Source organism: Stutzerimonas stutzeri, assembly GCF_024448955.1.
GTDB lineage: Bacteria > Pseudomonadota > Gammaproteobacteria > Pseudomonadales > Pseudomonadaceae > Stutzerimonas > Stutzerimonas stutzeri_AQ.
Map to the genome: position 1 here is coordinate 114,278 of NZ_JAMOIH010000004.1, position 57,457 is coordinate 171,734.

The 57,457-nt window shown below is 60.1% G+C and carries 52 protein-coding genes and 1 pseudogene (2 of these 53 cut by a window edge); 32 read left to right on the forward strand and 21 right to left on the reverse strand.

All coding sequences use genetic code 11. The features are described from left to right. The 7 genes from urtA to pdeM all read left to right on the forward strand — a co-directional run. Positions 1-225, forward strand: the 3' end of a protein-coding gene (gene urtA, locus NA645_RS05580) for an urea ABC transporter substrate-binding protein (RefSeq protein ID WP_256047918.1). 1,044 nt of this gene lie to the left of the window's left edge; the window shows 225 of its 1,269 coding nt (coding positions 1,045-1,269); the start codon falls outside the window, past its left edge; its stop codon occupies positions 223-225. Between the two features lie 267 nt (positions 226-492). Further along, positions 493-2,052 (forward strand): urea ABC transporter permease subunit UrtB, encoded by a 1,560-nt coding sequence (gene urtB / locus NA645_RS05585; protein ID WP_256047919.1) that lies wholly within the window; start codon positions 493-495, stop codon positions 2,050-2,052. Positions 2,053-2,305: 253 nt separating this feature from the next. Further along, positions 2,306-3,385: an urea ABC transporter permease subunit UrtC gene (urtC, locus tag NA645_RS05590; RefSeq protein ID WP_256047920.1), complete on the forward strand. Its 1,080-nt coding sequence runs from the start codon at positions 2,306-2,308 to the stop codon at positions 3,383-3,385. Then, the gene (gene urtD / locus NA645_RS05595) at positions 3,382-4,236 is read left to right on the forward strand and encodes an urea ABC transporter ATP-binding protein UrtD (protein WP_256047921.1); all 855 of its coding nucleotides are present in this window, start codon (positions 3,382-3,384) and stop codon (positions 4,234-4,236) included. Before urtC ends, urtD begins: the two co-directional genes overlap by 4 nt. Before the next feature lie 104 nt (positions 4,237-4,340). Further along, positions 4,341-5,039 carry an urea ABC transporter ATP-binding subunit UrtE gene (gene urtE / locus NA645_RS05600; RefSeq protein WP_256047922.1) on the forward strand — a complete coding sequence of 233 codons (699 nt, stop codon included), beginning with the start codon at positions 4,341-4,343 and terminating at the stop codon, positions 5,037-5,039. 261 nt (positions 5,040-5,300) lie between these two features. After that, on the forward strand, positions 5,301-7,934 hold the full coding sequence (locus tag NA645_RS05605) for a ligase-associated DNA damage response DEXH box helicase (RefSeq protein ID WP_256047923.1): 2,634 nt from the start codon (positions 5,301-5,303) through the stop codon (positions 7,932-7,934). Between the two features lie 292 nt (positions 7,935-8,226). Next, the gene (gene pdeM / locus NA645_RS05610; RefSeq protein ID WP_256047924.1) at positions 8,227-8,883 is read left to right on the forward strand and encodes a ligase-associated DNA damage response endonuclease PdeM; all 657 of its coding nucleotides are present in this window, start codon (positions 8,227-8,229) and stop codon (positions 8,881-8,883) included. Between the two features lie 7 nt (positions 8,884-8,890). Here pdeM and NA645_RS05615 read toward each other — a convergent pair whose 3' ends face one another. Continuing rightward, positions 8,891-9,124: a hypothetical protein gene (locus NA645_RS05615; RefSeq protein WP_256047925.1), complete on the reverse strand. Its 234-nt coding sequence runs from the start codon at positions 9,122-9,124 to the stop codon at positions 8,891-8,893. A 180-nt stretch (positions 9,125-9,304) separates the two neighbouring features. Here NA645_RS05615 and NA645_RS05620 point away from each other — a divergent pair, with 180 nt between their 5' ends. Both NA645_RS05620 and NA645_RS05625 read left to right on the forward strand, forming a co-directional pair. Further along, positions 9,305-10,636 carry an erythromycin esterase family protein gene (locus tag NA645_RS05620; RefSeq protein WP_256047926.1) on the forward strand — a complete coding sequence of 444 codons (1,332 nt, stop codon included), beginning with the start codon at positions 9,305-9,307 and terminating at the stop codon, positions 10,634-10,636. Positions 10,637-10,639: 3 nt separating this feature from the next. Then, positions 10,640-11,329: a phosphoribosyltransferase gene (locus tag NA645_RS05625; protein WP_256047927.1), complete on the forward strand. Its 690-nt coding sequence runs from the start codon at positions 10,640-10,642 to the stop codon at positions 11,327-11,329. Positions 11,330-11,517: 188 nt separating this feature from the next. Here NA645_RS05625 and NA645_RS05630 read toward each other — a convergent pair whose 3' ends face one another. The 6 genes from NA645_RS05630 to cysM form a co-directional block, all read right to left on the reverse strand. Then, on the reverse strand, positions 11,518-11,667 hold the full coding sequence (locus NA645_RS05630) for a hypothetical protein (protein ID WP_256047928.1): 150 nt from the start codon (positions 11,665-11,667) through the stop codon (positions 11,518-11,520). Positions 11,668-11,805: 138 nt separating this feature from the next. Next, complete coding sequence (locus tag NA645_RS05635) at positions 11,806-12,345, reverse strand: DUF2058 domain-containing protein (protein WP_256047929.1); 540 nt, start codon at positions 12,343-12,345, stop codon at positions 11,806-11,808. 122 nt (positions 12,346-12,467) lie between these two features. Beyond that, a complete protein-coding gene (gene mazG, locus NA645_RS05640; RefSeq protein WP_256047930.1) occupies positions 12,468-13,298 on the reverse strand; it encodes a nucleoside triphosphate pyrophosphohydrolase in 831 nt (276 codons plus the stop codon). A gap of 195 nt (positions 13,299-13,493) precedes the next feature. Beyond that, on the reverse strand, positions 13,494-15,740 hold the full coding sequence (relA, locus tag NA645_RS05645; RefSeq protein ID WP_256047931.1) for a GTP diphosphokinase: 2,247 nt from the start codon (positions 15,738-15,740) through the stop codon (positions 13,494-13,496). A gap of 100 nt (positions 15,741-15,840) precedes the next feature. Next, on the reverse strand, positions 15,841-17,196 hold the full coding sequence (gene rlmD / locus NA645_RS05650; RefSeq protein ID WP_256047932.1) for a 23S rRNA (uracil(1939)-C(5))-methyltransferase RlmD: 1,356 nt from the start codon (positions 17,194-17,196) through the stop codon (positions 15,841-15,843). A 33-nt stretch (positions 17,197-17,229) separates the two neighbouring features. Beyond that, the gene (cysM, locus tag NA645_RS05655) at positions 17,230-18,132 is read right to left on the reverse strand and encodes a cysteine synthase CysM (RefSeq protein ID WP_256047933.1); all 903 of its coding nucleotides are present in this window, start codon (positions 18,130-18,132) and stop codon (positions 17,230-17,232) included. Between the two features lie 180 nt (positions 18,133-18,312). On the opposite strand from cysM, the gene ggt reads away from it, so the two are divergent. Next, positions 18,313-20,106, forward strand: a complete 1,794-nt coding sequence (ggt, locus tag NA645_RS05660) for a gamma-glutamyltransferase (RefSeq protein ID WP_256047934.1) — start codon at positions 18,313-18,315, stop codon at positions 20,104-20,106. 153 nt (positions 20,107-20,259) lie between these two features. Here the strand turns inward: ggt and NA645_RS05665 are convergent. Both NA645_RS05665 and NA645_RS05670 read right to left on the reverse strand, forming a co-directional pair. Then, positions 20,260-23,014: pseudogene (locus NA645_RS05665) on the reverse strand (response regulator). A gap of 113 nt (positions 23,015-23,127) precedes the next feature. Then, complete coding sequence (locus tag NA645_RS05670; protein WP_256047935.1) at positions 23,128-23,754, reverse strand: trimeric intracellular cation channel family protein; 627 nt, start codon at positions 23,752-23,754, stop codon at positions 23,128-23,130. 124 nt (positions 23,755-23,878) lie between these two features. Here NA645_RS05670 and NA645_RS05675 point away from each other — a divergent pair, with 124 nt between their 5' ends. Both NA645_RS05675 and NA645_RS05680 read left to right on the forward strand, forming a co-directional pair. After that, positions 23,879-24,787 (forward strand): HTH-type transcriptional regulator ArgP, encoded by a 909-nt coding sequence (locus NA645_RS05675; RefSeq protein ID WP_256047936.1) that lies wholly within the window; start codon positions 23,879-23,881, stop codon positions 24,785-24,787. A 47-nt stretch (positions 24,788-24,834) separates the two neighbouring features. After that, on the forward strand, positions 24,835-25,548 hold the full coding sequence (locus NA645_RS05680) for a 4'-phosphopantetheinyl transferase family protein (RefSeq protein ID WP_256047937.1): 714 nt from the start codon (positions 24,835-24,837) through the stop codon (positions 25,546-25,548). A 98-nt stretch (positions 25,549-25,646) separates the two neighbouring features. Here the strand turns inward: NA645_RS05680 and NA645_RS05685 are convergent, their stop codons facing one another. Further along, on the reverse strand, positions 25,647-27,248 hold the full coding sequence (locus NA645_RS05685) for an ATP-binding protein (RefSeq protein ID WP_256047938.1): 1,602 nt from the start codon (positions 27,246-27,248) through the stop codon (positions 25,647-25,649). Continuing rightward, complete coding sequence (locus tag NA645_RS05690) at positions 27,245-27,967, reverse strand: winged helix-turn-helix domain-containing protein (RefSeq protein WP_256047939.1); 723 nt, start codon at positions 27,965-27,967, stop codon at positions 27,245-27,247. The genes NA645_RS05685 and NA645_RS05690 overlap by 4 nt, the downstream gene beginning before the upstream one ends. Positions 27,968-28,893: 926 nt before the next feature. On the opposite strand from NA645_RS05690, the gene NA645_RS05695 reads away from it, so the two are divergent. The 4 genes from NA645_RS05695 to NA645_RS05710 all read left to right on the forward strand — a co-directional run bounded on the left by NA645_RS05695 (position 28,894) and on the right by NA645_RS05710 (position 35,829). After that, positions 28,894-31,785, forward strand: a complete 2,892-nt coding sequence (locus tag NA645_RS05695; RefSeq protein ID WP_256047940.1) for a ribonucleoside-diphosphate reductase subunit alpha — start codon at positions 28,894-28,896, stop codon at positions 31,783-31,785. A gap of 613 nt (positions 31,786-32,398) precedes the next feature. After that, complete coding sequence (locus NA645_RS05700; RefSeq protein ID WP_256047941.1) at positions 32,399-33,652, forward strand: ribonucleotide-diphosphate reductase subunit beta; 1,254 nt, start codon at positions 32,399-32,401, stop codon at positions 33,650-33,652. A 193-nt stretch (positions 33,653-33,845) separates the two neighbouring features. Continuing rightward, the gene (locus NA645_RS05705) at positions 33,846-35,024 is read left to right on the forward strand and encodes a DUF262 domain-containing protein (protein ID WP_256047942.1); all 1,179 of its coding nucleotides are present in this window, start codon (positions 33,846-33,848) and stop codon (positions 35,022-35,024) included. A gap of 4 nt (positions 35,025-35,028) precedes the next feature. After that, positions 35,029-35,829: a HEPN domain-containing protein gene (locus NA645_RS05710; protein WP_256047943.1), complete on the forward strand. Its 801-nt coding sequence runs from the start codon at positions 35,029-35,031 to the stop codon at positions 35,827-35,829. Positions 35,830-37,080: 1,251 nt separating this feature from the next. On the opposite strand, the gene NA645_RS05715 is transcribed toward NA645_RS05710, so the two are convergent. Then, a complete protein-coding gene (locus NA645_RS05715) occupies positions 37,081-38,304 on the reverse strand; it encodes a PD-(D/E)XK nuclease family protein (RefSeq protein ID WP_256047944.1) in 1,224 nt (407 codons plus the stop codon). A gap of 166 nt (positions 38,305-38,470) precedes the next feature. After that, positions 38,471-39,376 carry a LysR substrate-binding domain-containing protein gene (locus tag NA645_RS05720; protein WP_256047945.1) on the reverse strand — a complete coding sequence of 302 codons (906 nt, stop codon included), beginning with the start codon at positions 39,374-39,376 and terminating at the stop codon, positions 38,471-38,473. A gap of 117 nt (positions 39,377-39,493) precedes the next feature. Here NA645_RS05720 and NA645_RS05725 point away from each other — a divergent pair, with 117 nt between their 5' ends. The 5 genes from NA645_RS05725 (at position 39,494) to NA645_RS05745 (ending at position 43,396) form a co-directional block, all read left to right on the forward strand. Continuing rightward, positions 39,494-40,231 (forward strand): FMN-dependent NADH-azoreductase, encoded by a 738-nt coding sequence (locus tag NA645_RS05725; RefSeq protein WP_256047946.1) that lies wholly within the window; start codon positions 39,494-39,496, stop codon positions 40,229-40,231. Beyond that, positions 40,134-41,564, forward strand: coding sequence for a DUF1757 domain-containing protein (locus tag NA645_RS05730; protein ID WP_256048091.1), 1,431 nt, complete (start codon positions 40,134-40,136; stop codon positions 41,562-41,564). The genes NA645_RS05725 and NA645_RS05730 overlap by 98 nt, the downstream gene beginning before the upstream one ends. Beyond that, positions 41,561-41,959 (forward strand): hypothetical protein, encoded by a 399-nt coding sequence (locus tag NA645_RS05735; protein ID WP_256047947.1) that lies wholly within the window; start codon positions 41,561-41,563, stop codon positions 41,957-41,959. Before NA645_RS05730 ends, NA645_RS05735 begins: the two co-directional genes overlap by 4 nt. A 203-nt stretch (positions 41,960-42,162) precedes the next feature. Further along, the gene (locus NA645_RS05740) at positions 42,163-42,579 is read left to right on the forward strand and encodes a DUF2141 domain-containing protein (protein ID WP_256047948.1); all 417 of its coding nucleotides are present in this window, start codon (positions 42,163-42,165) and stop codon (positions 42,577-42,579) included. A gap of 121 nt (positions 42,580-42,700) precedes the next feature. Beyond that, positions 42,701-43,396, forward strand: a complete 696-nt coding sequence (locus NA645_RS05745) for a GNAT family N-acetyltransferase (RefSeq protein ID WP_256047949.1) — start codon at positions 42,701-42,703, stop codon at positions 43,394-43,396. A gap of 217 nt (positions 43,397-43,613) precedes the next feature. On the opposite strand, the gene NA645_RS05750 is transcribed toward NA645_RS05745, so the two are convergent. Then, the gene (locus NA645_RS05750) at positions 43,614-44,351 is read right to left on the reverse strand and encodes a class I SAM-dependent DNA methyltransferase (RefSeq protein ID WP_256047950.1); all 738 of its coding nucleotides are present in this window, start codon (positions 44,349-44,351) and stop codon (positions 43,614-43,616) included. A 203-nt stretch (positions 44,352-44,554) separates the two neighbouring features. Between NA645_RS05750 and NA645_RS05755 the strand changes: the two genes are divergently transcribed. Continuing rightward, on the forward strand, positions 44,555-45,652 hold the full coding sequence (locus NA645_RS05755) for a hypothetical protein (RefSeq protein ID WP_256047951.1): 1,098 nt from the start codon (positions 44,555-44,557) through the stop codon (positions 45,650-45,652). 283 nt (positions 45,653-45,935) lie between these two features. Beyond that, positions 45,936-46,427: an RNA methyltransferase gene (locus NA645_RS05760; RefSeq protein ID WP_256047952.1), complete on the forward strand. Its 492-nt coding sequence runs from the start codon at positions 45,936-45,938 to the stop codon at positions 46,425-46,427. 32 nt (positions 46,428-46,459) lie between these two features. On the opposite strand, the gene NA645_RS05765 is transcribed toward NA645_RS05760, so the two are convergent. After that, positions 46,460-47,092, reverse strand: coding sequence for a TetR/AcrR family transcriptional regulator (locus tag NA645_RS05765; protein WP_256047953.1), 633 nt, complete (start codon positions 47,090-47,092; stop codon positions 46,460-46,462). A gap of 73 nt (positions 47,093-47,165) precedes the next feature. On the opposite strand from NA645_RS05765, the gene NA645_RS05770 reads away from it, so the two are divergent. Next, complete coding sequence (locus NA645_RS05770) at positions 47,166-48,269, forward strand: DUF2855 family protein (RefSeq protein ID WP_256047954.1); 1,104 nt, start codon at positions 47,166-47,168, stop codon at positions 48,267-48,269. A gap of 39 nt (positions 48,270-48,308) precedes the next feature. Here the strand turns inward: NA645_RS05770 and NA645_RS05775 are convergent, their stop codons facing one another. Next, positions 48,309-48,647 carry a winged helix-turn-helix transcriptional regulator gene (locus NA645_RS05775; protein ID WP_256047955.1) on the reverse strand — a complete coding sequence of 113 codons (339 nt, stop codon included), beginning with the start codon at positions 48,645-48,647 and terminating at the stop codon, positions 48,309-48,311. A 175-nt stretch (positions 48,648-48,822) separates the two neighbouring features. Between NA645_RS05775 and NA645_RS05780 the strand changes: the two genes are divergently transcribed. From NA645_RS05780 to NA645_RS05790, 3 genes are all read left to right on the forward strand, one after another. Next, a complete protein-coding gene (locus NA645_RS05780) occupies positions 48,823-49,884 on the forward strand; it encodes an SDR family oxidoreductase (protein WP_256048092.1) in 1,062 nt (353 codons plus the stop codon). 508 nt (positions 49,885-50,392) lie between these two features. After that, positions 50,393-50,785 carry an MAPEG family protein gene (locus NA645_RS05785; protein WP_256047956.1) on the forward strand — a complete coding sequence of 131 codons (393 nt, stop codon included), beginning with the start codon at positions 50,393-50,395 and terminating at the stop codon, positions 50,783-50,785. Positions 50,786-51,019: 234 nt separating this feature from the next. Further along, positions 51,020-51,673: an ion channel gene (locus NA645_RS05790; RefSeq protein WP_256047957.1), complete on the forward strand. Its 654-nt coding sequence runs from the start codon at positions 51,020-51,022 to the stop codon at positions 51,671-51,673. A 61-nt stretch (positions 51,674-51,734) separates the two neighbouring features. Here NA645_RS05790 and NA645_RS05795 read toward each other — a convergent pair whose 3' ends face one another. Next, positions 51,735-52,628: a DMT family transporter gene (locus NA645_RS05795; RefSeq protein ID WP_256047958.1), complete on the reverse strand. Its 894-nt coding sequence runs from the start codon at positions 52,626-52,628 to the stop codon at positions 51,735-51,737. 212 nt (positions 52,629-52,840) lie between these two features. Continuing rightward, complete coding sequence (locus tag NA645_RS05800) at positions 52,841-53,542, reverse strand: glutathione S-transferase family protein (RefSeq protein WP_256047959.1); 702 nt, start codon at positions 53,540-53,542, stop codon at positions 52,841-52,843. A 274-nt stretch (positions 53,543-53,816) separates the two neighbouring features. On the opposite strand from NA645_RS05800, the gene NA645_RS05805 reads away from it, so the two are divergent. Beyond that, positions 53,817-54,101 carry a hypothetical protein gene (locus NA645_RS05805; protein WP_256047960.1) on the forward strand — a complete coding sequence of 95 codons (285 nt, stop codon included), beginning with the start codon at positions 53,817-53,819 and terminating at the stop codon, positions 54,099-54,101. Positions 54,102-54,177: 76 nt separating this feature from the next. Here NA645_RS05805 and NA645_RS05810 read toward each other — a convergent pair whose 3' ends face one another. Both NA645_RS05810 and NA645_RS05815 read right to left on the reverse strand, forming a co-directional pair. Next, the gene (locus NA645_RS05810; RefSeq protein ID WP_256047961.1) at positions 54,178-54,306 is read right to left on the reverse strand and encodes a hypothetical protein; all 129 of its coding nucleotides are present in this window, start codon (positions 54,304-54,306) and stop codon (positions 54,178-54,180) included. Positions 54,307-54,438: 132 nt separating this feature from the next. Then, positions 54,439-54,591, reverse strand: a complete 153-nt coding sequence (locus NA645_RS05815; RefSeq protein WP_256047962.1) for a hypothetical protein — start codon at positions 54,589-54,591, stop codon at positions 54,439-54,441. A 354-nt stretch (positions 54,592-54,945) separates the two neighbouring features. On the opposite strand from NA645_RS05815, the gene NA645_RS05820 reads away from it, so the two are divergent. Both NA645_RS05820 and NA645_RS05825 read left to right on the forward strand, forming a co-directional pair. Beyond that, on the forward strand, positions 54,946-55,551 hold the full coding sequence (locus tag NA645_RS05820; protein WP_256047963.1) for a hypothetical protein: 606 nt from the start codon (positions 54,946-54,948) through the stop codon (positions 55,549-55,551). A gap of 13 nt (positions 55,552-55,564) precedes the next feature. Beyond that, positions 55,565-56,143 (forward strand): hypothetical protein, encoded by a 579-nt coding sequence (locus tag NA645_RS05825; protein WP_256047964.1) that lies wholly within the window; start codon positions 55,565-55,567, stop codon positions 56,141-56,143. 226 nt (positions 56,144-56,369) lie between these two features. On the opposite strand, the gene NA645_RS20185 is transcribed toward NA645_RS05825, so the two are convergent. After that, positions 56,370-56,558: a hypothetical protein gene (locus NA645_RS20185; protein WP_423836564.1), complete on the reverse strand. Its 189-nt coding sequence runs from the start codon at positions 56,556-56,558 to the stop codon at positions 56,370-56,372. Between the two features lie 87 nt (positions 56,559-56,645). On the opposite strand from NA645_RS20185, the gene NA645_RS05835 reads away from it, so the two are divergent. Together NA645_RS05835 and NA645_RS05840 are read left to right on the forward strand one after the other, a co-directional pair. Beyond that, on the forward strand, positions 56,646-57,347 hold the full coding sequence (locus NA645_RS05835) for a response regulator transcription factor (RefSeq protein WP_256047965.1): 702 nt from the start codon (positions 56,646-56,648) through the stop codon (positions 57,345-57,347). After that, positions 57,347-57,457: the 5' portion of a sensor histidine kinase gene (locus NA645_RS05840; RefSeq protein ID WP_256047966.1), read on the forward strand. 1,221 nt of this gene lie beyond the right edge of the window; only the first 111 of its 1,332 coding nucleotides appear in the window; it begins with the start codon at positions 57,347-57,349; its stop codon lies beyond the right edge, outside the window. Before NA645_RS05835 ends, NA645_RS05840 begins: the two co-directional genes overlap by 1 nt.

Below are 57,457 nucleotides of genomic sequence, written 5' to 3' on the forward strand. Positions count from 1 at the left end.
CGCGATGCCCTTGCTGGCCAGACCTTCGAAGCGCCGAGCGGCTACACCCTGACCATGGACGAGAAGAACCACCACCTGCACAAGCCGGTGATGATCGGCGAAGTTCAGGACGACGGGCAGTTCTCAGTGGTTTGGGAAACCGAAAGCCCGGTCCGTGCACAGCCATGGAGCCCGCATATCCCTGGCAACGACGCGAAGCCGGATTACGCGGTGAAGTCGAACTGACTTCGTCTCTGTAGCCATCGTAGGTGGGTCGAGCGGCGTTCCGCTTCAGCCCACCGTTACCTGACGACGCATTGAAGCAAGACGTTTTCGCCCGGTCATTGGTGGGCTAAAGCCCACCCTACAGGTGCTGAGGATGCCGCCGCGCCTTCGTTCGGCTTTATGTAGGGTGGCTTCAGCCCACCGAAGGAGGCCGTGGTGGGCTGAAGCCCACCCTACGGAAGCCTCCCGAACCTCGGCGACTTTGCCGATTTTCCAGAGGTAACTGCCTTGTACCGAATTTTCCTCCTGCTCCTGCTTGCCCTGCCCTTGACGGCTCAGGCCGGAGACGCAGCCGACTACGCCAGCGCCAGCCCGGCGCAGCAGGCGAAACTGTTGGAACGCTGGGCCGCCGCGCCCGTCCCCGAGCGGCTGCCGCTGATCGAAGCGCTGCGCGCCAGCCGTGTAGCCATCGACCAGAACAAGACGCCCTTCATCGAAGAAAACGGCAGCTACCACGCCCTCGAAGGCGACGCCGAACCCGTCGGTACGCCAAAAAAGCTGCGTCTGAACAACCGCCTGCGCGGCCTGCTGAATACCGCGCTGGCCAGCCACCAACTGTTCGCCGACGATCCGGCGCAGCGGCTCAACGCCGCCAAGCGCCTGCAACGCAGCGGCAAACCGAAACAGCTCGAACTGCTCCAGCAGCGCCTCGAAGCCGAAGACGACCCGGCCGTGAGCGAAGCCCTGACCCTAGCATTGGCCAACCTGCAGCTGAATGCTGCAGATCCAGCCGTGCGCCTGGCTGCCGTGCGTCTGCTGGGAGAAACCGGTGCGCCGCTGGCCCGGGTACGCCTGGAGAACTTGCTGGCCGACGAAGCGGAAACCGACGCGGATGTACGCAAGGCCGCCGAGACCAGCCTGGTCCAGGTCAAACGCAAGCTGCTGATCGGCGAACTGCTCGGCCAGGCCTTTAGCGGTTTGTCGCTAGGCTCGATCCTGTTGCTCGCCGCGCTTGGCCTGGCGATTACCTTCGGCCTGCTTGGCGTGATCAACATGGCCCACGGCGAGATGCTGATGCTCGGCGCCTACACCACCTACATGGTGCAGGTGCTGATGGCCCGGCTCGCCCCCGAGGCGCTGGCGTTTTACCCGCTGGTGGCGCTGCCGGTGGCCTTCTTCGTCACCGCAGCCATCGGCATGGCGCTGGAACGCACGGTGATCCGCCATCTGTATGGCCGCCCGCTGGAAACCCTGCTGGCGACCTGGGGCATCAGCCTGATCCTGATCCAGCTGGTGCGCGTGCTGTTCGGCGCGCAGAACGTGGAGGTCGCCAACCCCAGCTGGCTATCCGGCGGGCTGCAAGTACTGCCGAACCTGGTGCTGCCCTACAACCGTATGGTGATCATCGGCTTCGCACTGTTCGTGGTGCTCTTGACCTGGCTGCTGCTGAACAAGACCCGCCTGGGCCTGAACGTGCGTGCTGTGACCCAGAACCGCAACATGGCCGCCTGCTGCGGCGTGCCGACTGGGCGCATCGACATGATGGCTTTCGGGCTCGGTTCGGGGATTGCCGGGTTGGGTGGCGTGGCGCTGAGTCAGATCGGCAACGTTGGCCCTGACCTGGGCCAGGGCTACATCATCGATTCGTTCCTGGTGGTGGTGCTCGGTGGCGTCGGCCAGCTGGCCGGCAGCATCTTCGCCGCCTTCGGGCTGGGCATCGCCAACAAGATCCTCGAACCGCAGATCGGCGCCGTGCTGGGCAAGATCCTGATCCTTGCGTTGATCATTCTGTTTATCCAGAAGCGTCCGCAGGGTCTCTTCGCGCTGAAAGGGAGGGTGATCGATTGATTTACTCATCGACTCGTCACCGCACCGTTCCTTGTAGGAGCGAGCTTGCTCGCGAATTGGCGCCCGAGCAGCACAACAGGGCGAACGACATCCACCGATACGGTATCGCTCCCCAGATTTTTTTGCGCAACGCACTCCCCCTTGCTCCCGAATCGATTCACGCACAGATGCCAAACCCCTTTTCGCGAGCAAGGACTAGGCGTCCCCCATCGCTCCTACAGGAGGGTCTGACCCGCCCAGGAGAAGACCAGTCATGAATCAGCCTCTCGTCATCACAGCCGCGCAGAAAGCCGGCCCAACACTCACCGCCGTCGCCCTCAGCGTGGTGCTCGTCATTCTTCTGGCCATGCCGCTGCTGCACCTGCTCCCGGCGGACAATGCCTTCCACGTCTCGGCCTACACCCTGACGCTGGTCGGCAAGATTCTCTGCTACGCCATCGTCGCCCTGGCGCTGGATTTGGTCTGGGGTTACGCGGGACTGTTGTCCCTCGGCCACGGACTGTTCTTCGCGCTTGGCGGTTACGCCATGGGCATGTACCTGATGCGAGAAAGCGCTGGCGACGGCCTGCCCGCGTTCATGAACTTCCTCGCCTGGACCGAGTTGCCCTGGTATTGGTACGGCACCTCGAGCTTTCTCTGGGCGATGTGCCTGGTGGTGCTGGTGCCAGGTTTGCTGGCGTTCGTCTTCGGCTTTTTTGCCTTCCGCTCGCGGATCAAAGGCGTGTACTTCTCGATCATGACCCAGGCGCTGACCTTCGCCGGCATGCTGCTGTTCTTCCGCAACGAAACCGGCTTCGGCGGCAACAACGGTTTCACCGGTTTTACTCGCATCCTCGGCTTTGACATCACAGCGCCGGCAACCCGTGCGGCGTTGTTCCTCGCAACCGTGTTGCTGCTGACCGGCAGCCTGCTGCTGGGTTGGCAACTCGCTCGCAGCAAGTTCGGCCGAGTGCTGACCGCGCTACGCGACGCGGAGAACCGCCTGATGTTCTGCGGCTACGATCCACGCGGCTACAAGCTGTTCATCTGGACGTTATCGGCGGTGCTCTGTGGTCTGGCCGGGGCGCTCTACGTGCCGCAGGTCGGCATCATCAACCCCAGCGAAATGGCGCCGACGCAATCCATCGAGGCCGCCGTCTGGGTTGCCCTCGGCGGTCGCGGCACGCTGATCGGGCCCTTGCTCGGCGCCGGCATCGTCAACGGCATGAAGAGCTGGTTCACCGTCGCCTTCCCCGAGTACTGGCTGTTCGCACTCGGCGCGCTATTCATCGTCGTCACCCTGTATCTGCCGAAAGGCGTCATCGGATTGCTGCGCCGGAGGGGCGAACAATGAGAACCGCACCCGTACCTGAACTCATCGACCCGGTCGACCAGTCCGATATCAACGGCAGCGGTCGCGACGCCATCGGCCTCGGCCGGGTGAAAAGCGCCGGCCTGGATGCCCGGCACGGGACGATCCTCAGCCTCGAAGACATCAATGTCAGCTTCGACGGTTTCAAGGCGCTGACGGACCTCAGCCTCTACATCGGCGTCGGCGAGTTGCGCTGCATCATCGGCCCCAACGGCGCCGGCAAGACCACCATGATGGACGTGATCACCGGCAAGACCCGGCCCGACAACGGCACGGCCTTCTTCGGCGACACCTTGGACCTGACGCGTATGAGCGAAGTGGAAATCGCCCAGTCCGGCATCGGGCGCAAGTTCCAGAAGCCGACCGTGTTCGAGGCGCTTTCCGTATTCGAGAACCTGGAACTCGCGCAGAAGACCGACAAATCGGTGTGGGCCAGCCTCAAAGCGAAGCTCAACGGCCAGCAACGCGACCGCATCGACGAAGTGCTGAACACCATCCGCCTGAACAACTCACGCAATCGTCCGGCGGGGCTTCTTTCACACGGCCAGAAGCAGTTCCTGGAAATCGGCATGCTGCTGATGCAGGAGCCGCATCTGCTGCTGCTCGACGAGCCGGTGGCCGGTATGACAGACGCCGAAACCGAGTTCACCGCCGAGCTGTTCAAGAGCCTGGCGCGCAAGCACTCGCTGATGGTGGTCGAGCACGACATGGGCTTCGTCGACACCATCGCCGACCACGTTACCGTGCTGCACCAAGGCCAGGTGCTGGCCGAAGGCTCGCTCGAAGCCGTGCAAAACGATGAACGGGTGATCGAGGTTTATTTGGGGCGGTAGCCCGGTTCGCGAGCAAGCTCGCTCCTACAGATAGAGCACGTCCATGTAGGCGCGAGCTTGCTCGCGATCACGGCCGCTAAATTTCACAAATCGAGTGTCCGAATATGCTCCAAGTCCAGCAACTGCATCAGTACTACGGCGGCAGTCACATCCTCCGCGGCCTCTCATTCGAGGCGAAAGTCGGCGAAGTCACCTGCCTGCTCGGCCGCAACGGCGTCGGCAAGACCACCCTGCTCAAATGCCTGATGGGCCTGATTCCGGCCAAGGAAGGCGCGGTGAACTGGGAAGGCAAGCCGATCACCGGCTTCAAGCCGCACCAACGCGTGCAGTCCGGCATCGCCTATGTGCCGCAGGGGCGGGAAATCTTCGGGCGGCTGACGGTCGAGGAAAATCTGCTGATGGGCCTGTCGCGTTTCAGCGCCAAGGAGGCCAAGGAGGTGCCGGAATTCATCTATGAGCTGTTTCCGGTGCTCAAGGAAATGAAGCATCGCCCCGGCGGAGACCTGTCTGGCGGCCAGCAGCAACAGCTGGCCATCGGCCGCGCACTGGCGAGCAAGCCGCGCCTGTTGATTCTCGACGAGCCCACCGAAGGCATCCAACCCTCGGTGATCAAGGAGATCGGCGTGGTGATCAAGAAACTAGCCGCCCGCGGTGACATGGCGATTCTGCTGGTCGAGCAGTTCTACGACTTCGCCGCCGAACTGGCCGACCAGTATCTGGTGATGAGCCGTGGCGAGGTGATTCAGCAGGGCCTTGGTGAAAACATGGAAGCCGAAGGGGTGCGCGGGCTGGTAGCGATCTGAAGGGTGTGTACCGATTGGCTCTGCCGAAACAGGCGGGTACGGACGAACCCCTTGTCGCTACGCTTTAACGATACAGCTCGCAAGATAGATGAGCTCGCGCGCTGTCAGAGCAGGTGTGCTTTCGAAAAGGACCGGAGCAGCGAACTCGCATATGAATGCGACGCTGTGCTGGCCCTAGCGACCGTGACCCGATCCGGTCGCCGGCCTAATCGAGAGCAACGATCGCGCCTACGGGCACCGTTTCACCAGACGGTATGGCACATGAGCGAGGCTCCCCCAGCGCAAACCGGCAATCTCGCCGAGACCTGGTTCGCCAGCCGTGGCTGGCAACCCTTTCCGTTCCAACAGGACGTCTGGCAGGCCGTGCAAAGCGGTGAATCCGGCCTGCTTCACGCCACCACCGGTTCGGGCAAAACCTACGCCGTCTGGCTCGGCGCGCTCGATCGTTTCGCTTTTGCAGGAGCGGGCTTGCCCGCGAAAGAGTCACAAGCACCGGTCAAGCCATCAGACAAACCCGCCCCGCTCACCGTCCTCTGGATCACGCCCATGCGCGCGCTGGCAGCCGATACCGCCCGCGCATTGCAGGCACCGCTCGACGAACTGGGCATCAACTGGAGCATCGGCCTGCGCACCGGCGATACAGGCAGTGCCGAGCGTGCGCGCCAGAGTCGTCGCTTGCCCAGTGCGCTGGTCACCACGCCGGAAAGCCTGACACTGCTGCTGACCCGCGCCGACGCGCGGCAGGCTTTCGCCCACCTGCGCATGGTGATTGTGGATGAATGGCATGAACTGCTGGGCAACAAGCGCGGCATCCAGCTGCAATTGGCGTTGGCCCGGCTCCGCAGCTGGATGCCGGAGCTGATCGTCTGGGGCCTCTCGGCCACGCTGGGTAATCAGCCGCATGCGCTGGAGGTGCTGCTGCATCCGGGAAAGGGTCGGCTGGTGCAAGGCCGGATCGACAAGCAGCTGCGCGTCGACACGTTGCTCCCGCCGAGCATCGAACGCTTTCCCTGGGCCGGCCATCTTGGCCTGCGCATGCTGCCGCAGGTGGTCGAGGAGATCGAATCGGCCGCCACTTCACTGGTGTTCACCAACACCCGTTCGCAGTCGGAACTCTGGTACCAAGCGATTCTCGAAGCGCGGCCGGACTGGGCCGGGTTGATCGCGCTGCACCACGGTTCGCTGGCACGCGAGGTGCGCGACTGGGTCGAGCTGGGCCTTAAGCAAGGTGCGCTGAAAGCCGTAGTCTGCACGTCGAGCCTGGATCTGGGCGTCGATTTCCTGCCGGTCGAGCGCGTGCTGCAAATCGGTTCCCCAAAAGGGGTAGCGCGTTTGATGCAGCGTGCCGGTCGTTCCGGCCACGCGCCGGGTCGTACCTCCAGGGTCACACTGGTGCCGACGCACAGCGTGGAAGTGGTCGAAGCCGCTGCTGCCCAGGTCGCCATCGCCGAACGCCGCATCGAGGCCCGCAGCGCGCCGCATCGCCCTCTCGATGTGCTGGTACAGCACTTGGTCAGCATGGCGTTGGGCGGCGGCTTCCGGCCGCACGAGTTGCTCGCCGAGGTGCGCCAGGCCTGGTCGTACCGAGAGCTGGACGACGACCAGTGGCAATGGGCGCTGGCGTTCGTCCGCCACGGTGGGCATTCGCTGACGGCCTATCCGGATTATCAACGCGTCGAGCCGGACGAAACCGGTCTATGGAAAGTACCGAGCAAACGCGTGGCCCTGCGCCATCGCATGAGCATTGGCACCATCGTCAGCGATGCCAGCCTGACCGTGAAGTTCTGGGCCAAGGGTGGCAGCGGTCGCTCGCTGGGCACCATCGAGGAAGGCTTCATTGCCCGCTTGCGACCGGGTGACAACTTTCTTTTCGGCGGGCGCCTGCTGGAGCTGGTGCGGGTCGAGAACATGACCGTTTACGTCAGCCGCGCCACGGGCAAGAAAGCTGCGGTGCCGCGCTGGAATGGCGGACGCATGCCGTTGTCCAGTGAACTCGCCGGTGCGGTGGTCGAGCAGCTGGGCGCCGCCTCGCGTGGCCAGTTCGCCAGCCCGGAGATGCGCCTGGTCGAGCCCTTGCTGCGCGTCCAGCTGGATTGGTCGGCACTGCCTACCGAAACCACGCTGCTGGCCGAGGTGATGAAGTCCCGTGAAGGCTGGCACCTGTTTCTCTATCCCTTCGCGGGCCGCCACGTGCACCTCGGGCTCGCCAGCCTGCTGGCCTGGCGCATGGGCCAACGACAGCCACTGACCTTTTCCATCGCCGTCAACGACTACGGCTTCGAGCTGCTCTCGGCCACTGACGTGGACTGGCTGCACTGGCTGACGCCGGCCTTGTTCACCCAACAGAATCTGCTGCATGACGTGCTTGCCAGCCTCAATGCCGGCGAACTGGCGCGCCGACGTTTTCGCGAGATAGCCCGTATCGCCGGGCTGGTGTTTTCCGGTTATCCCGGCGCACAAAAAAGCGCCCGCCAGTTGCAGGCTTCCAGCGGGCTGTTTTTCGATGTGTTCCGCCAGTACGACCCGGCCAACCTGCTGCTGACCCAGGCCGAGGAAGAAGTGCTGCGACAGGAGCTGGAAGTCGAACGGCTGGAGCAGACGCTGACGCGGCTTCAACAGCGCAGGCTGGATGTGCACCCGGTAAAACGCACCACGCCGCTGGCCTTTCCGCTGATGGTCGAGCGTTTTCGGGAAAGCATGAGTTCAGAAAAGCTGGCCGACCGCATCCGACGCATGGTCGCCGAGCTGGACAAGGCTGCGGGGCCAGGCGGCTATCAGCCGGAAGCGAACACCAGTATTGCGGTGGAGCGTGAAACCAGCCCAAAGCGCAAACCGCGCGCAACCAAAGACGGCACACCAAGGCCGAAGAAAGCGAAGCGTGGCGGGCTGAACTAAAGAAACGGATTTGGCGATGGAGCTGCGGCTATGGCCGAATGAATTCGGTCCTACCAACCTCACCCGATCACCGATCCGCCCCGTGGGCACAACCATCCCGTAGGGCCGACGTGTTCGGCCATTGTGCCGCTGCCGGCGAATAAATTCGGCCCTACACAGGTGGTGTTGGATGTTTTTCAAAGTGCGCATTCAACCGAGCTGACTCGGGCCGTGGAACGGCTGCAAGCTCGTAGGGCCGAACATGTTCGGCCTTGTTCCGCTGCCGGTCGATTGAACGCCTTACAGGACAACAATGAATCTCCATCTAACCATCGAACTGGAACAGACCGAACTTTGGCTGCTCGCCGACAAGGCCATCTACTGGCCGGAACAGCGAGCGTTGCTGATCGCCGATATCCATTTCGGCAAAGCCGCCGCGTATCGACGCCTCGGTCAGCCGGTGCCGCACGGCACGACTCAAGCCAATCTGCAGCGACTGGATGCGCTATTGGCCCGCTATCGCTGCGAACAGCTGATCTTCCTCGGTGACTTTCTTCATGCCCCCGAATCGCAGACACCCGCCACCCTTGGGCAACTGCACGCATGGCGTACCACACATCCAGAGCTCGCAGTCACCCTGATCCGTGGCAACCATGACCGACGCGCCGGCGACCCGCCTTCCACGCTCGGCATGAAGGTGGTGCCCGAACCCCTGCTGCTCGGCCCATTCGCCCTGCAACACGAACCCGATCCGCACCCCACCCATCATGTGCTGGCGGGCCATCTGCACCCGGCGTTCCGCCTCATCGGGCGTGGACGCCAGTCGCTGCGCCTGCCCTGTTTCTGCATCGGCGAGCGGGTGAGTCTGCTACCAGCCTTCGGCAGCTTCACGGGCATGATGGAGGTCGACGCCGACCCGGGCCGGCGTCTGTTCGTGGTTGGGGATGATTGCGTGTGGCGGGTGGCTTGAGCGCGGATCAGGCCTCGGAAATGCCGGTTATGGTTATACCGAAGCGCTCAGCCAAGCGCGTGGCGGGTGTTTCCTCGATATCCGGATCATGCTCATAGGCGTCTTCCTCACCGGCATAATCCTGTTCCGCTTTGCGGGTGACCAGTTCTACGGCCTCGTCGATGTCCGGCTGATGCTCGGATTCGGTACGGAGGATGGAGGTATTGCCGTCTTTGCTGTACGCGATGATCCAGGTCGTCATGATGCCCCCTTATTCGTAGCGCCTTCGGCATTGCTCGCCGAAATGGGCGTTGCTTTGTTTAGAGCCTAGCCTCTCGCGTTCAGTTCTGCCGCTCATGCTTGTTCGGACGATCTGCCGAACGGTCTGAACAGGGCCATCGAGCGCCGGTCATCGATAGATAACAGAGCCGGAGACGAAACCATGATTCGATCACGCTCACGAGCTAACGAGACGTCCGAAGATCAACTGGTCGAACTGCTGCGCCAACACGCGATCCCGCTACCGGCTATCGACGATGAGGCGTTCGCCGATCCCTTCGATCAGTTCGCCGATGCTCGAGTGGTGTTGATTGGCGAGGCCAGTCACGGCACTTCGGAGTTCTACCGTGCCCGCGCGGCCATTACCCGACGGTTGGTCGAGCGGCACGGTTTCGCCATCATCGCTGCCGAAGCGGATTGGCCGGATGCGGCGAAAATCGACTGTTACGTGCGCCATCAGCAGCCGCCGACCTGGGTCGAGGAAGGCTTCAAGCGCTTCCCGACCTGGATGTGGCGCAACCAGGAGGTCGCCGATTTCGCCCGTTGGCTGCGCGGCCACAACGAGGTCCTGGCGCCCCAGCAACGGGTTGAGTTTCGTGGCCTTGACGTCTACAGCCTCGGCTCTTCGATCCGTGAGGTGCTCGACTACCTCGATCGCGTCGACCCGCAGGCAGCCAGCGCTGCACGCACCCGCTACGGTTGCCTCAGCCCTTGGCACGAAGAGCCGGCGATCTATGGCCACAACGTCATGCTCGGCCAGCCCTCCTGTGAAGACGCGGTGGTAGAGCAATTGAGCGCATTGCTCGATCAACGTCTGGAGTACCTGGAAAAAGACGGCGGCAGCTTCTTCAATGCCGAGCAGAATGCCCGCGTCGTGCTCGCGGCGGAGCAGTATTACCGGGCCATGTATCAAGGCTCGGCGAACTCCTGGAATCTGCGCGACCGGCACATGTTCGACACCTTGCGCGCGTTGCTGGAGCATCGCGGCGATGGCGCCAAAGCCATCGTCTGGGCGCACAACTCGCATATCGGTAACGCCGCAGCGACCTCGATGGGCTGGGGCGGTGAGTTCAACATTGGCGAGCTGTGCCGTACCGCTTTCGGTCGCGATGCGGTACTGATCGGCATGGCCACCGACCGCGGCGAGGTGGCGGCGGCGGACAACTGGGACGAGCCGATGCAAATCAAGCAGGTCCGCCCGTCTCGCCCGGACAGCTGGGAGCAGATGTTCCTGCGTACCGGCATCGCCGCGTCACTGACCAGCTGGCGCGACAACGCGCAACTGCGCCAGACGCTGGCCACGCCGCGCCTGGAGCGGGCCATCGGCGTCATCTACCGCCCGGCTACAGAGCGGCAGAGCCATTATTTCCAGGCCATACTGTCTGAACAGTTCGACGCCTTGATCTGGCTGGAACAGACCCGTGCGGTCACGCCGATAGGTCCGCAGCAGATCGACGAAGAAATCGTTCCGGATACCTACCCGTTCGGAGAATGAGTCATGCGTGCGTTCATTCCTGATTCCCATCTGTTTCGCGACCGCGTCCATGCCGGACAGGAGCTGGCCGAGGCCTTGCAGCACCTGGCCGACTCGAACCCAATAGTGCTCGCGTTACCGCGTGGCGGCGTGCTCGTGGCGTTCGAGGTAGCGTGCGGTCTCAAGGCGCGTCTCGATCTGGTACTGGTGCGCAAGATCGGCGCACCGGGCAACGAGGAGCTGGCGCTTGGCGCGGTGATCGATGGTGCCGAGCCGAAATGGGTGATCAACCAGGAACTGTTCAACCAGATCGCACCGCCACCGAACTGGTTCGAGGAAGAAATGGGACGTCAGTTGGCCGAACTGGAACGGCGCCGTCAACGCTACTGTGGAGGGCGCCCCGCACCGCTGCTTGGCGGTCGCTGCGTCATCGTGATCGACGATGGCGTCGCCACGGGTGCGACCGTCAGAGCCGCATTGAAGGGATTGAAACAGGCGAATCCCAGCCGGATTGTGCTGGCTATCCCGGTGGGCCCACGTGAGGAAATCGAAATGCTGAGAACGGAGGTCGACGAGCTGGTATGCCTGGCCATGCCCGAGCCGTTCATTGGCGTGGGTCGTCATTATGGTGATTTCACGCAGACAAGCGACGAGCAGGTCATCGACCTGCTTGAGCGCGCCCAAGGGCTGGCGGCGAATACCGCAGCGGATTGATCGTACGGCCGAACGTGTTCGGCCTCGTGCCGCGGCTGGCGGAATGAATCGGCCCTACAAATCCTGGTTCAGCCTGACACCAGAACAAACCCAGCACCGGGCGCGCCCCATTCGTAGGGTCTAACTTGTTCGGCCTCGTGCCGCGGCGGCCGAATGAATTCGGCCCTAAATCCCTGGTTCTACTAGGCTCAAGCCACCGGCGCGGGTGGTGGCTGGTCCGGAATGGTCGGCTCACCAGGCTCACTTGGCAGATCCGGCACGCCGGGCTCTTCCGGATCGCCCGGTACACCGTTGGCCTCCAAGCCGAGCCTGTCGTCCAATTCGAAGATGTTTTCCATGTCGCTGTCCTCCTGCTGTAACCGGGATGGCTATAGCAGTAGAGGTCCCGCGGCTGGCATAAATCCGTCCTTCCGTCGGGCGGCACCAATCGGTCGCTGCGCGTTATTCGCAGCCGCCAGCTTGCGGCGATTAGCGCGTTACCACATCAAATCGTCGGGAATTTGATAAGCGGCGTAAGGATCGTCCGCATCCGGCGCCTCGGTCTGGATGTTGAGCTGCACGATGCGGCGCGGATCGCGCTCCTGGATCTTAAGCGCCGCCTCGCGCGGGATCACTTCGTAGCCGCCGCCATGACGAACGATGGCCAGCGAGCCGCTGGACAGCTTGTCGCGCATCAGCTTGTTCACCGACAGGCGCTTGACCTTCTTGTCGTCGACGAAGTTGTAGTAATCCTCGGTCGTCAGTTTGGGCAGGCGGCTGGTTTCGATCAGCTGTTTGATCTGCGCGGTACGCGCCTTCTGCTCGGCCTTTTGCTGCTGTTGACGGTTCAATTCCTGGTCGCGCGCAAGCTTTTCGGCCTGCGCCTTCAGCGCCGCCTCGCGTTGCGAGTCGTCCTTCTCGGCCTGGCCTTTCTTCACCAGACGCTGCTGTTTCTGCTGTTGTTTGCCGGCCTGCTTGACCTGCTTCTCATTGACCAGCCCGGCTTTGAGCAGCTGATCGCGAAGGGAAAGACTCATGATTCGACTCGTCTCGTCGTGGATTCAAATTGGACGTAGGGTGGATCAGGCTTCATCGATCCACCGCCGGATTGTGGTGGATGTGAAACGCGACATCCACCCTATTGAAAAGTCACTCGCGGCTAACCGCAGGAAGGCGACTGCTCGGCTTTCTTGGCTTCGCCCCAAAGCGCGTCGAGCTCATCCAGGCCGCACTCCTCGATGGGCCGACCGGCATCGTGCAAGGCCTGCTCAATGAAGCGGAAGCGCCGCTCGAACTTGCGATTGGCCGCACGCAGGGCATTCTCGGGATCGACCTTGAGGTGGCGCGCCAGATTGACCGTCACAAACAGCAGGTCGCCGATCTCTTCGGCAATGGCCTCGGGATCGTTCTCGCTCATGGCTTCGAGCACTTCGTCCAGCTCCTCACGCACCTTGTCCACCACCGGCAGTGCATCGGGCCAGTCGAAACCGACCTGGGCCGTGCGCTTCTGCAGTTTGGCGGCACGGCTCAGCGCCGGCAGCGCGCCGGGTACGTCGTCGAGCAACGACAGCTGCTCCGGCTCGGCCGCTTTCTCGGCGCGCTCCTCGGCCTTGATCTCCTCCCAGCGATGCTTGATCGCCGCCTCGTCGAGGCGCGGCAGCTCGGGGGACCCATACAGATCGCCGTCGGGAAACACATGGGGATGGCGGCGGATCAGCTTGCGGGTGATGGCATCGACCACCGTGGCGAACTCGAACCGCTCCTCTTCCTTCGCCAGCTGGCTGTAATAGACGACCTGAAACAGCAGATCGCCCAGCTCGCCGGGCAGATGATCGAAGTCACCGCTCTCGATGGCATCAGCCACCTCGTAAGCTTCTTCGAGCGTATGCGGCACGATGCTGGCGTAGTCCTGCTGCAAGTCCCACGGGCAGCCATGCTGCGGATCACGCAGCCGAGCCATCAGATGCAGCAGGTCGTTGAGCTGGTACATGTATTCCTCGGTGAAAGCTGGGAGATCGAAGTTGGGGCCAATGTAGGGTGGCTGACACTTCACCCATCCATCGGCGCCTCATCATGGTGGATGTAAAAAAGCGACATCCACCCTACGGAGTCAGGTCAATTGTAGGGTGGATGACGCTTCACCCATCCACCGTGACGCGACCGGCGACGCCCCCGGCCTTGTGCCTTACGTAGCTCTTTGGCGCTTCGCCTCGATAATATTCGGCAGCTGCGATACCCGTCCCAGCAACCGCCCCAGCGCACCCAGCCCCGGGATTTCAATGGTCAGTGTCATCAGCGCCGTGCTGTCTTCCTTGTTCGAGCGGGTATTGACGGCCAGTACGTTGATTCGCTCGTTCAGCAGCACCTGCGAGACATCGCGCAGTAGGCCGGCACGGTCGTAGGCACGGATGATGATATCCACCGGGTAGGTTTTCTCCGGGATCGGACCCCAGCTGACCTGGATGATCCGCTCCGGCTCGCGCCCGGCCAATTGCAGCACCGAAGCACAATCCTGACGGTGAATGCTGACCCCACGACCGACCGTGATGTAGCCGACGATGGGGTCGCCCGGCAGCGGCTGGCAGCAGCCGGCCATCTGTGTGAGCAGGTTGCCGACGCCCTGGATCTGTACGTCGCCACGTTTGCCGGGCTTGGTGCTGGTGGGACGGCGAGGGATGAGTTCGAGCTGATCGGCGGCGTGGCCATCCGGCTCCACCAACTGCTGCGCGTGATTGACCAACTGAGCCAGACGCAGATCGCCAGCGCCGAGGGCGGCGAACATATCTTCGGCGCTCTTCAGGTTGGCCTTTTCCGCCACCTTGTCGAAATCCACCGGCGGCAGGTCGAGACGGCCCAGTTCGCGTTCGAGCAATGCCTTGCCCGCCGCAACGTTCTGGTCGCGGGCTTGCAGCTTGAACCAATGGACAATCTTCGCCCGCGAGCGCGAGGTGGTGATGTAGCCCAGGTTCGGGTTCAGCCAGTCGCGGCTCGGCGAGCCCTGCTTGCTGGTGATGATTTCCACCTGCTCGCCGGTCTGCAGGCTGTAGTTGAGTGGCACGATGCGCCCGTTGATCTTGGCGCCGCGGCAGTTGTGGCCTATTTCGGTGTGTACGCGATAGGCGAAATCCAGCGGCGTGGCACCCTTGGGCAGGTCGATGGCATGACCATCCGGGGTAAACACATAGACCCTGTCCGGTTCGATATCCACGCGCAACTGATCGGCCAGACCGCCGATATCGCCCAGTTCCTCGTGCCATTCGAGCACCTGCCGCAGCCAGGCGATCTTTTCTTCGTAGTGGTTGGAACTGGAGTTGACGTCCGTACCCTTGTAGCGCCAGTGGGCGCAAACCCCCAACTCCGCCTCCTCGTGCATGGCCACGGTACGGATCTGCACCTCCAACACCTTGCCCTCTGGGCCGAGCACAGCGGTGTGCAGCGAGCGGTAGCCGTTCTCCTTGGGGTTGGCGATGTAGTCGTCAAATTCCTTGGGAATATGCCGCCAGAGGGTATGCACGATACCCAGCGCGGTGTAGCAGTCGCGAATTTCTGGCACCAGCACCCGTACGGCGCGAACGTCGTAGATCTGGCTGAATTGCAGGCCCTTCTTCTGCATCTTCCGCCAGATGGAATAGATGTGCTTGGCGCGGCCATCGATTTCCGGGTTGATACCGGCGGCGTTCAGTTCGTCCTGCAACTGCTGAACCACGTTATCGATGTACTGCTCGCGGTCCAGGCGGCGCTCATGCAGCAACTGGGCGATCTGCTTGTACTGCTCAGGCTCGAGATAGCGGAAGGACAGGTCCTCCAGCTCCCATTTGATATGACCGATGCCCAGGCGATGCGCCAACGGCGCGTAGATGTCGAACACTTCGCGGGCGACACGATGGCGCTTGTCATCGTCGGCGTTCTTCACCGCGCGGATGGCGCAGGTCCGCTCGGCCAGTTTGATCAGCGCGACGCGCACGTCGTCGACCATGGCCACCAGCATCTTGCGCAGGTTTTCCACCTGGGTCTGAGTGCCCAGCACCAGCGACTCGCGCGGGTTGAGGCTGGCGCTGATAGCAGCCATACGCAGCACGCCTTCGATCAGCTTGGCCACCACCGGGCCGAACTGCTGATGCACCTCCGCCAGCTGGATCTTGCCTTCACGCACGCCGCGGTAGATCACCGCGGCCACCAGGCTGTCCTGATCGAGCTTGAGATCAGCAAGTATCTCTGCGATTTCCAGACCTGCCAGGTAACTGGAGGTGCCTTCGCTCCACAGATTCTGTGCCGCATTGGCCTGCTGCTCCGCCGCTCGGGCGAATTCGCAGGCCTGCTTGAGTGCGTCGCGGTCGAGTGCCGGGTCCAACCCGAGCACATGATCGAGCCAGCCTTCGAGGTTGATGCTGCCGTCGGTGTTGATCGGCTGAAGCGCTCTGACCTGGACCATCTATTTACCTTCCCTCTACGCAGTATTTGCGTCGAATACGCCGACTTTCTGGGAGTCGGTCGGTTGAACCACAGGCCGTTTGCCTGTCAAAAATCTGCTGCTATGGCGAACGCTCGAAGAGCGCCATGGCCTCGACGTGCGCCGTTTGCGGAAACATGTCCAGCACGCCGGCTCGCTTGAGCTGATAGCCCTGGCGAACCAACTCGGCGGCATCGCGTGCCAGCGTCGCAGGGTTGCACGAAACATAAACCACGCGCCGTGCGCCTAAAGTCGTCATTTGCCGAACGATTTCGAACGCGCCGTCACGCGGCGGGTCCAGCAACACGGCCGCGAAACCCTCTTTGGCCCACTGCGCTTCGACAAGCGGCTTCGACAGGTCCGCCTGATAAAAGTGCGCATTGACCAGACCGTTGTGCGCCGCATTGGTGCGGGCGCGCTCGACCATCTCGGCAACACCCTCGACCGCCACCACCTGCGCTCCGTTACGCGCCAACGGCAAGGCGAAGTTGCCCAACCCGCAGAACAGATCCAGCACCCGCTCACCCGTTTCCGGCGCCAGCCATTCCAAGGCCTGCGCCACCATCGCCTCGTTCACCGGCGCGTTGACCTGAACGAAATCGCCTGGTCTCCAGGCCAGCTCCAGATCCCAGGCCGGCAATCGGTAACCCAACGCATACGTATGTTCCAGCGGCTGCGGCTGACCTTGGCCCTGCAACCAGAGCTGTACGTCGTGTGCCTGGGCAAATGCCTTCAAGCGCTGCAGGTCCGTCTCTATCAGCACAGCGGTATGGCGCACCAGCACCGCTTCGGCGGTACCGCTAAACAGCTCCACATGACCGATCGCCTGCGGTTTATCCAGCTCATGCAACACCGCCAGCAACGCCGGCAGAATCGACTGCAAAGGCTGTACCAGCACGTGGCATTCACGAATGGAAACGATGTCCTGACTGGCGCTGGCGCGAAAGCCAACGTCCAGTCGTCTGGCCTTGTTGTCCCAGCGCACCGCCAGCCGGGCGCGACGACGATAGCCAAACTCCGGCCCGCTCAAGGGTGCCGCCCAGACCTGAGGTTCGATGCCGGCCAGCCGCGACAGCTGCTCGGCGAGACTGCGCTGCTTGAGTTCGAGCTGATCAGTCGCGCCCAGGTGCTGCAGGTTGCAACCACCGCAAACCCGCGCATGAGGGCACGGTTCTAAACGACGACGGGCGCTGGTGCTCAGCACCCGCTCGCTGCGGGCTTCGACTATCTGGCTACGCGCTGCCAGTACACGCGCCTCGACCTCTTCGTCGGGCAAGGCGCCTTCGACAAACCAGGTGCGACCGTCAACGAAGCCAATGCCGCGGCCGTCGTTGGCCAGGCGCTGAATGTTCAGCCGCTGCTTCTTACCGGTCGGGATCTGTGGTTTCTTCTCGCCACCACTGGGCTGGAAGCGCAAGCCTCCGCTGCGTTTGGCCATCAGCGAATACCGCTCCGCGCGCGCACGTTCCGATCAGTTGGGCTGGTCATAAACGCCCGTCGACAGGTAGCGGTCGCCACGGTCACAGATGATCGCGACAATTACCGCGTTCTCGACTTCCTGCGACAGACGCAAGGCGGCAGCCACTGCACCGCCTGAGGATACGCCGCAGAAGATGCCCTCTTCGCGGGCCAGGCGCCGCATGACGTCTTCAGCCTCCGCCTGAGACATGTCGACGACACGGTCCACACGCTCGGCCTGATAGATCTTCGGCAGGTACTCTTGCGGCCAGCGGCGAATACCGGGGATCGCCGCGCCTTCCATGGGCTGCAGGCCGATGATCTGGACGGCCTGGTTCTGCTCCTTGAGGTAGCGCGACACGCCCATGATGGTCCCGGTGGTGCCCATGGAGCTGACGAAATGAGTGATGCCACCGCCGGTCTGCTGCCAGAGTTCCGGGCCGGTGCTGCTGTAATGCGCTTCGGGATTGTCGCCATTGGCGAACTGGTCGAGCACCTTGCCGCGGCCTTCGGCGGCCATCTTCACCGCCAGGTCACGGGCGCCCTCCATGCCCTCCTCCTTCGTCACTAGGATCAGCTCGGCGCCGTATGCCGTCATCGCCGCCTTGCGTTCGGCGCTGGAGTTGTCCGGCATGATCAGGATGAATTTGTAACCCTTGATCGCCGCCGCCATCGCCAATGCGATGCCGGTGTTGCCGGAGGTGGCTTCGATCAGCGTATCGCCGGGTTTGATATCACCGCGCGCTTCGGCGCGCGCAATCATCGACAATGCGGGGCGATCTTTCACCGAGCCCGCCGGATTGTTGCCTTCGAGCTTGACCAGAATGGTGTTGGAGGTTTCGCCAGGCAGCCGCTGCAGGCGAACCAGGGGGGTGTTGCCGACGCAATCGGCAATGGTCGGGTACTGAATTGTCATGGCGTCGATGAACCGAGCGGCATTTGGAAGGCGCACATGATACCGACAACCACCGGACACGGGCAGACCGCCCAGCTTAGCCAGCGCATACCGCGATGAGCGAAACGCAGCGATCAAGCTTGGCAGATAGTTGTCAGTGGTCTAGCTCTATACCTATCGCCCTTCGTAAGGAACTCACTCATGCCCGTCGGACCTGCCGCACTGGTCTTCACGTTTTTCCTTGCCAGCCTGACTGCCTGTTCCAGCCCGGACGGTTCATCCAGCCAGACACCACCGGCACCCGAAGGCGCCAGTGGTTACACCGCCAAACCCGGCTGGGCCACCGAACGCTTTGCCGTGGCCGCAGCCAATCCGCTGGCCACCGAAGCGGGCTATCGGATTCTCAAGGCGGGAGGCAGCGCGATGGATGCTGCAGTCACCGTGCAGATGGTGCTGACCCTGGTCGAGCCGCAATCCAGCGGCATCGGCGGCGGCGCCTTTCTGCTGCATTGGGATGGCGAGAACGTAATCGCGCTGGATGGCCGCGAGACCGCGCCAGCAGCCGTCGACGAAGCGCTGTTCTTGAAGCCCGATGGCACACCCATGGATTTTCAGCAGGCGGTCGTCGGTGGCCGCTCGGTGGGAGTGCCAGGCATCGTGAAGATGCTCGAACAGGCGCACCAGCAATACGGCACCTTGCCCTGGCGAGAGCTGCTGCAACCGGCCATCCGCCTCGCCGAGGACGGCTTTGAAATCAGCCCGCGGCTGCACCGGTTGCTTGAAAGCGACCCGGCGCTTCGCGACAACCCGCCCGCCGCCGCCTTCTACTACCAGCCAGACGGCTCGCCCTGGCCCGTTGGCCATCGCCTGCGCAACCCGGCCCTCGCCGAGTTGCTGCGCAACATCGCCGAGAACGGCAGCGATGCCTTCTATCGCGGCGCCAACGCCCAGGCGCTGGTGCGGCAGGTGAACGAGCACCAGAACGCCGGAGCCATGACCCTGAGCGACCTGGAAGTCTACAAACCGCGCCAACGCGATCCGCTGTGCAATCTCTGGCAGCAGAACTATCAGGTCTGTGGCTTTCCACCGCCCTCATCCGGGCATATCACCCAGATGCAGATTCTTGGAATCCTGGAGCAATTGTCGCCGCTACCGGCGCTGGATCAGGGCGTGCCGTCGGCGGAGTTCCTGCACCATTACACCGAAGCCGCACGCCTGGCCTACGCGGATCGCGCCAAATACATCGCCGACCCCGATTTCGCACCGGTACCGGGGCGGACATGGAACAGCATGCTCGCGCCCAAGTACCTCAAACAGCGCGCCGAACTGATCGGCACGCGCAGCATGGGGACTGCAAAAGCAGGCGAACCGGGAACGATGCCCGTCTCGTTCGCGCCTCAGCCCGAGCAGCCGGAGTACGGCACCAGCCACATCAGCATCGTCGACGGTCAGGGCAACGCGCTGGCGATGACCACCAGCATCGAACAGGCCTTCGGCTCGCGTCTGCTCAACGACGGCGGGACCGGCCTGCCCGGCGGCTACCTGCTGAACAACGAACTCACCGACTTCGCCTTCGAGCCACGGGACTCCCAGGGCAAGCCGGTAGCCAACCGGGTCGAGCCGAACAAGCGTCCGCGTTCGAGCATGAGCCCCACGCTGGTGTTCGATGCCGCAGGCGATCGCCTGCTTGCCAGTGTCGGTTCGCCCGGCGGCGCGGCCATCATCCATTTCACGGCGAAGGCCCTGCTGGGCATGTACGGCTGGGGGCTGGATGCGCAACGGGCGATCGACCTGCCGAACTTCGGGAGTTTCAACGGCCCGACTGTACTCGAAGCCGGACGCTTCCCGGCTATCACGGTGGAGTCACTGGAAGCACGCGGCCATGAGGTCAATGAGACAGACATGACCAGCGGCCTGCAGGCTATCCAGCGCACCGACAGCGGCTGGTTCGGCGGCGCCGATCCGAGGCGTGAAGGTGTGGTGATGGGGGAGTAAGGCAAAGAAGTTAAAAGCGCTGAAAGGCTGAACACAAAGCGGGTTGCACGGGGCCCGCTCTGATGTGAAAGCCGAAGCCTTTAGGTTGGGTGTGTTGCCGCTCCATACGCGGTCGCGCCGGAGTCTGTTTTTGCGTTGAAGCGGCAACAGCCCCTAAAAAACCTGCGCCTCGCGCGCCAGCCGCTCGATGGCACCATCTAGTTCATCCAGCGCATGCGCGGCGCTCGGGTGGTTCTGTTTCAGCAGTGTCTCGCTACGCTCGCAGGCCGCGCGTAACTGTGGAACCCCGCAATAACGCGTGGCGCCGTGCAATCGGTGTACGCGGTCAATCATCGCCTGTCGGTCGTTCACCTCACGCGCCGTCCTGATTGCCCGGCGATCGTCTTCCAGAGAGGCCAACAGCATGCTCATCATGTCAGCCGCAAGATCGGCCTTACCGGCTGCCAGACGCAAGCCTTCCTCAGCATCCAGTACCTTCAGGTTGTTATCCGCTACCGCCATATCGGCAGGCGCGGCGAGAAAGCTGCGCGACAGCGGCAAGCCCGTCCACTTCAATATCACCTGAGCCAGCTGGCGTTCGCTGATGGGCTTGGTCAGGTAATCGTCTAGGCCGCTCTGCAGGAGCGAGCGCTTTTCGTTGGATAGCGCATGGGCGGTCAGCGCGATGATCGGCATCGGCGGCTGGCCGCTGTCCTCCTCCCACCGGCGAATCGCCTCGGTGGTCTGGCGCCCATCCATGCCGGGCATCTGCACGTCCATGAACACCAGATCGAACGGCTGACGTTTGACCACTTCGAGCGCTTCCTGGCCACTGCTGACCGCCTCGGCATCACCGCCCATATCGGTCAGCAGGGTTTCGAGCAGCAACAGGTTGGCCGGGTTGTCATCGACACAGAGCACGCGCGGTGGGCGCGTCTCGGGCATCGCCAGGCTCTCGATCAATGGCTGTTGCGGACGCAGCAGATCGAGCAGGACCCGCTGCAGCTTGCGCGTGCAGGACGGTTTGCTTTGCAGTTGGGTATGCGTGTGGGATTCGGGCAGGGCTTCGTGATACTGCGCCTGTTCGCTGGTCGGGCAAAGCACGATGCATTTGCAGCCCAGCCCTTCGAACTCCCACAACCGCTGGCAGAGTTGCTGAGGCGCGATCTCGCGATGGGTCACGCCAAGCACGGCGATTTCGATGGGCGTTTCACTCGTTTGCGCGGTAGCCACCGCCGCTTGCAGCTGGTCCAGGGAATCGAACGGCAACACGTCCAGGCCGCAGCTTTCCAGTTGATGCTGCAAGGCCTGGCGTGCCAGTGGGTGCTGCTCCAGCACGCCGATCTTCCGGCCCAGCAGCGCGGCGCGTGGCAGATCCTCGATGTCGTCGCGGGCCTTGGGCAGGCTCAGGCTGATCCAGAATTCGGAGCCCTCCTCCGGAATGCTGTCGACCCCGATTTCCCCACCCATCTGCTCGATCAGACGCTTGGATATCACCAGCCCGAGGCCAGTACCGCCCGGTTGGCGCGAGAGCGAGTTATCCGCCTGGCTGAAGGCCTGAAACAGCGCGCGCAGGTCCTGATCGGTCAGGCCGATACCGGTGTCCTGCACGCTGATGCGAAGCTGCGCGCGATCGGAGCGCTCGTCCTCGACCATGGCGCGAACGACGACCGTGCCTTCGTTGGTGAACTTGATGGCGTTGCTGACCAGATTGGTCAGCACCTGCTTGAGCCGCAGCGGATCGCCCACCAGTGACAACTGGCGTGTCGCGATAGACCAGGCTGACCAGTTCCAGCTGCTTGGCATGTGCCGCCGGGCCAAGGATGGTCAGAGTGTCCTCGATCAGGTCGCGCAGGTTGAACGGAACACTGTCGAGCACCAGCTTGCCGGCTTCGATCTTCGAGAAATCGAGGATCTCGTTGATGATGCCCAGCAAACTGTCGGCGGACTTTTCGATAGTCGACAGGTAGTCCTGCTGACGCGGGGTAAGGTCGCTTTTCTGCAGCAGATGCGTGAAGCCGAGGATGCCATTGAGCGGTGTGCGGATCTCGTGGCTCATGTTGGCGAGGAATTCGGATTTGATCCGGCTGGCCTCCAGCGCCTCTTTACGCGCCAGGTCCAGTTCGATGTTCTGGATTTCGATGGTTTCGAGGTTCTGCTGCACGTCCTCGGTGGCCTGGTCGATGCTCTGTTGCAACTCTTCGCGGGCGCTGAGCAGCGCCTCGGCCATGCGATTGATGCCCGCCGCGACCTCGTCCATTTCGTGACTGCCGAGAGCAGGCAGCCGAGTCTCCAGATAACCGTCCTTGAGTTGCGCCACGGCGACCTTGACCTTGTGCAGCGGCTTGCTGATCGCGGTGCTCATGCGCAGCGCCAGCAGCGCGGTGATGATCAGCCCGGCGCCAATCAACAGCAAACTGGTGAACAGGCTGCGATAACCGCGCAGCAAGGTGCCCTGGTGCGACAGTTCGAGCTCCAGCCAGCCGATCTGGCGGAGGTCGTTGCTGGGATTGTCTTCAGCGAGATTCAGATGCTTGCCGAGTACCGGCAGGAGAATGCGCGTGGTGTCGATGCTGCTGACCTGGGTCAGGGCCTCGGGGTCGGTCGGTGGTGAAGGGGTGACCATGTTCGGCCCGGCGTGGGCCAGCAGGTTGCGCTCGGTATCGAGGATCGAAACGGCGCGGACGTCGGGCTGGTCCAGAACCTGATTGAGGATCCGCTGCAGCCGCTTGCCATATCCCTGCGCCATGGCCGGCGCTGCCAGTGGCGCCAGCTGCCTGGCGATGAGCTGCCCGCGCTCGTCGAGCTGGTGGCGCATTTCCGACAGCTGCATCAAGGTGAAATAGACGCCAAGCGCAACGGCCAGCACCGTGCTGGGCAGCAATATCAGCGCCAGCACACGACTCTTGATTCCCAGGTCTCTCAGCACGGATCCATCCCCTCTATCGCAAGGCCGCTAGTGTAGCGGCTCGCCACAAGGGAATCTGCCTACCAGAGCCGCCTGGCGACGGAGCGTGGGACGTTCACCGGATCAGCCCGCCATCAATCCAGACCGCGGATGTCGCGGCCCTGGAAATCGGGAAGCTTCCATTGGAAGGTCATCGCCAGGACCCGGAACAGGAAACCGGCACAGAGCGCGGCAACCGAGGCGATGGAGTTAGTGACACCCAGCCACAGCAGACCAACGTAAAGCACACCCGTGAACAACGCCACCGTGGCGTACAGCTCGCGCTGCAGCACCATCGGCACTTCGTTGCACAGGATGTCGCGCAACAGCCCGCCGAATACGCCAGTGATCACACCAGCCAGCACGACGATCGACACATGCACATCCATTTCCATCGCCACGCCGCAACCGATCACCGTGAAAGCCACCAGGCCCAGGCCGTCGACCAACAGGAATACCTGCCGTAGGTGATGCATGTGCCGTGCAACCATCGCCGTGACGATCGCCGCGCCGACCGTGAAGCCGAGGTATTCGGGATTGGCGATCCAGCCGATCGGGTAGTGGCCGAGCAGTACGTCGCGCGCCGTGCCGCCGCCCAGCGCTGTCACCGTGCCCAGCACGCAGATACCGAACAGATCCATGCCGCGACGCATGCCCATGATCGCGCCGGACATGGCTTCAGCAGTGATGGCGACCAGATAGATGATGTGCAACAACGTCACGGGGCAACTCCAAACAGGGCGGGACAGGCAGAAGATGCGCAATTATGGGGCAGACGCGAACTTAATTGGCATAGCTAAGTAAAAGTAGGCTATACAAATATTTACTTAATCCGAGAGACGCAGCTTGAATCTTGATCCGAAGCAGACCGAAGCCTTCCGCGCCGTCATCAATGCCGGCAGTTTCGAACAGGCGGCGCTGCGCCTGCACCTGACGCCACCGGCGATTTCACAGCGGGTTCGCGCCCTGGAAAGTGCGCTGGGCAACGCGCTGGTGGTGCGCAGCCGACCGTGCCGCCCCACCGAGACCGGCCAGCGTCTGCTGCAATACCTCAAGCGCGCCAGCATGCTCGAAGCCGACCTGCTGGCGGACCTGGACGAGCGCAGCGACGCGCCGCTGATGGTGGTCGCCGCGCTCAATTCCGACAGTCTGGGAACCTGGTTCTTCCCGGCGCTGGCCGAGGTGCTGATTCGCGAGCGCGTCCTGCTGGACCTGACCATCGAAGACCAGGATCACACCTACAATCTCCTGGAAACCGGCCTGGCAATCGGCTGCATCAGCACCGAACCCAAACCCATGCGCGGCTGCACCGCGAGCCCGCTGGGCAGCATGCGTTATCGCCTGGTGGCCTCCAGCGGGTTTCGCCAAAGGTACTTTCCCAACGGACTGAATCGCAATGCCGCGCGCAAGGCGCCCGTGGTCGCCTATACCCGCAAGGATCGTCTCTCCTCGTCTTTCCTGCTGCGCCAACTGGGTTTGCCGGAGCGTGCGTATCCCTGCCATTACGTGCCCGGCGCCGAGCCCCACTTCAGCGCGATCCGCTATGGCCTGGGTTATGGCATGGTCCCGGAACTACTGCTGCACGATGCGCTGGCGCAAGGTGAAGTAGTCGATCTGGCTGCCGAGGCGCCGCTGGATATTCCGCTGTACTGGCACACCTGGAAAGTGCAGTCGCCACGGATGGAAAACCTGTCGCGGCAGATCATCGAAGCGGCGCCTATGATCCTCGCGCGACCGACCGAGCCACGGTCATGATGCGTCGGCACTGCGCTCGTATCGACGCTTGAGGCACACTAGCGCCCATGAACCGCCCGCCCCTACATCCCGCCTGTTGCTCCCCCCTGAGCGAACATTGGCCACTCCCGCGCGCCCTCCCCGGCGTGCACCTGCTCAGCACCCGCTTCGATCCCCAGCTACTCGATCCCGAAGACTTCGACCGCTGGGGCCTGCCAGCGATGGCCGCGGTGAGCAAACGCCAAACCGAATTTCTCGCCGGACGCATCTGCGCCTACGAGGCCCTGCGCAGGGTGACCGGCGTACCGGGCATTCCTGCCGTCGGCGAGGATCGATCGCCTTGCTGGCCGACCGGCGTGGTGGGCTCCATTACCCATGGCGCCGGCTGGGCCGCAGTGGTCGCAGCGAGAAGCGAACTCTGGCGCGGGCTCGGGCTTGATGTGGAAAAACGTCTGCCGGTCACCCGCGCCGACCGTTTGGCCGGAGAGATCCTCACGCCGCGTGAACTGGAAGGCTACGCAGCGCTGGACGACTCACAGCGAGCGCTGCGCGTGACGCTGACCTTTTCCATCAAAGAGAGCCTGTTCAAAGCGCTCTATCCGCTGGTGAAAACGCGCTTTTACTTTCAGGAAGCCGAGCTGATCCATCACGACAGCAGCGGCCACGCCCGCCTGCGCCTGCTCAATGATCTCTCGGACGAGTGGAAAGCCGGTGCCGAACTAAACGGTCAGTTCGTGCAGTTCGACGATTATCTGCTGAGCCTGGTCAGCATTCCGGCCTGATGGCGCGCTATTAGAGGTGGAGTCCGTCGCCCCCGGCTTGATGGGTTTCACCCATCCTACAAGTGAACCGCTATCGATTCGCACCAAGGCGTCGTGACTTACTCCGGCCGCCTGCGCGGCCAGACCAGGCTGAAGCGCGCGCCACCCAACTCGCTATGGCCGATCTGCGAGCGGCCGCCGTGCCAGTAAGAGATTCGCCTGACGATCGATAGTCCCAACCCATGCCCGCCGGAGGCACGTGTGCGACTGTCGTCCAAACGCATGAACGGCGCGAAGACCTTCTCCCAGGCCTCTTCCGGCACACCCGGACCATCGTCGTCGACCACCAGATGCGCGCGCTCGGCATCAATGATGAAGCTCACCTGAACCCGCGTTGCCGCGTGGCGCATGGCGTTGGTGATCAGGTTGCTCAAGGCGCGACGCAGGTAATGAAACTCGGCCTCGGCGACGCTGGAACCGTCTTCAGCCGTCACGCAAGGCCCGCGCTCGACCAGAACGTCAGGCCGCAGCGGTGCCAGCTCTCCGATCACCTGATCGACCAAAGCGCTTAGATCGACCGATTGAAAGGTGAGATCGGGCGATCCGCGCTCGAGGCGCGTATAGACCAGCATTTCGTCCACCAGACGATCGAGGTCATCGATATCGCCATCCATGTCTGCGAGATACCGCGCCCGAGCATCTGCGGTCGGTGCCGAGCCGGCCATCTCTAGGCCGAAGCGTAGCCGCGCGACCGGCGTGCGCAGCTCGTGCGCCACCGCGCTGACCATTTCCCGCTGGACGGCAAGGAGGCGCTGCAGATGGCTGGCCATGCCGTTGAACGCCTTCGCCAGTCGCCCAACCGAATCCGTCCCGGCACCCGGCACACGTGCCTCCAGATTTCCTCCGGCGATGCGCGAGGCGGCGCTTTCCACTTCACGCAGTCGCCGTTCCAGTTGCCGCACCAGCAGGTAGACGGTAAGACCGATGAGCGACAGCCCCAGCACGCCAATCAGCACCAGCAGTTGCGGCGGGTAAGGGTTCATCGGGTGCAACGGTCCCAACGCCATGATCCAGGGCGTTCCGGAAATGGCGGCGAACACCCGAACGGCCTCGCCGCCACGGACCAAGGCCATTACTGTGTCGCCCTCGTCCAGCCGGCGACGTTGATCGTCATCGAGGCTGGCATTGTCACGGGTCAGCAGCTGCAACTCGTAGCCGAAGCCGCGCGCCTTCTTCAGTTCTGCAAGACGTTGAGGCTGCTCAGTTTCGGGATAGCGGATCAGCTCGTCGATCAGCAGGTAAATGGTCGCGCGTGCGAGCTGTTCGCTGAGCTGCTCCACCTCCCCGGTCAGCACCAGACGATCCTCGGCGCTGACCAGCGAATAGACCGTCACGCTATGCGGGCGCATCTGCTCCACCAGCACCTGTCCGCGCAGGAGTCGGGTTTCCAGGCGGCTCTCCAGGCTGACGTCTGCCAGCGTACGAACCCGCAGCGGAATCCCCAGCAAGCGCCCCCAGAGATTGGCTGCCTGGCGCCGCTCGATGGGTGTCATGCCGCTCATGTTGTGCGCCATCAGGCGGAAGGTCCCGCTGGCAAGCATCTCGCGGTGCCGGTCGGCGCGCGCCTCGTTGAGCAGGTTTACGCCACCGACACCCAGCAGTCCGACGAGCACCAACACGGCGAGTACGCCGCCGTAGATGCGCAGGAAGATCGAGTTCACTGCAGCGCTTCAGCCGCTTCGGATACGAACAGATAGCCCTTGCCGCGGACTGTTTTGATCAAGCGCGGGTGATCAGGGTCATCGCCAATCTTCGGGCGAATGCGCGAAATACGCACGTCTATAGAGCGATCCTGCCCGTCGTATTCGATGCCACGCAATTCGGCGAAGATCTGTTCCCGGGACATGATCCGCCCAGGATTGGAGGTCAGCAGCCAGAGCAAATCGAACTCGGCACCGGTCAGTTCGATGCCATCGCCTCGCAACCAGGCCTCGCGCAGCGCGCTGTCCACGACCAGAGGTCCGTACTTCAGCCGTTTGCTATTGTTCGCCGCGGCAACCTCCCCGCCTTCACGTCGGCGTAGCAACGCGCGAATCCGGGCCAGTAACAGCCGCGGACGCACCGGCTTGCAGACGTAGTCGTCCGCACCGATCTCCAGGCCGAGCACCTGATCGAGATCATCGGCGCGGGCGGTCAGCATCAGAATCGGACCGTCATAGCGATGGCGCACCTTGCGGCAGATAGACAGGCCGTCTTCGCCGGGCAACATCAGGTCGAGCACCACCAGGTCGGGACGTTCATCGATGATGCGTCCGGCCGCCAGGGCGCCATCCCCTTCGATGGAAACCCGCAAGCCGTTACCCTCGAGATAGTCGCGGGTCAGCTCGGCCAACCGCTGGTCATCTTCGACAATCAGGATGTTCCAAGACTCTTGATCCACCAACGCGCCCTCCCCAGACACCGGCCGGCATTGTAGCGTCAGGGCACATGCAGATGGCAGCCGCAAACGCGCTCCGCTTGCCTGCCCGATCCGGGCGTAGCCACTCCCATGAAAACGCCTTCGTTTGGCCCGGTTTCGATCGACGATGAAAGCTACACGCGCGGCAGCGGCTACTTCGCAGTGGCCTTCACATCTCTGCGTTCAAGGGAGCACCAGGCAAAAGGCCAGCATTCATGCCCGCTCCGTCAAATCACCCGTCTCGCAAGCCGCATAAGGCAATAATCCGCCTTTGACAAAACACCACATATAGTGTTTGCGCTCGGCAGCGCCAAGCATCTGAAAAGACCGCTTGGGCACGCATTTCATCCGAACCTTGCGTAGCCCCGAGAAGGCGCGGGCTGCGCCTCGATCGCGCACAGCTCACCCACATCTTATCCACAGGTTGTTCATTTTAGGTGCCTTGCGCTGTGCCTGAACCCCCACTATCGTGTCGCTCCAGGCGCTTTTCACCCCATATATTGGGTGTCAAAAGCCAGCCAGACACAAACGCCGAAAAAAGCAAGCTAAATAATTCGCTTTGTTTTGTACCCGGCTCGCGCCCGCGCCTGGCGCGATAGATCGCCGCCGCAGATCGCGATACTGCCGCGTCCAACGTTGATTTTGCTCAAGCCCAGCGGTAGCGCATGCGCCAAACGCATCACACTACATGTTGTGTTTTGAGGTTGTGATCTTTACATCGCCTGACTATGCTTCGGCACATTCGATTCGCCACCCCTGGTGCCGGATCGTTTCCAGTTTTGAGTTACCCATGAGCCGGCTCGCCGGGGCATGGTTCATGCAATACGAGACATGTAGTTCCAGAAAGGCCGCTCATAAAGCAGGCCTGACACCTAACGCGTTAGAGACAGAGAGAATCCGGAGACCCCATGCAGAACGAGTCCATTCGCGAGAACCCACACGCCGACAGCACGCTGGACCTGGCCGCCACTGCGCCGGGCCAGCTGCGCGTGATCAAGCGCAACGGTACGGTCGTCCCCTACACCGATGACAAAATCACCGTCGCCATCACCAAGGCGTTTCTCGCAGTGGAAGGCAACAATGCCTCCGCCTCGTCGCGGATCCACGACACCGTGCAGCGCCTGACCGAGCAGGTCACCGCCACCTTCAAGCGCCGCATGCCTTCGGGCGGCACCATCCACATCGAAGAAATCCAGGACCAGGTCGAACTGGCCCTGATGCGTTCCGGCGAGCAGAAAGTCGCGCGTGACTACGTGATCTATCGCGAATCCCGCAGCCAGGAGCGCAAGCGTGGCGCGGTGGAAACCCCGGTCGACGCTCATCCAAGCATCCGCATCAAGCGCGCCGACGGCAGCATGGCACCGCTGGACCTGGGCCGCCTGAACACCATCATCACCGAAGCCTGCGAAGGCCTCGAAGAAGTCGATGGGGCGCTGATCCAGAAAGAAACACTGAAGAACCTCTACGACGGCGTCGAGCAGACCGACGTCAATACCGCCCTGGTGATGACTGCCCGCACCCTGGTCGAGCGCGAGCCGAACTATTCCTACGTCACCGCTCGCCTGTTGATGGACACCCTGCGCGCCGAAGCCCTGAGCTTCCTGGAAGTTGCTGAATCCGCTACCCATCACGAAATGGCTGACCTCTACGCCAAGGCCCTGCCCGCCTACGTGGAAAAAGGTGTGCAGTTCGAGCTGCTCGACCCGCGCCTGAAGGAATATGACCTGGCCAAGCTGGGCGCCGCGATCAACCACGAGCAGGACCAGCAGTTCACCTACCTCGGCCTGCAGACTCTTTACGACCGCTACTTCATCCACAAGGATGGCGTGCGTTTCGAGCTGCCGCAGATCTTCTTCATGCGCGTCGCCATGGGCCTGGCCATCGAGGAAGAAAACCGCGAAGCCCGTGCCATCGAGTTCTACAACCTGCTGTCGTCCTTCGACTACATGGCCTCCACGCCGACCCTGTTCAACGCCGGCACCCTGCGTCCGCAGCTGTCCTCCTGCTACCTGACCACCGTGCCGGACGACCTGGGCGGCATCTACGACGCCATCCGCGATAACGCCCTGCTCTCCAAGTTCGCCGGCGGCCTGGGCAACGACTGGACCCCGGTGCGTGCACTGGGCGCCTACATCAAGGGCACCAACGGCAAATCCCAGGGCGTCGTGCCCTTCCTGAAGGTAGTCAACGACACCGCCGTCGCGGTCAACCAGGGCGGCAAGCGCAAGGGCGCGGTCTGCGCCTACCTGGAAACCTGGCACCTGGACATCGAGGAATTCCTCGAGCTGCGCAAGAACACCGGTGACGACCGTCGCCGTACCCACGACATGAACACCGCCAACTGGATCCCGGATCTGTTCATGAAGCGCGTCTTCGACGACGGCAAGTGGACCCTGTTCTCGCCAAGCGAAGTACCGGACCTGCACGACCTCACCGGCAAGGCCTTCGAGGAGCGCTACGAGTACTACGAAGCCCTGATCGAATACGGCAAGATCAAGAACTACAAGACCCTGCAGGCCAAAGACCTGTGGCGCAAGATGCTCTCCATGCTGTTCGAAACCGGCCACCCATGGCTGACCTTCAAGGACCCGTGCAACCTGCGTAGCCCGCAGCAGCACGTCGGCGTGGTGCACAGCTCCAACCTCTGCACCGAGATCACGCTGAACACCAACAAGGACGAGATCGCCGTCTGCAACCTGGGCTCGATCAACCTGCCGCGCCACATCGTCGACGGCAAGCTGGACACCGCCAAGCTGGAGCGCACCGTGCGCACCGCCGTGCGGATGCTCGATAACGTCATCGACATCAACTACTACTCCGTGCCGCAGGCGAAGAACTCCAACTTCAAGCACCGCCCGGTGGGCCTGGGCATCATGGGCTTCCAGGACGCGCTGTACCTGCAGCACATCCCCTACGGTTCCGATGCCGCCATCGACTTCGCCGACAAGTCCATGGAAGCGGTCAGCTACTTCGCCATCCAGGCCTCCTGTGACCTGGCCGACGAGCGTGGCGCCTACGAGACCTTCCAGGGTTCGTTGTGGAGCCAGGGCATCCTGCCGCTGGACTCGCAGCAGATCCTCATCGAAGCGCGTGGCCAGAAGTACATCGACGTCGACCTTTCCGAGTCGCTGGACTGGGCCCCGGTACGTGCCCGCGTCAAGAACGGCATCCGCAACTCGAACATCATGGCCATCGCGCCGACCGCGACCATCGCCAACATCACCGGCGTGTCGCAGTCCATCGAGCCGACCTACCAGAACCTGTACGTGAAATCGAACCTCTCGGGCGAATTCACCGTGATCAACCCCTACCTGGTTCGCGACCTCAAGGCGCGCGGCCTGTGGGACGCGGTCATGATCAACGACCTCAAGTACTACGACGGTTCCGTGCAGCAGATCGAGCGCATCCCGCAGGAGTTGAAAGACCTCTACGCGACCGCCTTCGAAGTGGAAACCAAGTGGATCGTCGACGCCGCCAGCCGCCGCCAGAAGTGGATCGACCAGGCCCAGTCGCTGAACCTCTACATCGCTGGCGCCAGCGGCAAGAAGCTGGACGTGACCTACCGCATGGCCTGGTACCGTGGCCTGAAAACCACCTACTACCTCCGTGCCCTGGCCGCGACCAGCACTGAGAAGTCCACCGTCAACACCGGCAAGCTCAACGCCGTGTCCAGTGGTGGCAACAGCGGCGCCAGCGCTGCTCCGGCGAAAGCCGCGCCAGCGCCGGAAATGGCAGCCGGCCCGGCACCGGTGCCAAAGGCGTGTGCCATCGATGAACCAGACTGCGAAGCCTGCCAATAAGGAGCCTGGCTGACGCACGAATCTGAGCGGACCGCGCATTGTTGACCGCCAAGCCGGCCCCCATCACGTACAGCTGTACGCTCAGGGGCTCCGACTTGGCAGACGCCTAGCGCTGCCTCGCTCAGCTTCGCGCTCACACCGAGCTGCTGCTGAAAAGCGCGCTTTTCGTAGGAGCGAGGGGGACGCCTAGTCCTTGTTCGCGAAAACCAGTCGGGGACGCTGCGCGGACCGGACCAATTTGTAGGAGCGAGCTTGCTCGCGAAGCGCTATCAGCCAACTCACTAGCCGAGCGAACGCATAGCCTAAGGCCGCCCCAAACCAGTCCCCTCGCCCCTTTGGGGAGAGGGCTAGGGTGAGGGGAAGCTCCACCAGACAACACAAATGGCCGGGCCAACCGCCGACCATCCCCTCGCCCCTCCGGCGAGAGGGCTAGGGTGAGGGGAAGCCCTCCAAGACAACACAAAAGGCCGGACCTAAACCCCGACCAAAAAGAACACCAAGGGACCAGGACACCACCCTGCCCCAACAAAACACCAGCTTTTGTGTGCACAACCAAAAGCCACCCGAACACTTCCGACCGGCACCACCCGGTCCCCAATCAGGAGAAACCGCCATGCTGAGCTGGGACGAATTCGACGAAGAAGAAACCACCACCGCCACCGCGCAGGCCGCCCCCCAAGCCGCTGCTGCAAATACTGAATCTCCGGCCAAGCTCGACCAAGACGCCGCCGGCTCCGTCGAAGAAGCCCGCGCCGTTGCCTCTGACGACTCCGCTGCCGTCGCCCGCGCCAAGAAGGCCCTGGACGACCTCGACATTCAGGAGGGCCTGGACGAACTGGAAGGCGAATCCGCCCGCGTTCACGTCGGCGACAAGCAGATGATCAACGCCCGCGCTGACCTCAACCAGCTCGTACCCTTCAAGTACGACTGGGCCTGGCAGAAGTATCTGGATGGTTGCGCCAACCACTGGATGCCGCAGGAAGTGAACATGAACGCCGACATCGCCCTGTGGAAGACCCCGGACGGTCTCTCCGAGGACGAGCGCCGCATCGTCAAGCGCAACCTCGGCTTCTTCTCCACCGCCGACAGCCTGGTCGCCAACAACCTCGTGCTGGCCGTGTACCGCCTGATCACCAACCCCGAGTGCCGCCAGTACATCCTGCGCCAGGCCTTCGAAGAGGCGATCCACACCCACGCCTACCAGTACTGCATCGAATCACTGGGCATGGATGAAGGCGAGATCTTCAACATGTATCACGAGATCCCGAGCGTCGCGAAGAAAGCCTCCTGGGGCCTCAAGTACACCCGCTCCATCTCCGACCCGACCTTCCAGACTGGCACCGTCGAGACGGACAAAGAGTTTCTGCGCAACCTCATCGCCTACTACTGCGTACTGGAAGGCATCTTCTTCTACTGCGGCTTCACCCAGATTCTCTCCATGGGCCGCCGCAACAAGATGACCGGCACTGCCGAGCAGTTCCAATACATTCTGCGCGACGAGTCCATGCACCTGAACTTCGGCATCGACGTGATCAACCAGATCAAGATCGAAAACCCACACCTGTGGGACGCCGCCATGAAGGACGAAGCGACCCAGATGATCCTCCAGGGTACGCAGCTCGAAATCGAATACGCCCGCGACACCATGCCCCGCGGCGTCCTCGGCATGAACGCATCGATGATGGAGGACTACCTAAAATTCATCGCCAACCGCCGCCTGACGCAGATCGGCTTGAAGGAAGAGTATCCAGGTACGACCAACCCGTTCCCATGGATGAGCGAGATCATGGACTTGAAGAAGGAGAAGAACTTCTTTGAGACGCGGGTTATTGAGTATCAGACGGGTGGGGCTTTGAGCTGGGATTGATGGATATGACTCCGACTAAGTTAGTCCTATACACAATCATGAATGCATTCTAGTTAATAAGCCCCGCCAAAGCACGGGGCTTTTTAATGGAAAACTTTTTACTTACACATCCAGCACCATGCCAGGCTTCTATTTATAAAAAATAAATTGAGACTAACCACAGTCTCTAAATTGCATTGATACGGATTTGAGTATGCAGAAAATAAATGAACTATCAGAAGAAGATGTTGACTCTTGGTTTGAGAGCGAAGAAGAACAACCTGAATTTAAAAAACTCACAGATGAAGAACTTTCCCAGCGATACGCTGAAACCCAGATAAGGATTGTACGCACATCTTTAGATTTCACCTTACATACGCTTACTTCTTCTATCAAAGACAACAACTATATTGACATCGCCCCTGGATATCAACGGCGAGCAAGATGGGACAGAAAAAAGAAATCTTTGCTTATAGAATCTTTTTTAATGAACATCCCCATACCTCCATTATTCCTCTTTGAAAAGGATTACAACCAATACGAAATAATGGACGGCCGTCAACGCTTAGAGGCAATTTCTGAGTTCTTAGATAATAAATATGCGCTAACAGGGCTCGAATTTTGGGGGGAACTTCAAGGAAAGAGATTTTCCGATCTTCCTGGAATAATTCAACGAGGTCTTCTTCGAAGGACTATTAACGCGGTCGTGCTACTAGCCGAAACCGAGAAAGACACCGAGTCATTCGATATTAGGCTAATATTATTTCGCAGGCTAAATACGGGTGGAATAAAGCTAAACGCGCAAGAAATGCGCAATGCGCTTTACCCTGGACCATTTAATGAGACACTGCATGAGCTATCCCGTGGGGATAGATTCACCAAATTATGGCGCATTCCACAAAGAACAGGATCTGAAGAAAACGAAACGCCCATTGCCCTGCAAAAAAACGCACTGTACCGGTCGATGATGGACTGCGAGTTAGTTTTACGATTTTTTTCGGTACGGGACGTGATTAATAACAAGGTTAGGGGATCTTTACGGCAAGTTTTTGACAAAACGATGGAGCGTTATAGTAAGGCCTCGCCGGTCGAAATAAACGCTCTACGTGCGGATTTCGAATCTACGCTAGAAAGAGTTACGAACGCACTCGGCTATGACTTCCATTTATTACCAAACAACAACCAGGCAAGCCGACCACTATACGACGCCTTACTGGTTGCTGCCTCTGAGCTTCCCGACATCAACCTGTCTGATAACTCAGCCTCTATAGCCGCAAGAATTGAGCAAGCGTTAGCAGATCAGGAAAGTTATGAAATACTAGTCGGCCGTGGCAACACTATCGAGTCTATAAAAGATCGAGTGGAATTAGCTAAAAAAATAATTATAGGCTAGCACCATGGACCCGATCATATTCGAATACAACAGTGACCTTGAAAGAATTTGCAGTCAGCTAGATTTCATTGAAGCTCTAAAGAAATTTAGCAGCGCGAACCCTCCAACGCAAAACTCTTGCTGCGAGCAAGAGTTTATAGCGGAAGCGCTAATCATTCATGACGGCACCAAACGTGTTCACGGCAATCTTTCCTTGGTAGCTGGAACTCTAGTTCTATATACCTGCGGACGCTTTGAAGCAATGACACGAACACTGTTTGAAGATTTATGCCAAAGACTTGTTTCGAGGGCTGGCGAATTCTCAAGACTTCCCAAAAAAATGCGTGCAAATCTTCCTATTTTTACCGCTAAAATAATCTCTGACCCAAGAAAGTTTGGCCATGCCGAAAATGGTGTAAGGTCGTTTGTCTCGACGCTTGCATCAAATCTAGAGCCAAATGCAAGAATCTCCAAAGTCAATCATGAATGCCTGTCTATCACTGAAACAAACATGCGCGCAGATGCACTCTCAGATTTGTTTTCCCGTGTCGGAGTGGACAAAATCTGGACTGGAATATCTGAACAATCAGCAATCAAACATCACTTTGAAGAGCAAGATACTGCAAAAGTAGAATCAAAAGCAAAAAAGAAACTCAATGACTTAATGGATATTAGGAACCGCATAGCTCATCCATCGGGAGAGTTTGAGTGGCCATCGACAACAACCATTAAGGATTACGTGAATTATCTTCGGCTTCTCGCCACCGCCATGGGAGATCTCATGTCGCTTTATGAAGTAACGCTTTGCACAACAGAAACATCTTAGCGAGGTAGCCTGGAAACGACGCGTGGAAAAGGCTTCGCCGTTTTCCACCCTACGCAACGCCGATGCGTCGTGTGGGCGGGTGAAATGGCGTAGGGTGGATAACGCTTTGCTTATCCACCGATACGGACTTACCGCCAACACCACGCTCAAGGATGAGCCGCATGTCGAAAGCGAACTTCTCTTAAACCGATAACTTTCCGAACTGAATCTGAATAAAATTTTGACGCACGTTAAAAATAAGGCAACCACTCGTGGCTAACGAAGAAACTGTATAAAATTTAAATTTAAGATAAGGCCCGAAATGACCAAATTAGGAACTATAGCGACGGTTAGTATTTCAGTTTTCGCACTTGCAGTTTCGGCATGGCAAGGTTATGCGTCACGGGAGCATAATCGTCTCTCCGTAAGACCATACGTTCAAAGCACGCCTTACCTTGAAGGACCCAACAAGCGAAATGGAATATATATTTCAAATTACGGACTCGGTCCTGCAATACTAAATAAAGCAACGATAAACATAGACGGCACTGAGCATCTACTATCCAAGGACATTTGGGAACAGGCATTTAAATCTATAGGCATCGATGACTTGTGCTTCTCCAAGTCATGGATCCCGCGAGGCTCAGTCATACCCATAAATAAAGAGATCCATCTAATAAAACTAACATCAGCCGAATCATCACGCTGTCAATTAGAAGTAGCCAAATTTTTGAGCGAGCACGATCTGTCGCTTACCCTGGAATACACATCAATGTACGACGAGAAGATTACTACAAAGAACAACTTCAACATGAAAAGCTTTGGAAGAGATCTTTCTCGAGCGATACGCAGCCCCGAAAATAATTAAAAATTAACGGAAAAGGGGACAGATTTATTTTCATGGCCCTACCCGCCCTCGTTTACGACACACTTTCCTAGGGATGGAGCCCGAGTCGCCTGAAAGAATGAGCTTGTTTTTGTTCCTTTTGCACGAGACTACCAGGCGACGCCAACGCCCCTTTCAGAAGGGTGAGCGGAATCGACGTGGAAGGGGTTGAGCGGCATGGATGCCGCGAGAGCCGTGATGGGCCATGGATGGCCCTTCGCGGCGTGCCCCTGAACGGCGATGGAGCGAACGAACCCGGAGCGAAGCGCAGGGCCGGATGCAGGGGCAAGCGTTTTTGGTTACTTTTTCCGCGACTGGAAAAAGTGACCCGCCCAGCAGGGCGGAACTACTGCATCAAACAACTCGTTCCTTTCAAGTTCTACGCTTCATCCTCCAGCAGAGCCACCCACCCCACACTGATTCGCTCGCTTCCGAATGTGATCTAGAAACCGATACACCCCGTCGGGCTGCGTGCGGAGAAGATTCCTAACCCCTCCCCCGTGGATTCGATTGACATCCCTGCACGCCTTGTCCCACAGCAACCCCTCGCCCATCGGGCCCATATAGGCAAACACGTTGGCCAGGACGAACCCAACCGGCGCCTGCCCCGGCGCATCGAGGATAAATCCGACGCGCTCCCAGTTCTTGGACTTGCCTTTCTGGGTCAGCCAGTTGAGCAGGCTATCCTCGTCCAGCGTCTGAAAAAGGCTGTGCCCGATTAACCCCGTTGCGCCGAACATGTCTTTCAGACCCGCAAACAGCCTGGCGGCGATGAACCGATCCAGCGCCGTCTGCGACTCGACCATGAGGGCATACATCTCACGCTGTTCCGCATCACGCAGGCTCATTGCGTAACTATCTAGGCTCATGACCTTCCTCCAAGACTTGGGTTTTTGCAGCCTTTCCAGGACTAGGCGGTACTCATCGAAGGCGTTTCGGATACCGCCGACGGGCGCCTCTTTAGCGCAGCTCTCGGCCCACCGGACCAGCGAGGGAAAATACGGGACGTGATGGAACGGGATTTCTACGTTCGCGTCTTCCCCAAAGTCCGGAAGATCAGCATGAGGCTTGGATTTACCGAAGCCCTCCCAGCGAAGCAGGTTCCCGGTGAGAGAAAATCCCGCCAAGCTTTCCGATTCATCGCTCGGTTGAGTGCGCCAGGCGCTCAGATAGATTACCGCCACCCGGCCGGACAGATCCGCCTCGCCGGCGAACAACTTTCTCTGAACGCAACCGATGTACCGGCTGATTTGGTAACGCTGGTCCGGGGCACCGATCTTGTTCTCGACGATAAGTGCACGCTCGCCGTCGTGAATCAGAATGTCGATGCTGTCCTTCTCGCGCAGAACAGTTACACGCTCAAGGTCGAAGTGCCGAGGCTGTTCCGGTAGTTCCTTCAGAAACAGTTCGAGGAACATGCTGCCTTGATAATGAAGCCCCTTCGGATTGAGCATGGAGCAGAGGAAGCGCGAGTGAAGCGACACTTCGTTCGACGGCTTGAGCATTGATGCAATCAGGCTGTAATCATGCTGCCCATCCTGTTTACGCCGCTCGTTATCAGCCTTCAGGCTGCGGTATTTCTCTAGACAGCGCTCCGCTACTTCATCCATGTCGCTACCGTTCTTTCCGCCGTGACTAAGCGCGCACTATAAAGTGCGGTGCAAACATTGCCATCATTTAGGCATTACTTAGATACGAGATAGCGTCTTTCACCAAGCAACGACCCAGCAGTCCGCAGTGCTTATAGCTTGGGCTGCCACCGAGGTAGGTCCTACGTTAGCCCACCACCTCACACAACCCACCCGGCACGGCCATCACCCAATCCCTCACAGCCAGAACCGTCGGATCATCCCGACGGCTCTCGGGATATACGAGGTGAAACGGCTTCCCTTCCATCACCGGCCCAAACGGCTGCACCAGCCGCCCTTCCCTCAGTTCATCCTCGATCAACTGCCGACTCATCAAGGCCACTCCTTGCGCGCCGATGGCGGCTGAGATGGCGTGGGTCTCGTCGGAGAAGACCAAGCCGGCGCTGACATCCAACCCTGGCACGTTGGCGAGCTTCTGCCATGAAGCCCAATGAATCGGGGCGGATGTAGCACCTTGGGCGCGGAAGTGGATCAACGAGTGTTTGGGCAGCTCTGCGACATCCTGCAAGCCAAGCAATGGGCTGCAGGCCGGGACGAAGGTGTTATCGAACAGCTTCTCGGCTACCAGCCCCGGCCAGCGGCCATCGCCATAGCGGATAGCGACATCGGCCGTGACGCCGTCCAGCGCGACCGGCTCATGGGAGGTGTGGAAGCGCAGATCAATATCCGGATGGGAGTCGCGCAGCATGCAGACCCAGGGCACCAGCCAACGGACCGCTATCGCCGGCGTAGTGCTGAGGGTGATCGCCTGACGGCAGGGCTTCGCGCTGAGGCGTTCGACCGTTGTGCTGATGGTGTCGAACGCCGTTTCCAGCACTTGTTGCAGCTCACGCCCCTGGGCGGTCAGCTCCAGCTTTCGTGGCTTGCGCAGAAACAGCGAGACGCCGAGGGATTCTTCCAGCAGCCGAATCTGGTGGCTAATCGCCGTAGCGGTGACAGACAACTCTTCTGCGGCCTGCTTGGCGCTCTCATGGCGGGCGGCGGCTTCGAAGGCGCGCAGTGCGGAAAGCGAGGGTAACCGGCGGTGCGCCATAACTGAGTTTTCCTCATCTGTAGCTGGAAATATTGATCGTTTGTCGCCCATAGAGCCTAGTCCTAGCCTGGGTCTACCGCGAATGACAGATGAATTCAATCACAGAGGAGACCGACCATGACGCACCTTCTACACCTCGACGCCAGCGCCCGTCCCGGCCTCGCCGGTAAAGACAACCACGGTTCCCACAGCCGCAACCTCACCCACCGCTTTGTCAGCCAATGGCAGTCCCGCCGCGCGCAGGACAGCATCACGTATCGGGATATAGGCCAGAACCCGCCCTCTTTCATCGACCATGACTGGATCGCCTCGGCCTTTACGCCGGAAGATCGTCAGGAGGCATGGATGAAAGACGCACTGGCAGAAAGCGACCAGCTGGTCGATGAGCTGGAGGCAGCCGATGTGCTAGTCATCGGGACGCCGCTTTATAACTTCGGCATGCCCGCGGCGCTCAAGGCATGGATCGATCAGGTGGTGCGCCTGGGCCGGACGGTTGGGATCGACGAAACCCAACATCCCGACCCTTACGTCCCATTGCTGGGAGACCGGTCACGGCATGCGGTCATTCTCACCGCCAGGGGCGGCATAGGCTTCGGTCCCGGCGGGGAAATGGCTCATATGAATCACTTGGAGCCGAACCTGGTAACCGCGCTTAACTTCATCGGGATTACCCGCATTCATCAGATCGCGATTGAAGGTCAGGAAACGGGGGGCGATGTGCTGGCGGCCTCGGTGACTCAGGCGCTACGTCAGGTTGATGTCTTGGTGGCTGAGCTTCAGGCAGCGCTTGATGCCAATCCCAAGCCCCTCGTCACCGAACACGTCCCTCGTGCTGCTCCGGCACAAGCTTCGTGAACAAGCGCTGATCGGCCGCCGCAATGAACAGATAGACTGCGGCCCGATTCAGCAACACAAGGAGATTTTCATGGGAAAGGACAACCTTAAAGAAGCGGCTTACCCGCTCGACCAGGGCTGGGACTTGGACACCGGGTGGAAGGCGGACAGCACCGGCAGCCGCGACTCAAGCTGGATGCCTGATCGCGGCTGGGGCCGCCAGGTCGAGTTGCCGAAGATCAAGCCAGGTAACGGCGGCGCCTCTTTTGCGGCTTGGGAAGAAAAAGTCGAAACCACTCCTGAGCTTTCGGATTGGCCGCCGCCCGACAGGCTTAGGCTCCCCGAGCCTCAGCCGCCTGGCTTCTACATCGCGCCGCGCAGCATGTCCGGCGAGCAGGTGCTTGCCAGGTTGTTTGCCGATACGCCCCACAACCACTTGGTCAGCCGCATCAAGGCGCTAAACCCCACTTTCGCCAAAGGTTTCAAAGCTGGTGAGATGGTCGTCTTGGGCAACCTGATCAATCCAACCGCTTGCTCGCGCGAAGAGGCCGACCTGATGGCGGCGGCCGCCAAGGTGCGTACGGCTCTGGAACCATTGAGCGAGAGCGAAGCCGACTTCATGACGAAGCATCAGGCAGAGATCGCCGTGATGGTCGGTGGCGCCAGCCAGTCGCTGGGGATGGGTACCGATGTGCTAGGAAACGGTTTGAAGCAGATTGACGGCACGCTGCGCGATATCGAATACCTACATCAGCGCGAATTCGCCACGCATGGCCACCTGCAAAGTCCGCAGTTCTTCGCTTCGCGCCAACAGCTGTACCGCCAACTCGACAACCAGTTGAAAGCAACCTTCCTCGGCAAGCAGTTGGGCCTGGGCAGCTATCCTACGCTGCGCCAAGACCTCGGCATTTCCACCCGCAGCCTGGTGCATCACTGGAGCAAAGGCGGCGCACCGGGCCAGATCCCCGGCTATGCCACCCATATGGATCAGATTGCCAAGGCAGCTAAGTATCTGAGAAATGGAAGCTATATCGGAATCGCCTTGGGCGGTACCGCCTCTGCATTGAAAGTCCGGGAGGTTTGCCAGGCAGGCGAAACCCAGGCATGTCAGAAGATTCGTTTTACCGAGACGGGAAGTTTTGCTGGGGCGTTGGGTGGTGGATCCGTAGGCGTCTGGATAGGGAGCGGCGCCGCTACGGCTATCTGCGCCGCCATCGGCATCGGATCAGCAGGCATCGGCGGGGTTGTTTGTGGATTGGTTGTAGTCGGTGGGGCTTCGGCTGCTGGAGGAGCTATTGGTGGAGGATCTGGGGAAAAAGCAGGTGAAAGACTATACGAGTGGATTCAACCATGAGTTTTGATATTGATACATGGCACCCTGGACTGGCATTCGCCTTTTTGCTGGCACCCTTTGTTGTCGGGCTATCTGGCGTAGCGATCGGTGTTTTCATCGCCTGTAGTCGCCATTTCGACACCATGCTCTCAGCGCTTCCAAACAGCGCCTGGGCTAAGCAGCAGCACATTGTGGGGACAACGAGTTTTACTTCCCGTTTCTATCTGGTCGGCACGCTAAGCGGGGCCTTACTTCTTTCGGATTTCAATGTTCGAAAAGGGGTACTCGATGCCAACGATGTCAGCAACTTCCCCCGCTCGCTGCGCCGCCTTATGACCCTGTCGACCAAGCTGGCTTTTGTCGGCATGGCTTGGCTGTGTCTGGCGGTTGGCCTGCTAAAACTCACCGGAAACTGAACGCATCAGTCCGGCGGCTTGTTACACATGCTTCCTTCAAGTACGCGAGATAGCCCTAGAAATGACGCGTGGAAAGAGCACGGAATGACTGCATGGACAGCGCTTCGCTAATTACTTGAATATGCGGCGATCGACTTCCACATCGCTGGCCGATCAACGTAGCCCCTGAGCGGCTTCGCCACGCTCGATTTTAGGAGTTCAGAATGAAAGCCCTTCCAACTCTGGCCCTCGCCCTGCTAGCGCCCTTAGCGCACGCCCAAGAGCTAAGCGTCATACTTAATGGGCTTGAGCACGACAAGGGTCAGGTGGCCGTGGCGGTATACGCCGACCCGAAAAACTTCCTGAAGGAAAACCACGCCTTCGCCGCGCGAAAGGTCAAAGCTGAGGTCGGAGCCGTGACGTTGGTATTCAGCGATGTGCCACCCGGGCGCTACGCGGTGCTGGCCTACCATGACGAGAACGACAACGGTGAGCTGGATCGACGCTTCGGCATGTTCCCCGCCGAGGGCTACGGGCTGTCAAACAATCCCAAGGTGATGGGCCCGCCGTCTTACGACGATAGCGCCTTCGAAGTGACCGCCGACGAGCCCGCCAAGGTCACGCTGGATATGCATTACTAGGAAAACCACTTTCACGCCACATTGCACGGCTCGACTGCGGCAACCCCCCTTCCAACCCGCTCGGTGCGCATCGATCGGTACAATGCGTTCTTTGCCATACCGTCCCGGAGCCACCTCGCCTATGGTCACCCTCGCCCACCTGGACACCCCGCCACCGGAATCGATGAAAAGCCAGGTGCTGCAGATGGTGGTGGACTACCTCGGCGAAATCAGTCCGGTATCGCTCACGCCCAGCAACCCGCTGTATCAGCTGTATCAATACGTGGTGGGTTTCGAGGTGCATCGTTATCTGGACAGCATGGACGGCGCGCAGGCGGGCAAGCCCGAATTGATCATGGCGCTGGATCCTGACGATCCGGCTCGTCTGCTCGGCTTCGCGCTGTATCTGCCGTATGTGGACGATCCCGATGCCTGTACGCTGATCTATCTGGCCGTGCAGGCCAGCCATCGCCGGCAGGGCATCGGTCGGGCCATGGTCGAAGAGATGGTGGCGCGCTATCCCCATGCGGAAGTGGCGTGCGTGGCCGGCAAGGTGCCGTACTTCGAAGCGCTGGGCTTTCTGCCACTGGCGGCTCGCGGCCCCCAGGTGGTGATGAATACTCGGAGCCAGGCTTCAAACGGCGTGTTGGCGGTGCAGGACCTGGAGCCAATCTTTCACTCCAAGGAAGTCCGGCAGATTCATAGCTATCTCGTGAAGCAACACGGTGAAAAAGCCATGAGCGACGCGGAGAAAGAGCGCGATGGCCTGCTGGATAAGTTGGCCGAACAGGCGCAGCATTTAGTCCAGGCATACTCTCCAGCTAAGCGCTTGCATTGATCAACCTGGAGAAATCGTTGCGGTCCGCGCTACGTAATGCCGATGCGCCGACAAGACGAGCCAATCCGCGAGGTCAGTAGCGAGTCAGTCACCGATGAGTGCCGGATACTGACGTTAGATGTATGTTGGGCGTAGCGCAGTCTGATAGCGCACTTGCATGGGGTACAAGGGGCCGAGACGTCCTAATCACTCCATCCGCGCCATGTTGCGCCGTGCATCAAATCTTCACACAGGCAAATATCGCGTTCCCTGAAGTCCCGTTCCAAGGAACGATCTTTTCGTAATCGTGCTCAAGCACATGAACATCGAAGTACGGCTTTAACAGCTCGATCAATTCCCCAAAACTCACGGCCACCATGCGGTGTTCGTCGAGCCATACCTGGCTTTCATGGGCGCTCATTTTTTCAATGCGTAGCTTTAGCGACTGCTGCTCGCCAGCGCCGGAGTAGTACCAACCGGAACTGAAGTTGAACATGCCGTCAGCATGTTTGGCGGTGTGCGATACGAATGAATCGTTGTCGATGGTGTGCTTGTCGACGGCGTTGAAGCAGAAGAGTCCATCGTCGGCCAGTGCGGCATGCACGCTGGCGATACAGGCTTTCAACCGCTCGATTTCTGCGCTGTAGTGAATGGAATACAGAAAGCAGGTGATCAGGTCGACCGACCGATCCACTTTGAAGTCACACATGTCCTGCAAGGAAAACCGTGCTTCGGGGCAGCGAATGGCCGCTCTATCCAACATAGGCTGGTTGATGTCGAGCCCGCTGCTTTCATAGCCCGCATCGATGAAATGCCGCACATGCGGTCCGGTTCCGCAGGCCAAGTCCAGTTGCCTCTTTCCCGCATTACCGAACAATTGCTGGAGCCGTTGGATACAGTGGCTTTGCGCCTGATAGTCGATATCGGCACACATCAGATCGTAGTAACCCGACAGGTCGGTATAAATGGCGAGCATGGTGGCCCTGAGGTTTGAATCGGAGCGTTGAGGGCGCGCATCATATCCGGGCCGTATGGAAATCGCGCGTCGTCGCGGGCGGAAATGCAGCTCCAATTCCGACAATCGGTTAATAGTCCCCTAGCTAATCAGCCGTTCAGCCTATTTCCTTCTCTGGTCAATCCTCAAGAATCCGACTTCCCACGACTCAAAGGATTCTGAAAATGTTCATGCGCTCCCTTCTCGCTGCTGCCGTGTCCCTTGTCTTAGCCGGGCAGGCTCAGGCTGTTGATCAAACAGCTTCCATTGAGCAAAACGGAAATAACAACACCGCAGAGGTCACTCAGTTAGGCGGCACCTATCTCTGGACGGAACTGACTCAGAACGGTGATTCAAACGAAGCAACCGTCACTCAAGCCGGCACCAACGTGTCGGTCGAAGCGACACAGCAAGGCGTTGCGAACCAGTTGACGGCCACCCAGGAAGGGTTTGGGACATGGGTTCGGTCTCACCAGGAAGGCGAAGGCAACCTGCAAAGCATCGCTCAGCGGTCCGAAGGCGGAGTAACGGCGTACGTCTATCAATACGGGGTCGATAACGAGGCATATGTTGTACAGAACGACGGCGATTACAACGATGGCAGAATCAACCAGCACGGCCAGCAAAACGTGCTCCGGCTGGAGCAGACCTACATTCTGAACAGTCTCGACGCCACACAGGAAGGGACTCGCAACCTGGCTAATGTCCGCCAGACCGGCCATGTAACGGCCCAGATCAATCAAACCGGCCTGGCAAACGACGTAGATCTTCTACAAGGCGCGTATTCGCGGGCGAATGCCGTCATCAGTCAGACTGGGGAGTACAACGAGGCGAGCGTTAGCCAATCGGAGGGAAGTTATGACTCAAGTAGCGAGCTGTATCTGACTCAGACTGGAACAAGCAACAAGGCTGACGTCTATACAGGCACGGCTGAGGGTCTATTGGATTTCACCCAGATCGGTACGGGTAACGAGCTGATCGCGCGTCAAGGCGTCCGCAACGGCAGCGTTACCGGTATTTCCAGAGGAGACTACAACGAAGTCTTCTTCGTCCAGACGGGTGACGGCAACTCACTGGACCTGGCTCAAAGTGGCTCGGATAACGTGATTGAAGCGTTTCAGATGAAAGATGGGGCTTCAGGAGACGTAGGCATCATCGATCAGACCGGCACCGGCAATTACGCGCGCTTGACCCAAGGAATAGACAGCCTTGGCAGCGGTATGGACACTGCGGCAATCATGCAGAACGGGATGAATAACAGCGCGACTGTCACCCAGCGTTAGTAGGCCTTTGTAGCCCGAACGGCCTTATCCTGCCGGAACGTAAAGCGCCCGATGCACCGCATCGGGCGCTTTCGTTACGAAGCGCCTGTGACGCGCATGCAAAGGCAGCTGCGTCCTCCACGGCTGCGTGAGCCTCCCTGCCCATGTAGCGTTGACCGCAACGGCTACTGTTCGCGTCTGCAAGGAGGGACATCGTTACATCAATTCGTGCCGAGCCCGAGCCGCGAACGAGGCATGTCCGTATACTCGCCGCTTCCCGCGAGTCTTCCGTGAGCAGCACACTGTGAGCAACAAACGATATGCCTGCATTGGCCTGAGCAACCCGAAATCGCCGTCCAATGTGGGAGCGATCATGCGCGCGGCGGGCTGCTATGGTGCCGCTTCGGTGTTTTACACCGGCACCCGCTATGACCGCGCCAAGGATTTCATCACCGACACCAAGAAGGTCCATCAGGACATTCCGCTGATCAATATCGATGACTTGCGCAAGATCTTGCCGCTCGGCTGTGTGCCGGTGGCGGTTGAGCTGGTCGAGGGTGCGCGTGCCCTACCGGAATACACGCATCCTGATCGAGCGCTGTACATTTTCGGCGCCGAAGATGGCTCGCTCAGCAAGGAAATTCGTGACTGGTGCGAGGACGTCGTCTACATCCCCACCAATGGCTGCATGAGCCTCGCAGCAACGGTCAACGTGGTGCTTTACGACCGGCTGGCCAAGGGCAACAACACCCGCTCCGGGCCCGAGTTCGGACGCCAACCCCAACAAACCACTTAGCTCGCCGAACATTTCGGCGATAGTGGCTGTGTTCAGGCTTGTCCGTTCAGTCCGGCGATTGCTCCCAGGCACAGCTGCTCCATGCAGCCGGCCCACTCGTTGATACGCTCCGGCTCGAGCTGCACCAGCATGGCGTAGCGGCGACCGCCCCAGACCGACAAATGAAGCGCCTCTAAGGTCGCGGTATCTGGACGTACAGGCAGATCGGTCGCCGCGTCGACGACGCGATGCCAGGCGTCCAGTAAGCCCTCATAAACCCGACGCTGGTGCTTGGGCTCTGCAACCAGCGCTTCCAGTTCGAGCATGTCCGGGTGAAACCAGGGCAAATGCGGTTCGACGCCGACGAGCAAGCGCACCAGCCGCTGGATTCGCACCGGCCAGCCGATCGCAGCGGGCTTCACTGCGCGCTCGTCGATCGCCTCAAGCAGCTGCTCGATGCAATACCGCACGTAGCCCGAGTGAAGCGCCTGCTTGCTGGGGAAGTAGTCGTACAGGGTGCCGATGGCAACGCCGGCTTCAAGCGCAACGGCACGGGTCGTCAGTCGAGACCAGCCATCACGCTGCCAGATCCGAACATAGCTGTCGTAAATCGCCTGAACCGTGAACTTGGCGCGCGCCTGGGTAGGCCGTTTGAGCGGCTTGGCGCGCGGCAATCGTGTGCTCATGAAATCCGAACCCGGCGGTAAAACGAAAGGGCTACAGTCGATGGCATCCCAATATGCCCTCAAGGTGCCATCGATGAGCGTCATCTGCCAGCTGCAAAACAACAAGCAAAGCATGGAGCAAACCCGCATCCAGACCCTGCCGATGCCGGAGCTGAAGGCCGGCGAGGTGCTGATGCGTATCAGCCGACTGGCGCTGACAACCAATAACGTCACTTACGCCGCCTTCGGCGAAACCCCGCACCTGCGTTATTGGGACTTTTTCCCGACCGGCGACGCCGAGTGGTTTCATATGCCCGCGTGGGGGTTTGCCGAGGTTGTTGAAAGTACCGTGGACGGGCTGGTACCGGGCGAACGCTTCTACGGCTTCTGGCCGATCGCCAGCCATCTGGTCATGCAGCCGGTACGGGTCAGCGAGCGGGGCTTCTATGACGGCGCCGAACATCGCCTTGCACTGACTTCGGCCTATAACCAGTACCAGCGCATCAGCACCGATGCCGCCTACCGGGCCGAGAGCGAGAACTACCAGATGCTGTTGCGGCCGTTGTTTATCACTTCGTTCATGCTGGCGGATTTCCTGGAGGATAACGGCTTTTTCGGCGCGCGGCAGATCGTGATATCCAGTGCATCGAGCAAGACGGCATACGGCACGGCGTTCTGCCTGCAGAACAATCCGACCGTGACGATGATCGGCCTGACCTCCCCCACCAATATTGACTTCGTGCAAGGGCTGGGCTGCTATCGCCAGGCGCTTAGCTACGATCAGCTCGGCTCACTCGACCCTAACGTGCCAACGCTCTACGTGGACTTCTCCGGCAGCACCGGACTTCGCCGGCAGGTCCACGCACATTTCAAAGGCACCCTGGTGCACGATTGCTATGCCGGATCGGCGCAGAACCAAGACTATGCCGAGCCCGACCAGACGCTAGCCGGCCCGCAGCCACAGCCTTATTTCGCGCCCTACCAGATCAAGAAGCGCAACGCTGACTGGGGCGCTGCTGAGGTCACCCGCCGCTTCAACGAGGCGCAGCTGGCCTTTATCGCTCGAGTTGGAGATGCGCAGCAGCCCTGGATGCAGGTGAACGAGCACGCCGGCCTGGAAGCCGCGCAAGCCTTAGCCGAGTCGCTGATAAAAGGCCACATCAACCCGCTCGCGGGGCACGCGGTGGTACTCGACTGAGTTCGTCTCGGGGATTCACATGTTAGGAAGCGTGGGTGCTCACAGCCGTGGCGGTGCCAGTGCTCCGTTCACGGTTTGCTCACTCCCACGCCTGCGCGAGGTTCGCCGCGGCTGCAGCTGATCCAGCGCCGCGGAGTTTTGCCTGGCCCACTCGTAGATCAACTCGATTGGCTGAACCATGAGTTTGCCCAGCGGCGACAGTGCATAACTCACCGCGGGAGGCACCGAATCGAGGGTGTGCCGCTCGATCAGCCCGCTCTCCTCCAGCTCCCGCAGCGTCTGAATCAGCATCTTTTTGGAGATACCCGGCATGCTCCGATGCAGCGCCCCACTGCGTGCAATGCCGTCATGTCGCGCATGAAGCGTATGCAGAATCATGCTGGTCCATTTGGTCGTGAAGATTTCCAACACGCGCCGCGGGGCGCAGTCTTCAAGCCATTGTTCTTCGTCAGAGTCCGTGTTCATGGGGGATGGTTACCATTTGGTGCCGACTTGGATCGGCATTTTCGAGTGGTTAAGGTGCAGGCCTGTTTCAATGTGTGAGGGTCTGAACATGACAAATCAAGCACTGGTGGTCGGGGCGAGTGGAATCGTCGGCTCGGCGATGTCGCGCCTACTGGCCAAAGAAGGCTGGGCGGTAGCCGGACTGGCTCGACGTCCCAACGCCGAAGCGGGCGTCACGCCGATAAGCGCGGATCTGCTGGATATTTCGGCGCTGAGCTCGGCGCTGAGCGGTCTTGCACCCACGCACGTGTTCCTGACGACCTGGGCGCGCCAGGCCAGCGAAGCGGAGAATATCCGCGTCAACGCGCAGATGGTGCGTAATCTACTCGAGGCCTTACGACCGGCTGGCTCGGTTCGCCACGTCGCGCTGGTGACGGGCCTCAAGCATTACCTCGGCCCGTTCGAAGCCTACGGCAAGGGTTCGCTGCCACAAACGCCTTTTCGAGAGGAACAGGGACGGCTGGACGTCGAGAATTTTTACTACGCCCAGGAAGACGAGGTGTTCGCCGCGGCGGGCCGCGACGGTTTCAACTGGAGCGTTCACCGGCCCCACACCGTGACCGGTATTGCCGTCGGCAACGCGATGAACATGGCGACCACGCTGGCCGTCCACGCCTCCATCTGCCGCTTTACCGGCCGACCTTTCCGCTTTCCGGGCTCGGAAGTGCAATGGAACAGCCTGACCGACATGACCGACGCGGGTCAGCTTGCCAGGCATCTGCGCTGGGCCTCGACAACGCCTGCGGCGGCCAACCAGGCCTTCAACATCGTCAATGGCGATGTGTTCCGCTGGAAGTGGATGTGGTCGCGCATCGCCGAGTGGTTCGATATCGAGGCCGCGCCGTTCGACGGCCAACCCGCGCCGCTGGAACAGCAGATGGCGAACGACGCCGAGACCTGGGCAGCAATGGCCGAACAGTTTGGCCTCGCGGAAACGAATATCGACAAGCTCATTTCGCCGTGGCACACCGATGCGGACCTCGGTCGTCCGATCGAGGTCGTAACGGACATGTCGAAAAGCCGTAAGCTCGGATTTCTCGATTATCAGGCGAGTGACGAGGCTTTCTTCAATGTCTTTACCAATCTGCGTGCGAGCAGACTCATCCCCTGAGTGAAGCTATAGGCGGGCCGGATCATGGAGGTGAGTCTTCGTGATGTTCCTTTGTAGTGCTGGTTCCTATATAGGAGCCAGCCAGCCGGTGAATGGACGCATCGAGCAGTACGGCGATGCTCGCAGCACGGCAACTGGATTTCACTTCGCCGCGCTTAAGTGATATTACATAGCCATCACGAAGATGGTGGCAGAGATGAAACCAAGGATCCGGGCGATACCGCTCATAACCGGCGCTGCTCTTGCGCTGACTTTATTCGCGCTTGCGCCTTCCGGCACCAGCCAGGTCGCCGAAGCCGCCTCGTGCGGCCCAAGCGGGGCGAACTTGCAGCAGGGACCGCGGGGTGGCTGCTTTTACATAAACCGAAACGGTAATAAAACTTACGTGGCTCGCACTTGCTGCTGAAAAAATCTAACACCTGACAACGCCTGAGCTAGCCTGGATCGACGTGCTCCCAGGCGGCCGAACGCCCTAGCCACGTTCTTTCCCCTATTCAGGTGCAACTACATGACCATTGCCGAAGCCTGCCTCCTTGTTGCCTGCCTTCTTCCCCTTGCCTGCGCATGGATCGCCAAGTCGAAAGGCCTTGGTAAACCGCGCCGCGACGGCGGCTTCGATAACCACAGTCCACGTCAATGGTTGGCCAGTCTGGAGGGATGGCAGGCTCGGGCAAACGCCGCGCAGTTGAACAGCTTCGAAGCGCTGCCGATCTTCATCGCCGGCGTTCTGGTGGCCGAGCACCTGCAAGCCTCACAGGCGGTGATTGATGGCCTTGCCGCTGCTTTCGTCGCGGCCAGAGTCGGCTATATCGGCGCTTATCTCGCCGATTGGGCTAACGTGAGGTCGGTGCTCTGGGCGTTGGGGCTCGCCTGCTGCATCGCCCTGTTCTTCATCGGGTAAGCCCTCTGTCTGGCCGCGATGGCGCATTGGCCGCGCTACCGAGCCCCAGCAGCAAGCACGACGCCACGGAATAATGCCTTCCAAACATCTGGCCAATTCGTTGCGCACGAACAAGTCCTTGACGCCCGCAAGCGCCAAAATCTCTCGCATATTTGGTGAACAACGGCGCCAGGCAGTGGCCAGGCACGCTACCGAAACAGTACGCTTCAACCCCCTCTCGGTGATCGCCCCCCGATGAACGCCCAACAATCGTTTCTGCTTCGCTACCCATCTGCCAGCCTGCTGCTTATCCAGTTGCTGGGCATCGTGCTGTATCCCTTTCTCGACGATTTGCCGCGCGGTCGGGCGATCATGGGGACGTTCGGTATCGTAGTGCTGGTGGCGGCGTTGCGTATGGTGCAGCGCAGTCCGCTGATCCAGTGGGTGGCCTTCACGCTGGCGGCGTGCATTCTGGTGCTGACCATCATCGGTGAGGTGCGCGGCGGGCTGGAGTTGAGTCTGACGCTGGCCGCGCTGGAGGCGGCTTTCTATTTCTATGCAGCGGCCAGCCTGATCGCTTACATGATGGAAGATCAGCGCGCCACTACCGATGAGCTGTTCGCGGTGGGGGCCACCTTCACGCTGCTGGCCTGGGCCTTCGCCTACAGTTTCATGGTCTGCCAACTGTTGCAGCCGGGTAGCTTTACCGCGTTGCTCGATCCTGAAGCACCGCGCACCTGGCTGGAGTTGCTGTTTCTAAGCTTTTCCATCCTCTCGGGCGTCGGCATTGGCGACGTGTTGCCGATCACGCCGATGGCGCGTGCGCTGGTGATGCTCGAGCAATTCGCAGGGGTGATGTACATCGCGCTGGTGGTCTCGCGCCTGATCGGGCTGACGATCCGGCGCTAGTGCCTTTGAAAACCGAAGAGCGGACATGGCGTCTGGCACACACTCAATTGATACCGCTTGTTTAGCCGTGCCGTTTGGCACCCAAGAGTATTGCCATTATCACCATACCCATCCCCACGAGATGTCCGAACGACAACAATTCTCCCAGAACAAGGAAACCAACCAGCGCCGCGCTGAGTGGCATCAAACCCGTGAACAGGCCTGCAATATTGGCGGGTACCTGTGAAACGCCTCTATACCAGAGCAGAAAGGACAACACGCTTGCGGTAAGTGAATAAAAGACAACCCAGCCCCAAAGTTCCCATCCTGGCCCAGCCCAAGCAAAGTTCATCGCTTGCACAACAGCCAAAGGAGCGAACAGGAGGAAGCCTACAATATTTACGCCAAAGGCCATGCTCCAGGGATGCACCGTAAGAGATAAGCGCCGCGAGAAGACTGCAAATAACGCCTCGGCTAAAACGGCTCCCAGGACCAATAAATTGCCCAGCACATTGCTCTTTCCAGAAATTCCCGCATCCTGCAAGTTCAGCACGGCTATTCCTACCGCGGCAAAAACAACAGCCACTATTGCACGACGACTGAGGCGCTCGCGAAGCCATAGCCATGCCAATAACGCAATGAGCGACGGAAGAGCGCTGGTAATGATTCCAGCACTCGTGGCAGTGGTGTAGATGACGCCATAAAGCATCAACAAGCTAAACAGGAAACACCCAAAAAAGGACTGAAGGAATAAACCCCGCCACGCAGGCCTGTCCAGGCCTTGACGAAATGATGGGCGGAACATCCCCGGAAGCAGAACGATACTTGCAATCAAGAAGCGCATCGCCGCAAACAGAAACACCGGCAGTTCAGTGACGATCAGTTTTCCTATGCCGATATTGCTGCCCACCATGCACATCGACAAACCGAGACATAAGTACGCGAACAAAGGCACCCTGGATGAATCGTTGTCCATTTTTAGCTTTCTGTCCTATGACCTTCTGCGCATCACGAGGAATGAAGACATCGACGGCGCAGAAGGGCTCTGCCTTCCCATCACATCAAGGCGCCCTGAACAGGGCCGTCCAGTGCGGGAAGTTTCGTTAAAGAATATCCGCTGTCATTAGCGGCCATCGTCCATTTCATCAGCTTGAGACGAGCCAGACTAAGAGCGTGGTAAACCAATCGTCAGCAACGAATCAATGGCGTGGGCAGCGGGTCGAGGCCATGAGAGCGTGCATCCCGATTTTCCGCATCCAGCGCGCTGACGAAGGCAGCCCTCTCCTGCAATCGCTGCCAAAACGCCTCGGTGAGCGGTTGAAACTGCGGCCTTAGTCCGAGGAAGTCAGCCAACATCAGCGCGTAGCCGACAGTGATGTCGGCGTTACTGAATCTGTTCTGGCAGAGGTATTGATTACCTGCCTGCAGGGCGTTTTCGACTCCGCGCAAGCGGCCCAGGAACCAGCGCGTGTAGTCCTCGACAACCTGGGGTTGCCGTCGCTCAGAGGATTCGAAATAGGCGTAACGAAGGATCAACGTTTGAGGGAAAGTCAGCGTCGCATCAGCCGCGCTTAGCCAGTTCAGGTACTGGCCATAATCGGCTTCGCCTTTATTCACCGACAACGCACCACCGCCGTACACCTGACTGAGGTACTCGCAGATGGCCGCCGACTCGGTTAACACGCCATTGCCATCGACAAGCGCAGGGACCGTGCCCAGCGGGTTGATTTGAAAGAACGCTTTGTCATGCAGGCGAGGCGGAAACGCCATCGTTACCAGCCGGTAATCCAGCCCGAGCTCTTCCAACGCCCACAACACACGAAACGAGCGGGCGCTAACGCAGTGGTACAGGGTGACTTCAGTCATCGTCGTCTCGCTGTTCAGCACCACTCAGGGGGACTTCTAGTGGGATTATTAGCGACGGACGAGCGCCGGCCAATGTCGAAAGTCTCCAACCGTTGCGCTCGCTTAGGACAATGATCGATGCCGATTCGAACGCATGCGGCTGTGTGGGCATCAAAAATGCTGGTGCATTTTCGCCGCATCAACCGTTGAATTGATTGATGGCAATGTGGCACTCCGCTACAGTCGCCAGCACACCTGCCAGGGACGGACCGATGCTTAATGGGAGCCTCGCCGGATGCAGGGTTTCAGAGGGATCACCATGGCTGTCGGACTTGAGCGTGTGTCGAACGATGAAGTTGCTACCCAAGCGAGCGAAACCATCAGGCGAGCGGACCCGGCATTTGCCTATGGATGGAGCGCCGTTCGGATGCGAGCGCAACTGGTGCCGCCGCGAATATGGGTGCTGTTGTTATCGGCAACCGTCATCGCCACTGCTGGCAATGCGTTGACAGTTGAAGGGACAGCAAAGCATTCGGCGTCCGCCAAACCCTTGCCTGTGCTGTTGATGATGACCGAGAAGCCGGTACGCCATACCAGCCCTTGACGCTAGCGCCTCGCTGACCGTCAGCTGACGCCTGTGCGTAGTCGCTACGGCCAACGGCGCGAAACCACACCAGCTGTCACGCTTGCTTCATCATTACCAGCACGAAGCCCACCACGATTCCCGCCAGCGCAATCGCCCAGCCAATCCGGTGCGCACGGTTCTTTTCTGCCTGCCGGACGGGGTCCACGGGCTTTTTCTTTTTCACGATCCACCTGCCTTTCGATCAATCACGAGCATGCCGGAAGCGCACGCCTCGCTGTGCGCGCCTTTTTAGGCCGTGGGGATCGAATTGTCCAGCAGCTCACCAGAACAGACCGTCAGCATTCGTCGCGGACGTTCAGCCGAGCGGACTTTCCCCGGGATTCGGTTCGTCCTTCGGATCTGTGCCCGCTTCCGGCTCGGTGTTTTCTCCCGACTCGGGTACGTCGCCATATTCATCAAAGTCCGGCGGAGTCAGGCCATCCTTGAGCGGGTCCTTTGGATCGATCATGTCAGCGGTCCTCATCACGATTGAAAGACCAGAGTGGTCATCCGTTGGAGCACGCGAGCTGCGCCAATGTTCGCGGCGAGCACCAACAGAGCTGACAGATGTGCGAGCCTCTCCATGTTCTCGTAGCGCTAAAACCACGTACCTGGATTCCCCTCGAGCCGCACTAGACCGTATATCGGCGATGAGCCCAACAATGAGAACCAGTACAGCAGACGGAGAACTAGCCAGCATGCGTGATGGCAATATGACGCTAAACTCCGCCGCGCCCAAGGATGGCTAAAGGAACACTCAACAGAGAGCGCCGACGATCATCCACGGCATGCCACACTTTCTGCAAATCTTCAAGGATGTTCCATGATCAAGTTGAAATACCTGGCCGCTGCGCTGATGGGCCTGACGCTCACCGGCTGCGTCTCCTTTACCCCATCTGGGCCTATCGGGCTGCCTGCGCAAGTCCTCGAACACTCGGTGCCTGCCGGCGCAATGCTCAAAGACGTGGAGGTTTCCGACACACGGCTGAACGAAACCCAGCGCCGTAACATCAGCAATACGCTGACCGCACAGATTGCCCAGCACATCGAGCGCGGCGAATACTTCGAACGCATGATCAGCTTCCCCGCTACCCTGGGCGAGCAAGACGTCCAGCTGCAATTCAATTTCACCTCGCTCAAGGGCAAGCGCACGCCGCATCCCGGCTACTTTCCGGGAGCGCTGCTGACGCTGACCGTATGGATCTGGGTCAACGGCCCTATCTACGTGGACAAATATGACCTCGCAGCCGAGCTGAAGATCATCGACGCCGCCGGTAAGCAGGTGGCGCTTTCTCAGAAGACGCTGGCGCGCAATCAGAACACCGGTCTTTGGGATTACGACTACTTCAATACATCGCTGGGCTCGCGGCAGCTGACCGAGTTGGTCGAACAGCTGCTGCATGACGCTACTCAGCAGCTTGCACGCTGACAAGGACGCCCACATGAAAGCATTGATAGCCCTTCTCGCCATTACCGCATCCCTGACCTTGCAGGGTTGCATGACGTACTCCCACAACACCTTGCCTAACGTTGAACAATGGCCACTCGCCGAATCGGCTCAGACAAAACCAACCGCATACATCAAGATTCAGACCGAGTACTCGGTGAACGGCACGCCCACGGCGAGTAATCCCGACATTGCCAAGCTAGAAAACCTCGTAAAACAGTCGTTTACCGACAGCGGGCGCTTTTCTCGAGTCAGCACCGAACAGGAGACATCAGATCTCTATGTCACGGTGACCCTGCGCAATCAGGAAACCGCCAACCTCGGACTTGCGGTGTTAACCGGCGCCACCTTATTCCTGGTTCCAGGCACTTTCGACAACACCCTGGTCATGGACATGATGTTCCGCGATGGTGACGGCAAGAAGCTTGGTCGGGTACAGAAGCAGGAAACGCTGACGACCTGGATGCATTTATTCCTGATCTTCGCTTTGCCGTTCAACGAGTCGGCCGATGCGCTATTGACCGAACTCACGAAGAGCAATCTGGAAGAGGCGGCAAGCAAGGACCTGATCTGATCAAGCAACGCCGCTAATGGACGCTGGCGGGCCAAGGATGGCCCCGCCCAGGTGGTTCTGAGTTCGACTCGACGCGACAGATAGCGCAGGTCGGCTCAGCCACCGGGTCGCTTTGCACATCACTGCCCGCCAAACACTCTCATTAAATCCCGCATCGCTTTGCGGATCGACCGGATAGACAGCGCCTGGCTCGCTGAGTCGCAGGTTCATCACATCGGCGCAATGCTCAACTGGCTAGCCAGCCTTCGACCACCTTGCTCTTCGGCGCTGCAGCGATGTTTTGCCCTATCTGGGTGCCGCCGTGACCCACCAGTTCCACCCGATCGCCAGGTGTGCGGCCATCGCCGTCGAGCAGATTAAAGAAGTGCCGAAAGTGCGTCTCAAGTCGAGCCGCCAGCGACCGCATACGGCGCAAAACCTCTCCCAGCTGTAGCTGTGCCTATTGCCTCGCCGGCACGTCACCAATCTATAATCATTCCTATTTGCACCGGATTCCTTCGTAATGCTCTCTTCCGCAGCCCGACAGATTCTTGCAATCGAAGACGACCCGGTTCTCGGCACGCACCTGAAGACATCCCTGGAAAGCCGTGGCTTTCAGGTCACGCTCGCCGATGACGGGTTGACCGGTTTGACCTTGGCCAGCGAGTCGGCTTACGACTTGATCCTGCTGGACGTGATGCTGCCGGAACTCAGTGGCATGGAATTACTGACCCGGTTGCGGGCACAGCGCCGCACGCCGGTGCTGATGATGTCTGCGCTGGGCAACGAAGAGCATCGCATCCAGGGTTTCGATAGCGGTGCCGACGATTACCTGCCCAAGCCGTTCAGCATCGAGGAATTGCAGGTGCGCATCGCCGCCATCCTGCGTCGTGTGGCCTACGAACGCAGCGTGCAGCCAGCAGCGAACGATGAGTCGATGCGCTTCGACGACCAGCGCTGCGACCTGCGTTACGAGGGGCGCTGGATCGGCCTGACGGGCACCGAGTATCGGCTGTTGAAGGTGCTCCACGACGCGGCCGGCGAGGTGCTGAGCAAACCCTTCCTTTACCAGCAGACATTGCGCCGCGGTTACTCGCAGCATGATCGCAGCCTGGACATGCACATCAGCAACATCCGCCGCAAACTGGCGCGCGAGCAGGTCACGGCATTGCGTCTAGAGTCGGTGTGGGGCAAGGGCTACGTGCTGGAACTGCAGGCCGACTGATGCCCAACCGTCATTCGCTGTTCTGGCGCCTGGTGATACTGGTCGCCGGGTTTTGCCTGTCGATGATCTGGGTCAGCGGGTATGTCGATCAAAAGATTGCCTACCACGGC

Excerpts from the sequence above, each read along its gene's own strand:
- urtC (WP_256047920.1), top strand. The coding sequence starts at position 2,306 with ATGAATCAGCCTCTCGTCATCACAGCCGCGCAGAAAGCCGGCCCAACA.
- urtD (WP_256047921.1), top strand. The coding sequence starts at position 3,382 with ATGAGAACCGCACCCGTACCTGAACTCATCGACCCGGTCGACCAGTCC.
- urtE (WP_256047922.1), top strand. The coding sequence starts at position 4,341 with ATGCTCCAAGTCCAGCAACTGCATCAGTACTACGGCGGCAGTCACATC.
- NA645_RS05605 (WP_256047923.1), top strand. The coding sequence starts at position 5,301 with ATGAGCGAGGCTCCCCCAGCGCAAACCGGCAATCTCGCCGAGACCTGG.
- pdeM (WP_256047924.1), top strand. The coding sequence starts at position 8,227 with ATGAATCTCCATCTAACCATCGAACTGGAACAGACCGAACTTTGGCTG.
- NA645_RS05615 (WP_256047925.1), bottom strand. The coding sequence starts at position 9,124 with ATGACGACCTGGATCATCGCGTACAGCAAAGACGGCAATACCTCCATC.
- NA645_RS05620 (WP_256047926.1), top strand. The coding sequence starts at position 9,305 with ATGATTCGATCACGCTCACGAGCTAACGAGACGTCCGAAGATCAACTG.
- NA645_RS05625 (WP_256047927.1), top strand. The coding sequence starts at position 10,640 with ATGCGTGCGTTCATTCCTGATTCCCATCTGTTTCGCGACCGCGTCCAT.
- NA645_RS05630 (WP_256047928.1), bottom strand. The coding sequence starts at position 11,667 with ATGGAAAACATCTTCGAATTGGACGACAGGCTCGGCTTGGAGGCCAAC.
- NA645_RS05635 (WP_256047929.1), bottom strand. The coding sequence starts at position 12,345 with ATGAGTCTTTCCCTTCGCGATCAGCTGCTCAAAGCCGGGCTGGTCAAT.
- mazG (WP_256047930.1), bottom strand. The coding sequence starts at position 13,298 with ATGTACCAGCTCAACGACCTGCTGCATCTGATGGCTCGGCTGCGTGAT.
- relA (WP_256047931.1), bottom strand. The coding sequence starts at position 15,740 with ATGGTCCAGGTCAGAGCGCTTCAGCCGATCAACACCGACGGCAGCATC.
- rlmD (WP_256047932.1), bottom strand. The coding sequence starts at position 17,196 with ATGGCCAAACGCAGCGGAGGCTTGCGCTTCCAGCCCAGTGGTGGCGAG.
- cysM (WP_256047933.1), bottom strand. The coding sequence starts at position 18,132 with ATGACAATTCAGTACCCGACCATTGCCGATTGCGTCGGCAACACCCCC.
- ggt (WP_256047934.1), top strand. The coding sequence starts at position 18,313 with ATGCCCGTCGGACCTGCCGCACTGGTCTTCACGTTTTTCCTTGCCAGC.
- NA645_RS05680 (WP_256047937.1), top strand. The coding sequence starts at position 24,835 with ATGAACCGCCCGCCCCTACATCCCGCCTGTTGCTCCCCCCTGAGCGAA.
- NA645_RS05695 (WP_256047940.1), top strand. The coding sequence starts at position 28,894 with ATGCAGAACGAGTCCATTCGCGAGAACCCACACGCCGACAGCACGCTG.
- NA645_RS05700 (WP_256047941.1), top strand. The coding sequence starts at position 32,399 with ATGCTGAGCTGGGACGAATTCGACGAAGAAGAAACCACCACCGCCACC.
- NA645_RS05705 (WP_256047942.1), top strand. The coding sequence starts at position 33,846 with ATGCAGAAAATAAATGAACTATCAGAAGAAGATGTTGACTCTTGGTTT.
- NA645_RS05710 (WP_256047943.1), top strand. The coding sequence starts at position 35,029 with ATGGACCCGATCATATTCGAATACAACAGTGACCTTGAAAGAATTTGC.
- NA645_RS05715 (WP_256047944.1), bottom strand. The coding sequence starts at position 38,304 with ATGGATGAAGTAGCGGAGCGCTGTCTAGAGAAATACCGCAGCCTGAAG.
- NA645_RS05720 (WP_256047945.1), bottom strand. The coding sequence starts at position 39,376 with ATGGCGCACCGCCGGTTACCCTCGCTTTCCGCACTGCGCGCCTTCGAA.
- NA645_RS05725 (WP_256047946.1), top strand. The coding sequence starts at position 39,494 with ATGACGCACCTTCTACACCTCGACGCCAGCGCCCGTCCCGGCCTCGCC.
- NA645_RS05730 (WP_256048091.1), top strand. The coding sequence starts at position 40,134 with ATGTCTTGGTGGCTGAGCTTCAGGCAGCGCTTGATGCCAATCCCAAGC.
- NA645_RS05735 (WP_256047947.1), top strand. The coding sequence starts at position 41,561 with ATGAGTTTTGATATTGATACATGGCACCCTGGACTGGCATTCGCCTTT.
- NA645_RS05740 (WP_256047948.1), top strand. The coding sequence starts at position 42,163 with ATGAAAGCCCTTCCAACTCTGGCCCTCGCCCTGCTAGCGCCCTTAGCG.
- NA645_RS05745 (WP_256047949.1), top strand. The coding sequence starts at position 42,701 with ATGGTCACCCTCGCCCACCTGGACACCCCGCCACCGGAATCGATGAAA.
- NA645_RS05750 (WP_256047950.1), bottom strand. The coding sequence starts at position 44,351 with ATGCTCGCCATTTATACCGACCTGTCGGGTTACTACGATCTGATGTGT.
- NA645_RS05755 (WP_256047951.1), top strand. The coding sequence starts at position 44,555 with ATGTTCATGCGCTCCCTTCTCGCTGCTGCCGTGTCCCTTGTCTTAGCC.
- NA645_RS05765 (WP_256047953.1), bottom strand. The coding sequence starts at position 47,092 with ATGAGCACACGATTGCCGCGCGCCAAGCCGCTCAAACGGCCTACCCAG.
- NA645_RS05770 (WP_256047954.1), top strand. The coding sequence starts at position 47,166 with ATGAGCGTCATCTGCCAGCTGCAAAACAACAAGCAAAGCATGGAGCAA.
- NA645_RS05775 (WP_256047955.1), bottom strand. The coding sequence starts at position 48,647 with ATGATTCTGCATACGCTTCATGCGCGACATGACGGCATTGCACGCAGT.
- NA645_RS05780 (WP_256048092.1), top strand. The coding sequence starts at position 48,823 with ATGACAAATCAAGCACTGGTGGTCGGGGCGAGTGGAATCGTCGGCTCG.
- NA645_RS05785 (WP_256047956.1), top strand. The coding sequence starts at position 50,393 with ATGACCATTGCCGAAGCCTGCCTCCTTGTTGCCTGCCTTCTTCCCCTT.
- NA645_RS05790 (WP_256047957.1), top strand. The coding sequence starts at position 51,020 with ATGAACGCCCAACAATCGTTTCTGCTTCGCTACCCATCTGCCAGCCTG.
- NA645_RS05795 (WP_256047958.1), bottom strand. The coding sequence starts at position 52,628 with ATGGACAACGATTCATCCAGGGTGCCTTTGTTCGCGTACTTATGTCTC.
- NA645_RS05805 (WP_256047960.1), top strand. The coding sequence starts at position 53,817 with ATGGCTGTCGGACTTGAGCGTGTGTCGAACGATGAAGTTGCTACCCAA.
- NA645_RS05815 (WP_256047962.1), bottom strand. The coding sequence starts at position 54,591 with ATGATCGATCCAAAGGACCCGCTCAAGGATGGCCTGACTCCGCCGGAC.
- NA645_RS05820 (WP_256047963.1), top strand. The coding sequence starts at position 54,946 with ATGATCAAGTTGAAATACCTGGCCGCTGCGCTGATGGGCCTGACGCTC.
- NA645_RS05825 (WP_256047964.1), top strand. The coding sequence starts at position 55,565 with ATGAAAGCATTGATAGCCCTTCTCGCCATTACCGCATCCCTGACCTTG.
- NA645_RS05835 (WP_256047965.1), top strand. The coding sequence starts at position 56,646 with ATGCTCTCTTCCGCAGCCCGACAGATTCTTGCAATCGAAGACGACCCG.